This is a genomic window from Frigidibacter sp. SD6-1 (assembly GCF_030143255.1).
Classification (GTDB): Bacteria; Pseudomonadota; Alphaproteobacteria; order Rhodobacterales; family Rhodobacteraceae; genus TMP-24.
The window spans coordinates 560,717-615,072 of sequence record NZ_JARJNR010000001.1; the positions used below are offsets into that span (position 1 = coordinate 560,717).

The 54,356-nt window shown below is 66.9% G+C and carries 58 protein-coding genes and 1 tRNA gene (2 of these 59 running past the window's edge); 29 read left to right on the forward strand and 30 right to left on the reverse strand.

Going from position 1 to position 54,356, the window contains the following annotated elements:
* The 3 genes in view from P0645_RS02710 to P0645_RS02720 are tightly spaced (at most 13 nt apart) and all read right to left on the reverse strand, a layout consistent with a single transcriptional unit that may run on beyond the window.
* Positions 1-804: the 5' portion of a 5-guanidino-2-oxopentanoate decarboxylase gene (locus P0645_RS02710; RefSeq protein ID WP_284163017.1), read on the reverse strand. The gene continues 777 nt to the left of window position 1, outside the view; only the first 804 of its 1,581 coding nucleotides appear in the window; the start codon lies at positions 802-804; its stop codon lies off the left edge, out of view.
* A complete protein-coding gene (locus tag P0645_RS02715; protein WP_284163018.1) occupies positions 804-1,988 on the reverse strand; it encodes a pyridoxal phosphate-dependent aminotransferase in 1,185 nt (394 codons plus the stop codon). The genes P0645_RS02710 and P0645_RS02715 overlap by 1 nt, the downstream gene beginning before the upstream one ends.
* A 13-nt stretch (positions 1,989-2,001) precedes the next feature.
* On the reverse strand, positions 2,002-2,544 hold the full coding sequence (locus P0645_RS02720) for a TetR/AcrR family transcriptional regulator (RefSeq protein ID WP_502866308.1): 543 nt from the start codon (positions 2,542-2,544) through the stop codon (positions 2,002-2,004).
* A 212-nt stretch (positions 2,545-2,756) separates the two neighbouring features.
* Between P0645_RS02720 and P0645_RS02725 the strand changes: the two genes are divergently transcribed.
* The 8 genes from P0645_RS02725 (at position 2,757) to P0645_RS02760 (ending at position 10,758) form a co-directional block, all read left to right on the forward strand.
* On the forward strand, positions 2,757-3,533 hold the full coding sequence (locus P0645_RS02725; RefSeq protein WP_284163364.1) for an ABC transporter ATP-binding protein: 777 nt from the start codon (positions 2,757-2,759) through the stop codon (positions 3,531-3,533).
* 34 nt (positions 3,534-3,567) lie between these two features.
* Positions 3,568-4,338, forward strand: coding sequence for a transporter substrate-binding domain-containing protein (locus tag P0645_RS02730; protein WP_284163020.1), 771 nt, complete (start codon positions 3,568-3,570; stop codon positions 4,336-4,338).
* Entirely contained in the window at positions 4,339-5,076 is a 738-nt protein-coding gene (locus P0645_RS02735) for an ABC transporter permease (protein WP_284163021.1), read from the forward strand.
* A gap of 17 nt (positions 5,077-5,093) precedes the next feature.
* Positions 5,094-5,858, forward strand: a complete 765-nt coding sequence (locus P0645_RS02740; protein WP_284163022.1) for an ABC transporter permease — start codon at positions 5,094-5,096, stop codon at positions 5,856-5,858.
* A gap of 175 nt (positions 5,859-6,033) precedes the next feature.
* Positions 6,034-7,872: a dihydroxy-acid dehydratase gene (ilvD, locus tag P0645_RS02745; protein WP_284163023.1), complete on the forward strand. Its 1,839-nt coding sequence runs from the start codon at positions 6,034-6,036 to the stop codon at positions 7,870-7,872.
* An 82-nt stretch (positions 7,873-7,954) separates the two neighbouring features.
* Positions 7,955-8,923, forward strand: coding sequence for an aldo/keto reductase (locus P0645_RS02750; protein ID WP_284163024.1), 969 nt, complete (start codon positions 7,955-7,957; stop codon positions 8,921-8,923).
* 29 nt (positions 8,924-8,952) lie between these two features.
* A complete protein-coding gene (locus P0645_RS02755; RefSeq protein WP_284163025.1) occupies positions 8,953-9,714 on the forward strand; it encodes an aldolase/citrate lyase family protein in 762 nt (253 codons plus the stop codon).
* Positions 9,715-9,768: 54 nt separating this feature from the next.
* Positions 9,769-10,758, forward strand: a complete 990-nt coding sequence (locus P0645_RS02760; RefSeq protein ID WP_284163026.1) for an MDR family oxidoreductase — start codon at positions 9,769-9,771, stop codon at positions 10,756-10,758.
* Positions 10,759-10,895: 137 nt separating this feature from the next.
* On the opposite strand, the gene lexA is transcribed toward P0645_RS02760, so the two are convergent.
* The 7 genes from lexA to P0645_RS02795 all read right to left on the reverse strand — a co-directional run bounded on the left by lexA (position 10,896) and on the right by P0645_RS02795 (position 16,339).
* Entirely contained in the window at positions 10,896-11,582 is a 687-nt protein-coding gene (lexA, locus tag P0645_RS02765) for a transcriptional repressor LexA (protein ID WP_284163027.1), read from the reverse strand.
* 93 nt (positions 11,583-11,675) lie between these two features.
* Positions 11,676-12,857: a molybdopterin molybdotransferase MoeA gene (locus tag P0645_RS02770; RefSeq protein ID WP_284163028.1), complete on the reverse strand. Its 1,182-nt coding sequence runs from the start codon at positions 12,855-12,857 to the stop codon at positions 11,676-11,678.
* The gene (gene moaC / locus P0645_RS02775) at positions 12,854-13,330 is read right to left on the reverse strand and encodes a cyclic pyranopterin monophosphate synthase MoaC (protein WP_284163029.1); all 477 of its coding nucleotides are present in this window, start codon (positions 13,328-13,330) and stop codon (positions 12,854-12,856) included. The genes P0645_RS02770 and moaC overlap by 4 nt, the downstream gene beginning before the upstream one ends.
* A gap of 1 nt (position 13,331) precedes the next feature.
* Entirely contained in the window at positions 13,332-14,129 is a 798-nt protein-coding gene (trpC, locus tag P0645_RS02780; RefSeq protein ID WP_284163030.1) for an indole-3-glycerol phosphate synthase TrpC, read from the reverse strand.
* A gap of 17 nt (positions 14,130-14,146) precedes the next feature.
* A complete protein-coding gene (locus tag P0645_RS02785; protein WP_284163031.1) occupies positions 14,147-14,749 on the reverse strand; it encodes a glutathione S-transferase N-terminal domain-containing protein in 603 nt (200 codons plus the stop codon).
* A gap of 165 nt (positions 14,750-14,914) precedes the next feature.
* Entirely contained in the window at positions 14,915-15,805 is an 891-nt protein-coding gene (locus P0645_RS02790; RefSeq protein WP_284163032.1) for a c-type cytochrome, read from the reverse strand.
* Positions 15,806-15,871: 66 nt separating this feature from the next.
* A complete protein-coding gene (locus tag P0645_RS02795) occupies positions 15,872-16,339 on the reverse strand; it encodes a c-type cytochrome (RefSeq protein WP_284163033.1) in 468 nt (155 codons plus the stop codon).
* Between the two features lie 225 nt (positions 16,340-16,564).
* Here P0645_RS02795 and P0645_RS02800 point away from each other — a divergent pair, with 225 nt between their 5' ends.
* The gene (locus tag P0645_RS02800) at positions 16,565-17,422 is read left to right on the forward strand and encodes a LysR family transcriptional regulator (RefSeq protein ID WP_284163034.1); all 858 of its coding nucleotides are present in this window, start codon (positions 16,565-16,567) and stop codon (positions 17,420-17,422) included.
* A 76-nt stretch (positions 17,423-17,498) separates the two neighbouring features.
* On the opposite strand, the gene P0645_RS02805 is transcribed toward P0645_RS02800, so the two are convergent.
* Both P0645_RS02805 and hpt read right to left on the reverse strand, forming a co-directional pair.
* Entirely contained in the window at positions 17,499-17,675 is a 177-nt protein-coding gene (locus P0645_RS02805; protein WP_284163035.1) for a hypothetical protein, read from the reverse strand.
* Between the two features lie 13 nt (positions 17,676-17,688).
* Complete coding sequence (gene hpt, locus P0645_RS02810) at positions 17,689-18,228, reverse strand: hypoxanthine phosphoribosyltransferase (RefSeq protein ID WP_284163036.1); 540 nt, start codon at positions 18,226-18,228, stop codon at positions 17,689-17,691.
* 72 nt (positions 18,229-18,300) lie between these two features.
* On the opposite strand from hpt, the gene P0645_RS02815 reads away from it, so the two are divergent.
* Positions 18,301-18,762, forward strand: a complete 462-nt coding sequence (locus tag P0645_RS02815) for a type II toxin-antitoxin system RatA family toxin (RefSeq protein ID WP_284163037.1) — start codon at positions 18,301-18,303, stop codon at positions 18,760-18,762.
* A 24-nt stretch (positions 18,763-18,786) separates the two neighbouring features.
* On the opposite strand, the gene ssb is transcribed toward P0645_RS02815, so the two are convergent.
* Complete coding sequence (ssb, locus tag P0645_RS02820; RefSeq protein ID WP_284163038.1) at positions 18,787-19,296, reverse strand: single-stranded DNA-binding protein; 510 nt, start codon at positions 19,294-19,296, stop codon at positions 18,787-18,789.
* 191 nt (positions 19,297-19,487) lie between these two features.
* Here ssb and P0645_RS02825 point away from each other — a divergent pair, with 191 nt between their 5' ends.
* Together P0645_RS02825 and P0645_RS02830 are read left to right on the forward strand one after the other, a co-directional pair.
* Positions 19,488-20,033, forward strand: coding sequence for a helix-turn-helix transcriptional regulator (locus tag P0645_RS02825; protein WP_284163039.1), 546 nt, complete (start codon positions 19,488-19,490; stop codon positions 20,031-20,033).
* Between the two features lie 66 nt (positions 20,034-20,099).
* Positions 20,100-20,723, forward strand: coding sequence for a lytic transglycosylase domain-containing protein (locus P0645_RS02830; protein ID WP_284163040.1), 624 nt, complete (start codon positions 20,100-20,102; stop codon positions 20,721-20,723).
* Positions 20,724-20,726: 3 nt separating this feature from the next.
* On the opposite strand, the gene P0645_RS02835 is transcribed toward P0645_RS02830, so the two are convergent.
* From P0645_RS02835 to P0645_RS02855, 5 genes are all read right to left on the reverse strand, one after another.
* Positions 20,727-21,050 carry a putative quinol monooxygenase gene (locus P0645_RS02835; protein ID WP_284163041.1) on the reverse strand — a complete coding sequence of 108 codons (324 nt, stop codon included), beginning with the start codon at positions 21,048-21,050 and terminating at the stop codon, positions 20,727-20,729.
* An 87-nt stretch (positions 21,051-21,137) separates the two neighbouring features.
* Positions 21,138-22,337, reverse strand: coding sequence for a multidrug effflux MFS transporter (locus P0645_RS02840; protein WP_284163042.1), 1,200 nt, complete (start codon positions 22,335-22,337; stop codon positions 21,138-21,140).
* Positions 22,334-22,981 carry a DsbA family oxidoreductase gene (locus tag P0645_RS02845; protein WP_284163044.1) on the reverse strand — a complete coding sequence of 216 codons (648 nt, stop codon included), beginning with the start codon at positions 22,979-22,981 and terminating at the stop codon, positions 22,334-22,336. The genes P0645_RS02840 and P0645_RS02845 overlap by 4 nt, the downstream gene beginning before the upstream one ends.
* A gap of 228 nt (positions 22,982-23,209) precedes the next feature.
* A complete protein-coding gene (locus P0645_RS02850) occupies positions 23,210-23,668 on the reverse strand; it encodes a DUF2852 domain-containing protein (RefSeq protein WP_284163045.1) in 459 nt (152 codons plus the stop codon).
* Positions 23,669-23,806: 138 nt separating this feature from the next.
* Positions 23,807-24,277 (reverse strand): YbaK/EbsC family protein, encoded by a 471-nt coding sequence (locus P0645_RS02855; RefSeq protein WP_284163046.1) that lies wholly within the window; start codon positions 24,275-24,277, stop codon positions 23,807-23,809.
* 194 nt (positions 24,278-24,471) lie between these two features.
* Here P0645_RS02855 and glnE point away from each other — a divergent pair, with 194 nt between their 5' ends.
* Together glnE and P0645_RS02865 are read left to right on the forward strand one after the other, a co-directional pair.
* On the forward strand, positions 24,472-27,261 hold the full coding sequence (gene glnE, locus P0645_RS02860) for a bifunctional [glutamate--ammonia ligase]-adenylyl-L-tyrosine phosphorylase/[glutamate--ammonia-ligase] adenylyltransferase (protein WP_284163047.1): 2,790 nt from the start codon (positions 24,472-24,474) through the stop codon (positions 27,259-27,261).
* Between the two features lie 28 nt (positions 27,262-27,289).
* Positions 27,290-27,568, forward strand: a complete 279-nt coding sequence (locus tag P0645_RS02865) for a hypothetical protein (protein WP_284163048.1) — start codon at positions 27,290-27,292, stop codon at positions 27,566-27,568.
* A gap of 71 nt (positions 27,569-27,639) precedes the next feature.
* On the opposite strand, the gene eda is transcribed toward P0645_RS02865, so the two are convergent.
* Both eda and edd read right to left on the reverse strand, forming a co-directional pair.
* Positions 27,640-28,284: a bifunctional 4-hydroxy-2-oxoglutarate aldolase/2-dehydro-3-deoxy-phosphogluconate aldolase gene (gene eda / locus P0645_RS02870; RefSeq protein ID WP_284163049.1), complete on the reverse strand. Its 645-nt coding sequence runs from the start codon at positions 28,282-28,284 to the stop codon at positions 27,640-27,642.
* Positions 28,285-28,382: 98 nt separating this feature from the next.
* The gene (edd, locus tag P0645_RS02875) at positions 28,383-30,188 is read right to left on the reverse strand and encodes a phosphogluconate dehydratase (protein ID WP_284163050.1); all 1,806 of its coding nucleotides are present in this window, start codon (positions 30,186-30,188) and stop codon (positions 28,383-28,385) included.
* Positions 30,189-30,345: 157 nt separating this feature from the next.
* Here edd and P0645_RS02880 point away from each other — a divergent pair, with 157 nt between their 5' ends.
* Both P0645_RS02880 and P0645_RS02885 read left to right on the forward strand, forming a co-directional pair.
* Positions 30,346-31,545: an RSP_2647 family RNA methyltransferase gene (locus P0645_RS02880; RefSeq protein WP_284163051.1), complete on the forward strand. Its 1,200-nt coding sequence runs from the start codon at positions 30,346-30,348 to the stop codon at positions 31,543-31,545.
* Complete coding sequence (locus P0645_RS02885) at positions 31,542-32,084, forward strand: RSP_2648 family PIN domain-containing protein (RefSeq protein ID WP_284163052.1); 543 nt, start codon at positions 31,542-31,544, stop codon at positions 32,082-32,084. Before P0645_RS02880 ends, P0645_RS02885 begins: the two co-directional genes overlap by 4 nt.
* A 73-nt stretch (positions 32,085-32,157) precedes the next feature.
* On the opposite strand, the gene P0645_RS02890 is transcribed toward P0645_RS02885, so the two are convergent.
* From P0645_RS02890 to P0645_RS02900, 3 genes are read right to left on the reverse strand one after another with little or no spacing between them, the layout of a single operon-like run.
* Entirely contained in the window at positions 32,158-33,135 is a 978-nt protein-coding gene (locus P0645_RS02890; protein ID WP_284163053.1) for a site-specific tyrosine recombinase XerD, read from the reverse strand.
* A 3-nt stretch (positions 33,136-33,138) separates the two neighbouring features.
* Positions 33,139-34,737 carry a hypothetical protein gene (locus tag P0645_RS02895; protein ID WP_284163054.1) on the reverse strand — a complete coding sequence of 533 codons (1,599 nt, stop codon included), beginning with the start codon at positions 34,735-34,737 and terminating at the stop codon, positions 33,139-33,141.
* A complete protein-coding gene (locus P0645_RS02900; protein ID WP_284163055.1) occupies positions 34,721-34,861 on the reverse strand; it encodes a hypothetical protein in 141 nt (46 codons plus the stop codon). Before P0645_RS02900 ends, P0645_RS02895 begins: the two co-directional genes overlap by 17 nt.
* A gap of 186 nt (positions 34,862-35,047) precedes the next feature.
* Between P0645_RS02900 and P0645_RS02905 the strand changes: the two genes are divergently transcribed.
* Positions 35,048-35,605, forward strand: a complete 558-nt coding sequence (locus P0645_RS02905) for a shikimate kinase (protein ID WP_284163056.1) — start codon at positions 35,048-35,050, stop codon at positions 35,603-35,605.
* Positions 35,589-36,707 (forward strand): 3-dehydroquinate synthase, encoded by a 1,119-nt coding sequence (gene aroB / locus P0645_RS02910; protein ID WP_284163057.1) that lies wholly within the window; start codon positions 35,589-35,591, stop codon positions 36,705-36,707. Before P0645_RS02905 ends, aroB begins: the two co-directional genes overlap by 17 nt.
* A gap of 139 nt (positions 36,708-36,846) precedes the next feature.
* Here aroB and P0645_RS02915 read toward each other — a convergent pair whose 3' ends face one another.
* The 5 genes from P0645_RS02915 to P0645_RS02935 all read right to left on the reverse strand — a co-directional run bounded on the left by P0645_RS02915 (position 36,847) and on the right by P0645_RS02935 (position 40,927).
* On the reverse strand, positions 36,847-37,326 hold the full coding sequence (locus P0645_RS02915; RefSeq protein WP_284163058.1) for a hypothetical protein: 480 nt from the start codon (positions 37,324-37,326) through the stop codon (positions 36,847-36,849).
* A gap of 150 nt (positions 37,327-37,476) precedes the next feature.
* The gene (locus tag P0645_RS02920; protein WP_284163059.1) at positions 37,477-38,667 is read right to left on the reverse strand and encodes an ammonium transporter; all 1,191 of its coding nucleotides are present in this window, start codon (positions 38,665-38,667) and stop codon (positions 37,477-37,479) included.
* A 166-nt stretch (positions 38,668-38,833) separates the two neighbouring features.
* A complete protein-coding gene (locus P0645_RS02925; protein ID WP_284163060.1) occupies positions 38,834-39,304 on the reverse strand; it encodes a CinA family protein in 471 nt (156 codons plus the stop codon).
* Between the two features lies 1 nt (position 39,305).
* Positions 39,306-39,800 carry a phosphatidylglycerophosphatase A family protein gene (locus P0645_RS02930; protein WP_284163061.1) on the reverse strand — a complete coding sequence of 165 codons (495 nt, stop codon included), beginning with the start codon at positions 39,798-39,800 and terminating at the stop codon, positions 39,306-39,308.
* Positions 39,797-40,927: a bifunctional 2-C-methyl-D-erythritol 4-phosphate cytidylyltransferase/2-C-methyl-D-erythritol 2,4-cyclodiphosphate synthase gene (locus P0645_RS02935; RefSeq protein ID WP_284163062.1), complete on the reverse strand. Its 1,131-nt coding sequence runs from the start codon at positions 40,925-40,927 to the stop codon at positions 39,797-39,799. The genes P0645_RS02930 and P0645_RS02935 overlap by 4 nt, the downstream gene beginning before the upstream one ends.
* A 286-nt stretch (positions 40,928-41,213) precedes the next feature.
* On the opposite strand from P0645_RS02935, the gene dusB reads away from it, so the two are divergent.
* From dusB to hflX, 7 genes are all read left to right on the forward strand, one after another.
* Positions 41,214-42,212 carry a tRNA dihydrouridine synthase DusB gene (gene dusB / locus P0645_RS02940; RefSeq protein ID WP_284163063.1) on the forward strand — a complete coding sequence of 333 codons (999 nt, stop codon included), beginning with the start codon at positions 41,214-41,216 and terminating at the stop codon, positions 42,210-42,212.
* Entirely contained in the window at positions 42,212-43,276 is a 1,065-nt protein-coding gene (locus P0645_RS02945; RefSeq protein WP_284163065.1) for a two-component system sensor histidine kinase NtrB, read from the forward strand. The genes dusB and P0645_RS02945 overlap by 1 nt, the downstream gene beginning before the upstream one ends.
* A gap of 1 nt (position 43,277) precedes the next feature.
* Positions 43,278-44,642, forward strand: coding sequence for a response regulator (locus tag P0645_RS02950; protein WP_284163066.1), 1,365 nt, complete (start codon positions 43,278-43,280; stop codon positions 44,640-44,642).
* A 104-nt stretch (positions 44,643-44,746) separates the two neighbouring features.
* Positions 44,747-47,023 carry a sensor histidine kinase NtrY-like gene (locus P0645_RS02955; RefSeq protein WP_284176643.1) on the forward strand — a complete coding sequence of 759 codons (2,277 nt, stop codon included), beginning with the start codon at positions 44,747-44,749 and terminating at the stop codon, positions 47,021-47,023.
* Entirely contained in the window at positions 47,020-48,429 is a 1,410-nt protein-coding gene (gene ntrX, locus P0645_RS02960; RefSeq protein ID WP_284163068.1) for a nitrogen assimilation response regulator NtrX, read from the forward strand. Before P0645_RS02955 ends, ntrX begins: the two co-directional genes overlap by 4 nt.
* A 147-nt stretch (positions 48,430-48,576) precedes the next feature.
* Positions 48,577-48,810, forward strand: coding sequence for an RNA chaperone Hfq (gene hfq, locus P0645_RS02965; RefSeq protein WP_267631903.1), 234 nt, complete (start codon positions 48,577-48,579; stop codon positions 48,808-48,810).
* Positions 48,811-48,851: 41 nt separating this feature from the next.
* The gene (gene hflX, locus P0645_RS02970; protein ID WP_349775067.1) at positions 48,852-50,108 is read left to right on the forward strand and encodes a GTPase HflX; all 1,257 of its coding nucleotides are present in this window, start codon (positions 48,852-48,854) and stop codon (positions 50,106-50,108) included.
* Positions 50,109-50,141: 33 nt separating this feature from the next.
* Here hflX and P0645_RS02975 read toward each other — a convergent pair whose 3' ends face one another.
* Both P0645_RS02975 and P0645_RS02980 read right to left on the reverse strand, forming a co-directional pair.
* A complete protein-coding gene (locus P0645_RS02975) occupies positions 50,142-50,492 on the reverse strand; it encodes a RidA family protein (RefSeq protein WP_284163069.1) in 351 nt (116 codons plus the stop codon).
* 73 nt (positions 50,493-50,565) lie between these two features.
* Positions 50,566-50,639 (reverse strand) — tRNA-Gly (locus P0645_RS02980).
* Between the two features lie 121 nt (positions 50,640-50,760).
* Between P0645_RS02980 and P0645_RS02985 the strand changes: the two genes are divergently transcribed.
* From P0645_RS02985 to pgi, 4 genes are all read left to right on the forward strand, one after another.
* Positions 50,761-51,867, forward strand: a complete 1,107-nt coding sequence (locus P0645_RS02985; RefSeq protein WP_284163070.1) for a mandelate racemase/muconate lactonizing enzyme family protein — start codon at positions 50,761-50,763, stop codon at positions 51,865-51,867.
* A gap of 231 nt (positions 51,868-52,098) precedes the next feature.
* Entirely contained in the window at positions 52,099-53,553 is a 1,455-nt protein-coding gene (gene zwf / locus P0645_RS02990) for a glucose-6-phosphate dehydrogenase (RefSeq protein ID WP_284163071.1), read from the forward strand.
* Positions 53,550-54,221: a 6-phosphogluconolactonase gene (gene pgl / locus P0645_RS02995; RefSeq protein WP_284163072.1), complete on the forward strand. Its 672-nt coding sequence runs from the start codon at positions 53,550-53,552 to the stop codon at positions 54,219-54,221. Before zwf ends, pgl begins: the two co-directional genes overlap by 4 nt.
* Positions 54,222-54,228: 7 nt before the next feature.
* Positions 54,229-54,356, forward strand: partial view of a glucose-6-phosphate isomerase gene (gene pgi, locus P0645_RS03000; RefSeq protein ID WP_284163073.1) — the 5' portion only. It continues 1,474 nt past the right edge of the window; the window shows 128 of its 1,602 coding nt (coding positions 1-128); it begins with the start codon at positions 54,229-54,231; its stop codon lies off the right edge, out of view.

Genomic DNA, 54,356 nt, shown 5'->3' on the forward strand with positions numbered 1-54,356 from the left:
GCCCACCGCCAGCACCTGATCCGCCAAGGCCATGAGCGCGCGTACCGATTTCAGGCTCGGCGAGGCGGCGAGGCTCAGCGGATGCTGCCAGAGCAGCCCGCGCGCGTTCGTCGTCTGTATGACCGGCGCGTCCAGCCGCTCGGCAAGCGCGCGCAGTTCCCGGCCCGCATGGCGGGCGCCGCCGCCCGCGAGGATCACCGGCGTCCTGGCGCGGTTCAGAAGCGCCGCCGCCTCGGTCAGCTGGTCGGCGTCTGGCGCGCGTGGCGCTGCAGCCGCGACCGAAGAGGGCAGGGGCGGGCAGGGCAGCGGCATCACATCGGTCGGCACTTCGATATGGACCGGGCCGGGGCGCCCCTCGGTCAGCGCGGCGAAGGCCTGGGTCAGCACCCGCTCGACCATCTCCGGCGCGGTGATCTGGAACGAGGGGCAGAGCGGCCGCACCATGCCCGCCTGATCGGGCAGTTCATGCAGGAAGCCCAGCCCCTGGCCGAGGCTCGCGCGGTTGTTCACGCCCGAGATGATCAGGACCGGCACCGAATCCTCGCGCGACTGGCCCATCGGCGTCAGCGCGTTCAGAAGGCCCGGCCCGGTGATGACGAAGGCGACGCCGGGCTTGCCCGAGACGCGCGCATAGCCATCGGCCATGAAGGCCGCGCCGCCTTCGTGGCGCGCGGTCACATGGCGGATGCCGGACCCGGCTAGGCCCCGGTAAAGCTCGATCGTATGGACGCCCGGAATGCCGAACACCACCTCGACCCCGCGCGCCTTCAGCCCGCGCACCAGTTCTTCGCCGACAGAAGCCATCAGGCAGCCTTTCTCAGAGTTTCCGCGAAAGACAGGATGCGACGGCAGCCTTCCTCGCACAGGTCATCGGGCTGGCCGAGCGAGACGCGCAGCCAGCCGCCGAAGGATTGGCCGAAGCTTTCGCCGGGCATCACCGCGACTTTCTGCTGATCGAGGAGCGCGGTGGCGAACTCGATGCCGGTAAGCCCGGTCGCGCGCACGTCGATCACCACGAACATGCCCGCCTGCGGCCGGTGAACGCGCAGCCCGGCCTTGCCGTCGAGCGCCGCATGGAAAAGCTCCGCACGCTTGGCGAACCGTTCGACCATCCCGGCGGCGACGGGCGAGGGGGCGGAGAGTGCCGCCGCCGTCATGTCGGCGATGAAGGGCTGGTTGCCGAAGAGCATGGTCTCGGCCAGCGGCAGAAGGCGCGCGGCAAACTCGGGCGAGCCGAGGCACCAGCCGGTGCGGAAACCGGGCGCGGCATGGGATTTGGAGATCGAGGTGCAGACCACGGTGCGGGGCGCGAGATCGTCAAGCGCGAAGGGCGACAGGAAGCTCTCGCCGGGGAAGATCAGGTCCTCGTAGACCTCGTCGGAGATGAGCCACAGGTCATGTTTCTTCGCCAGATCGCCGATGGCGACGATCTCGTCCCGGGTCAGGATGGCGCCCGTGGGATTGTGCGGGCTGTTGAGGAAGATCGCCCGGGTGCGTGGCGTGATCGCCGCTGCGACATCGGTCGCCTGCAGGCGGAACCCCTTCTCGGGGCGCAGCGCCACCGGCACGACCCTGGCGCCGCTCGCGGCCACCACAGCCTCGTAAGTCGCGTACATCGGATCGCCGACGATGACTTCGTCGCCCTCGTCGGCCACCGCCTTCAGGGCCGCGAAGATCGCGGTCTGGGTGCCGGGCAGGCAGATGAACTGGTCGGTGCCGACCGGCCGCCCCAGCCGGGATGTGTACCGATCGGACAGGGCCTTGAGCAGCGCCGGTTCGCCGCGCCCGTTCGAGTAACCGGTGCGGCCCGCCGCGATGGCGGCCGTCGCCGCCTCGCGCATCGGCAAGGGGGTGGGCACATCGGGCTCGCCGATGGTAAATTCAAGGATATCCTCGCCCGCCGCCTTCAGCGCCCGCGCGCGGCTGTGCAACGCCCATTTCGACCCGCCAAGCGTGCTCAGTCGGTCGGTGATCCTTGCGTATCTCATGGATGTCTTCCGGTCATGTCTCTGCGTTGGCGCTGGGTGCAGGCTTATGGCGCACAAGATCGGCACCGACAATCCGGCTTGCCGCCATCAGTGCGATATCGACGACTTCGTCGGGGTCAAAATGGTTTTCCTCGGTTGCGCCCTCTAGCCAGAGCCCGTCGATCAGGCCATTCAGGGCAATCGCTAGGCGCCGTGCTTGGTCAGTTGTCTCGATTCCCGGCAAGCGTTCCAGCAGGGCCTGGATTGTCCCGCGATAGGCCAGATAGGTCTCGTTATGAATTCCGGCCAGATCGGGATGGCTGCGGGTGCGGTGGATGAAGGCCGTCCAAAGGGTGACCTGACGGTCGGTCATGATGGGAGGGCGCAGCGTTGCCGCGATGAAATGCGCAAGACGGGCGCCGGGATCGACAAGATCAGGCGGGATCTGACTGAGACCCTTCTGCGTCATGTCGGTCATGAAGGCGCGATAGGCCTCGCGCGTCAGTTCCTCTTTCGAGGCGAAGTAATGCCGGATCAGTCCCTGAGTCACGCCTGCACGCAGCGCGATCTCGCGCACTGTGGCCTGCGGGAAGCCGCCCTCGGCAATCGCTTCGAGTGCGGCCTCGATCAGCTGCTCCCTGCGGGCCACTTCGCCCTTTCGCTCGAATTTTTTCCGCGGGTCCATCGGATCACCGAATTATACACTTGCATAGTTGCAGAAGTGTGGTTTTCATTGCAAGAGAATACCGCTTGGGGGAGGGTGGTTTGACCGCTGACGCCACTTCGACGATGGAAAGCGCCGCAGGACGCGACCTGACCGACACTATCCGTATCGTCGATCTTCACAAGGCTTTTGGCAACCTCGAAGTGCTGAAGGGTGTGTCCCTGACCGCGCGCAAGGGGGATGTGGTCGCGGTGATCGGGGGCTCCGGCTCGGGAAAGTCCACGATGCTGCGCTGCGTGAACTTCCTTGAAACACCGACGGCGGGCGAGATTCACATCGGCGGCGAGAAGGTGAGGATGCGCCCCGACGGCAGCCCCGCCGACCGACGCCAGATCGAGCGGCTGCGTCAGAGCCTTGGCATGGTGTTTCAAAGCTTCAACCTCTGGACCCACAAGACGGTCATGGAAAACCTGATCGAAGTGCCGGTCCACGTGCTGGGCGTGCCGAAGGCAGAGGCGATCGAGCGGGCAAAAGTCCTTCTCGCGCGGGTCGGGCTGTCGGACAAGGCCGATGTCTATCCCGCCTTCATGTCGGGCGGCCAGCAGCAGCGGGCGGCCATCGCCCGCGCGCTTTGCATGGAGCCGCAGGCGATGCTCTTTGACGAGCCCACTTCGGCGCTCGACCCCGAACTGGTGGGCGAGGTCCTGAACGTGATCCGCGGCCTCGCCGAGGAGGGTCGCACGATGATTCTCGTGACCCACGAGATGAAATTCGCCCGCGAGGTCGCGAGCCATGTCGTCTATCTGTACAACGGTCTGGTCGAGGAAGAAGGACCGCCCGAACAGCTCTTCGGGGCGCCGCAATCAGAGCGTCTCAAGCAATTCCTGAAGTCCGTGGGTTAACCCGGCGCATACACATCCAACTGAGAGGAAGAGAATGAAGATCAAACTTGCAGCGCTCGCCGCGTCGCTTCTGTTCGGAGCCGCCGCCTATGCCGACCCGGTCAAGATCGGCATCGCCGCCGAACCCTATCCGCCGTTCGCCTCGCCCGATGCCTCCGGCAACTGGGTCGGCTGGGAGGTCGAGATCATCAACGCCGTCTGCAAGGCGGCCGAGATGGACTGCGCGATTACGCCGGTCGCCTGGGACGGGATCATCCCCTCGCTGACGTCGGGCCAGATCGACGTGATCATGGCTTCGATGTCGATCACCGAGGAACGGCTGAAGACCATCGATTTTTCGGACAAGTACTACAACACCCCGACGGTCGTGATCGCCTCGAACGGTTCCGACATCACGCCGACGGCCGAGGGACTTGCGGGCAAGATCATCGGCGTTCAGGCCTCGACTGTGCATGAGGCCTATGTGAACCAGTATTTCGCCCCGACTGCCGCCGAAGTGAAGGTCTACCAGACCCAGGACGAGGCGAACCAGGATCTCGCCGCGGGCCGGATCGATGCGATCCAGGCGGATTCGATCGCGATGGACGCGTTCCTCGCGACCGAAGCGGGTGCGGCCTGCTGCGAATCGAAAGGCGCCGTTGCCGACGACCCGGCGATCCTCGGCCTTGGCGTCGGCGCGGGCATCCGCAAGGGCGAGGACGAGCTGAAGGGCAAGATCAACGCGGGCATCGCGGCGATCATCGCCGATGGCACTTACGACGCCATCACCAAGAACTATTTCGCCTCTTCGATCTACGGCGAATAAGTGCTTGGCTTCGAGGCGTCCGGCGCCTCCACCCTGCCGCTTCTGGCCTATTCGCCCCCCGGCTGGGGGGCGACCTTGCTGGCCGGACTTTGGAATTCCGTCCAGATCGCAGTCGGGGCTTTCGGGCTCGGTATCCTGATCGGGATGGGCGGGGCTTTCGGCAAGCTCTATGGCGGGCCGGTCCTGAAGGATCTTCTGGCCATCTACACGACCGTCGTCCGGGCAGTGCCCGAACTGGTCCTCATCCTTATCCTCTATTTCGCGGTGACCGATGCGGTGAACCAGCTTCTGCTGAGCTTCGGCTATTCCCGCATCCAGATTTCCGGCGTGGCCGCTGGCATCGCGGTATTGGGCGTGGTGCAGGGCGCCTATGCGACCGAAGTCTTGCGCGGCGCGATCCTGTCGGTGCCTGCGGGCCAGATCGAGGCGGCTCGTTCCATGGGCATGCCGCCCCTCCTGCTCGCCCGCCGGATCACGCTGCCCCTGATGATGGCGGCGGCGGTGCCGGGGCTTGCGAACCTGTGGCTCGTCGCCACCAAGGACACGGCACTTCTTGCGGTCGTGGGTTTTGCCGAGCTGACGCAGGCGACCCGTCAGGCCGCGGGCACGACGAAGGCCTTCTTCACCTTCTTCATGGCGGCGGGCGTGCTTTACCTCATGCTCTCGCTCGTCTCGACGCTGATCTTTTCGCGGATCGAGCGCTGGGCACGGCGCGGGCAGCGGACGATGGGACGGTAGGGATGCTGAAGGAACTGATGATTCCCCGCCGCCTGGTGATGATCGCCCTCGTTCTCGCTCTGGCAGTCTGGTCCGCCTATGCCCTGCGCTGGGACTGGCTTGGCAACCCCAAGTATCAGGCGTTGATCTGGACCGGCATATGGAACACTTTCTGGATTCTGATCGTCACCATGGTGATCGGCATGGCGCTTGCGATCCCCCTGGGCCTCGCGCAGGCGGTCGGTCCCTGGTATCTGGCCGCCCCCGCCCGCATCTTCTGCAGCATCATCCGCGGCACGCCGCTGCTCTTGCAGCTCTGGCTGCTTTACTACGGCATCGGCACCTTCTTCCCCTCGATCCCCTGGATCAGGGAGTCCGATCTCTGGCCGATCCTGCGACAGGCCTGGCCCTATGCGGTGGTGGCACTGTCTCTCTCGGTCGCGGGTTACGAGGGCGAGGTGATGCGCGGCGCCTTCAAGGGCGTGCCGCACGGGCAACTGGAGGCCGCCAGGGCCATGGGCATGCCGCGCTTCACGCTCTTCCGCCGCATCTGGCTGCCGCAGGCCCTGCACCGGGTTCTGCCGACGCTTGGCGGCGAGACGGTGCTGCAACTGAAAGCCACGCCGCTGGTCGCGACCATCACGGTCATCGATATCTACGCCGTCGCGGGCAGGGTCCGGCAGGATACGTTCATCGTCTATGAACCGCTCCTCCTCCTAGCCGTCGTCTATATGTCGATCACCGGGCTGATCGTGCTTCTGTTCCGCTGGTTCGAAAGCCGGTTCCCGAGCCGCGTGGCGTAAAGTGCGCGGGGGCGCTGCCCCCGCACCCCCGAGGTATTTGCGCCAAGATGAAGGGGCAAGGGCTTTCATTCTGGCTCAAATATCCCCGCCTGAGGCAAGAATCTTCTGCGCCGGGGTTTGACCTTGGCGCGGCGGAGTGCCATTTCGGGTCTGAACAGCTTTCCCGAGGTCAGCCATGCCCGCCTATCGTTCCCGCACCTCCACCCACGGCCGCAACATGGCGGGCGCGCGCGGCCTGTGGCGCGCGACCGGCATGAAGGACGGCGATTTCGGCAAGCCGATCATCGCCATCGTCAACAGCTTCACCCAGTTTGTGCCGGGCCATGTGCATCTGAAGGACCTCGGCCAGCTGGTCGCGCGCGAGGTCGAGGCGGCGGGCGGTGTGGCCAAGGAGTTCAACACGATCGCCGTCGATGACGGGATCGCGATGGGCCATGACGGCATGCTCTATTCGCTGCCCTCGCGCGAGCTGATCGCCGACAGCGTGGAATATATGGTCAACGCCCATTGCGCCGACGCGATGGTCTGCATCTCGAACTGCGACAAGATCACGCCGGGCATGCTGATGGCGGCGATGCGGCTGAACATTCCCGCCGTGTTCGTCTCGGGCGGACCGATGGAGGCGGGCAAGGTCGTCCTCAAGGGCAAGGAAGTGGCCCTTGATCTTGTCGACGCGATGGTGGCCGCGGCCGACGATGCGGTGTCGGACGAGGATGTGGCGAAGATCGAGCAGAACGCTTGCCCGACCTGTGGGTCGTGTTCGGGCATGTTCACCGCCAATTCGATGAACTGCCTGACCGAGGCGCTTGGCCTGTCGCTGCCCGGGAACGGCTCGACACTGGCGACCCACGCCGACCGCAAGCGGCTGTTCGTGGAAGCCGGCCATCTGATCGTCGATGTCTGCAAGCGCTATTACGAACAGGAGGACGTATCGGTCCTGCCGCGCAACATCGCGACGAAACAGGCCTTCGAAAACGCGATGGCGCTCGATATCGCGATGGGCGGGTCCACGAACACCGTCCTGCATATCCTTGCCGCCGCCCATGAGGGGGGCGTCGATTTCACGATGGACGACATCGACCGGCTCAGCCGCAAGGTGCCGGTCCTGTGCAAGGTCGCGCCGGCGAAGCAGGATGTGCATATGGAGGACGTCCACCGCGCCGGCGGCATCATGGCGATCCTCGGTCAGCTCGACGCCGGTGGACTTCTCAACCGCGAGGTGCCGACCGTTCATGCCCGTTCCATCGGCGCGGCCATCGACCAGTGGGACATTTCCCGCACAAATCAGGAATCCGTGCGGCATTTCTTCATGGCCGCGCCGGGCGGCGTGCCGACCCAGACCGCCTTCAGCCAGGACCGCCGCTGGGCCTCGCTGGACCTCGACCGCGAGAAGGGCGTGATCCGCTCGGCCAAGACGCCGTTTTCCAAGGATGGCGGCCTCGCCGTTCTTTCCGGCAACCTCGCGCCCGAAGGCTGCATCGTGAAGACGGCAGGGGTCGACGAGTCGATCCTGGTCTTTGCAGGTCCCGCGCGCGTCTTTGAAAGCCAGAATGCCGCCGTCGAGGCGATCCTGTCGAACCGGATCAAGGCGGGCGATGTGCTGGTCATCCGCTACGAAGGGCCGAAGGGCGGGCCGGGGATGCAGGAGATGCTTTACCCGACCTCCTACCTTAAATCCAAAGGCCTCGGCAAAGCCTGCGCTTTGATCACCGACGGGCGCTTCTCCGGCGGGACTTCCGGCCTGTCCATCGGCCATGTCAGCCCCGAAGCCGCCTCGGGCGGGATGATCGGGCTGGTGGAAGAGGGTGACCGGATCGAGATCGACATTCCCGCACGGAGCGTGACGCTGGCGGTTGCGGATGACGTCCTCGCGCGCCGCCGGGCGGACCGCGACGCCAGGGGCTGGAAGCCGGAGAAACCGCGCCCCCGCAAGGTCAGCCAGGCGCTGAAGGCCTATGCGCTTTTCGCGACCTCGGCGGCGACCGGCGCAGTGCGCCGCCTGCCCGGGGAGTAAGACCGGACCCGCGCTTCGGCGCGGGTTTTCTTTCGAACGATATATAATCGATTAACTGTGCGAGCGGGCAGCGAGGCGGTGAATGATCTACAGGCGGTGCGGAACCTCGGGCCTTCAGCTTCCCGCAATATCGCTCGGCCTCTGGCAGGGGTTCGGCGGCAGCGCGAGCCCTGAAAGCGTCAGCGAAAGATGCCGCAGGGCCTTCGAACTGGGTATCACCCATTTCGATCTGGCCAACAATTACGGACCGCCCCCCGGCGCGGCGGAGGCGAACTTCGGCGAGGTCCTGCGCGGCGACTTCCGCGCGCATCGCGACGAGATCGTGGTTTCCTCGAAGGCGGGCTATCACATGTGGGATGGTCCCTATGGCTCCTTCGGGAGCCGCAAGCACCTGATCGCGAGCTGCGACCAGAGCCTTGGGCGCCTCGGCATCGATTATGTCGATATCTTCTATTCCCACCGGTTCGACCCCGACACGCCGCTCGAGGAGACCATGGGCGCGCTTGCCCATCTCGTGCGGGCGGGCAAGGCACTTTATGTCGGCCTGTCGAACTATCCCGTTGCTGCGGCGGTGCGCGCGACAGAACTGCTCCGGTCGGAGGGAACGCCCTGTCTGATCGTGCAGCCCCGCTATTCGATCCTTGATCAGCAAGCGGAAAGCGACGGGCTCTTCGCAAGCATGGCAGATCGGGGGATCGGGACGATCTGCTACTCGCCGCTCGCGCAGGGCCTTCTGAGTGACCGTTATCTGTCCGGCGATCTCACGGCAAGCCGCGCTGAGGCAACCGGGCGTCTGGCGGCCGGGTTGGAGAATGAAACGGCCATCGAGCGGCTGAGGGCGCTTGCGCAGATAGCAGAGGCGCGCGGCCAGACGCTTGCCCAGATGGCGCTCGCCTGGGTGCTGCGGCGGCCGGAAGTGACTTCGGCGCTTGTCGGTGCCTCGCGTCCTGAGCAGATCGAACTTTCGGTGGGCGCGCTCCGCCAACTGGACTTCGGCGCGGACGAATTGGCGGCCATCAACCGCCTTGCCTTTCTCGCCGAGGACTGGTGATCCTGCGACAGTCCCTGCAGGAGTTTGCGATGCCCGCCCCGAAGAACCGTTTCAAGGAAGCGCTTGCGGCGGGAAAGCCGCAGATCGGCCTCTGGCTCGGGCTTGCCGATCCCTATGTGGCGGGCCTCTGCGCCGGGGCGGGGTTCGACTGGCTCGTGGTCGATGGCGAGCATGGGCCAAACGATCTGCGCTCGACGCTGGCGGCCCTGACGGCGATCGGGGACCGGTCGCATGGGGTGGTGCGCCCGCCCATCGGCGAGATATGGCTGATCAAGCAACTGCTCGACATCGGCGCGCAGACGCTTCTGATCCCGATGATCGAAAGCGTTGCTGAGGCGGAACGCATGGTCGCCGCCGTCCGTTACCCGCCGAAGGGGCGGCGCGGGGTAGGGGCCTTTGGCCGGGCGGCCGATTTCGGCCGGATCAGGGATTATGTCGCGACGGCGGACGCGGAAATCTGCCTTCTTCTGCAGGTCGAAAGCCGGGCGGGCCTTGCCGCCCTGCCGGGGATACTGGAACTTGAGGGCGTGGACGGCGTATTCATCGGCCCGGCCGATCTGGCGGCTGACATGGGCTTTCCCGGCACGTCGGGTCAGCCCGAGGTCCTCTCGGCGATCGAGGCGGCGATCACTGAGATTGTCGCCGCCGGCAAGGCAGCGGGCATCCTGACCTTCGATCGCACCCTGGCCGAGCGCTATCTCGCACTCGGCGCAACCTTCGTCGCCATCGGCACCGATGTGGGCACGCTGGTCAGCGGCGTCGCGGCCCTGCGCGCAAGTGTCGGTGCGTGACTTGACCGTAGGTAAGCGCTTTCGCTAAGCCGCCTTGAACAGGGGAGGATTGCGATGTTCAGGGCACTGGTGGTCGAGAAGCTCGACAGCGGCGAGACACGCGCAGCGGTGCGCGAGATGGCAGAGACCGATCTGCCTGAGGGCGATGTCACCGTCCGGGTCGACCATTCGACCGTGAACTACAAGGACGGGCTGTGCCTCGGCTCGGGCGGCGGGCTTGTCCGCGCTTGGCCGCATGTGCCGGGCATCGACCTTGCGGGCGTGGTCGAGGCCAGCAGCGATTCGCGTTACAGCCCGGGCGACCGGGTGGTCCTGACCGGATGGCGCGTCGGCGAGGTGCATTGGGGCGGCTATGCCGAGAAGGCGCGCGTGAAGGCCGACTGGCTGGTGCCCCTGCCAGACGGGCTGACGACACGCCAGGCGATGGCGGTGGGGACGGCCGGGCTGACGGCGATGCTCGCCGTCATGGCGCTGGAGGCACATGGGTTGAAAGCGGGGCAGGGGCCGGTCCTGGTCACCGGTGCGGCCGGAGGGGTCGGGTCGGTCGCGACGGCGATCCTCGCCCATCTCGGCCATGAGGTCGCGGCAGTGACCGGGCGGCCGGAAACGGAGAGCTATCTTCGCTCGCTTGGCGCGTCGCGGATCGTGCCGCGTGCGGACTTGGCCGAGACGGTGAAACGCCCGCTTGAAAGCGAGATCTGGGCGGGCGCGGTGGATTCGGTCGGCGGGGCGATGCTGGCGCGGCTCCTCGGCCAGATGAAATACGGCGCCTCGGTCGCCTCCGTGGGGCTCGCGGGCGGCTCGGGACTGCCCGCGACTGTCATCCCGTTCATCCTGCGTGGGGTCAATCTCTTGGGCATCGATTCGGTCATGCAGCCCTACGCGCGCCGTGTCGAGGCATGGCAGCGGATCGCGCGCGATCTGCCGATGGCAAAGCTCGAGGCGATGATCCAGCCTGCGGGACTGGCCGACCTGCCCGCGCTCGGCGAGGCGATCCTGAAAGGCCAGGTGCAGGGCAGGGTGGTCGTCGACGTCCGTACCTGACGCACGGCCCGGCCCATCGGGCCGGGCGCCTCGCCGGGCGCCTCCTCGTGCACTTCGTTTCTCGTCGGCCGGGAGGGCAGAGACGCGACTCCGCGGCGCGCGAGGAGTGCCCGAAGGGCTTCGACGAGCCCCACCGCTCAGTAGCTGCGGATCAGGCCGACAAGGCGCCCCTGCACCTTCACATGGCCTTCGGGAAGTACACGCGTCTCGTAGGCCGGGTTCGCCGCCTCGAGCGCGATCATGTTGCCTCGGCGGCGGAAGCGTTTCAGCGTCGCCTCATGGCCCTCGACCAGCGCCACGACGATATCGCCATTCTCCGCCGTGGTCTGTTCGCGGATCACCACGACATCGCCGTCGTTGATCCCCGCTTCGATCATCGAATCGCCCTTCACCTCCAGCGCATAATGGCTGGCCTTGGCCGACAGCATCGAACCCGGCACCGCCACATGGTGCGAGACTTCGGAAATCGCCTCGATCGGCACGCCCGCCGCGATCCGGCCCATCACCGGCAGATCGACCGCGCCCGCGCTCGATACAGGCGCCGCGCCTTTCGGCGGATCGATCTTGTCTCCCTTGATCAGCCGCGGCTTGAAGCCGGGCTTGGTCATCGCTTCAGGCAGTTTCACGATCTCTATCGCGCGGGCCCGGTGGGCCAGGCGGCGGATGAAGCCACGCTCCTCGAGTGCGGTTATCAGCCGGTGGATGCCGGATTTCGAGCGCAGGTCGAGCGCTTCCTTCATCTCGTCAAACGAGGGGGGAACACCGTCCCGATCCATGCGTTTCTGGATGAAATCGAGAAGTTCCAACTGCTTGCGGGTCAGCATGGTGCCTGTTTTTCCTCTCGCCGTTGCCCGAGGGTTCGGCCCATGTTCTACGCCTGTTCCCCTTTTGTGTCAACGATCCGTGAAGGCGGGCGCTCAGAACGGCAGATAGGGCACGATGTCGCCCGCGCTCCGGGCCGGATCGCCGGGCGGGCGGATCAGAAGGGCGTCGGCCTCTGAGAGGATGGTCAGAAGCGCGGAATCCTGATTGCCCATCGGCGCGATCGCGGGCAGGTCATCGCCCGCCGACAGGCGCGCGCGCATGTAGTGGGCACGCGGCCCGTTCTCGCCCACCGAAGCGGCCAGCCGCGCCTTGAGCGGCGCGTGCCCAGCCGCCAGCCCCTGCATCCGGTCGAGAAGCGGCAGAAGGAAAAGCTGCGCGGTCACGATGGCCGAGACGGGATTGCCGGGCAGGCCCAGAAGCACCGCGCCGTTCATCCGTCCCGCCATGACCGGCTTGCCCGGGCGCATGGCGATCTTCCAGAAGTTCTGCTGCAGCCCCAGCGCCATGGCGACCGCCTGGATATGGTCATGCTCCCCCACCGAGGCGCCACCAATGGTGACGATCACGTCGGCGCCCGCGGCGAGCGCGAAGGCCTGCCTGAGCGAGGCGTGGGTGTCGCGCGCGATGGGCAGAATGCGGGCCTCGGCGCCCCGCGTCTCGGCCATGGCGGCGATGGCGAATGTGTTGGAGGCGACGATCTGGTCGGGCTTGGGTTCTTCGCCGGGCATGACCAGCTCATCACCGGTCGACAGGATCGCGACGACGGGGCGGCGGGCGACGCTGAGGTCGGGCACGTTCATCGACGCGATCAGCGCGAGGTCGGCAGGTCGCAGGCGGCGCGGCGCGGGCAGCCTGTCGCCGACTTTAAAATCCTGCCCTAAAGGTCTGATATGGGGCGATTGTTCAGGTCTGTCACCAAGCGTGATCTGGTCTCCGTCGCGGATCACATCCTCCTGCAACACGACGCGTTCTGCACCCTCCGGCACAGGGGCGCCGGTGAAGATGCGCGCTGCTTCGCCAGTGCCGACGCTTCCGTCAAAGGCATGTCCGGCGCCCGCCTCGCCGATCACTGTCAGGCGTCGCCCGCTGACATGGTCGGCTTCGCGGATCGCGTAGCCGTCCATGGCAGAGGCATGGAACGGTGGCTGGGTGAGGCGCGCGGTGACCGGCTCTGCCAGAACGCGGCCCGCTCCGGCACGCAGGGGGACGGTCTCGGAGCCCAGGGGCTCAGCCAGGGCAAGGATGCGCGACAGCGCTTCCGCGACCGAGATCATTCCCGGTCCTCGTAGCGGCCTGACTTGCCGCCGTCTTTAAGAACGACGCGTAACCCTTCGATCCGCATTGATTTTTCCGCAGCCTTCAGCATGTCGTAGACGGTCAGTGCCGCAACCGACGCCGCTGTCAGTGCCTCCATCTCGACCCCGGTCTGCCCGACCGTCTTCACCGTGGCCTCGATGCGGACGCCCGGCAGGTTCTCATCGGCCACGAGGTCGATCGCGACCTTGGTGATGGGCAGGGGATGGCAGAGCGGGATCAGATCGGCGGTGCGCTTCGCCGCCATGATGCCCGCAAGCCGCGCGACGCCCAGAACATCGCCCTTCTTGGCGGTTCCCGCGGTCACAAGCGCAAGGGTCTCCGCGCGCATATGCACTTCGGCGACGGCAACAGCGATCCGTTCTGTCACCTGCTTTTCGCCGACATCAACCATATGGGCGCGGCCCTCGCCGTCGAAATGGGTCAGCGCCATGTCAGACCCCCACCGGATCCGCGAGGATGGCGCGTGTCGCCGCGCTCACATCCGCCTGCCGCATCAGGCTTTCGCCGATCAGGAACGACCGCGCGCCGCAACCGGCCATGTCGGCGAGGTCGGCGGGCGTGAAGAGACCGCTTTCGCAGACCAGCGTATGGCCCTTGGGCACCATTGGAGCAAGGCGGCGGGTGGTCTCAAGAGTGATCTCGAAGGTCTTGAGATTGCGGTTGTTTATGCCGACGAGCTGCGATTTCAGGCGGAGCGCACGCTCCATCTCGGCCTCGTCATGAACCTCGACCAGCGCATCCATGCCCCATGTGCGCGCCGCATCTTCCAGTTCTGCCGCCAACCCATCCGAGACGGATGCCATGATGATCAGGATGCAATCCGCTCCCCAGGCCCGCGCCTCGGCGACCTGATAGGTGTCATAGAGGAAATCCTTGCGCAGCACCGGGAGCGACACCGCCGCGCGCGCAGCGGTCAGGAATTCCGCCGCGCCCTGGAAGGATGGCGCATCGGTCAGGACCGACAGGCAGGTGGCGCCACCCGCCTCATAGGCGCGGGCGAGCGCAGGCGGATCGAAATCGGCGCGGATCAGGCCCTTCGAGGGCGAGGCCTTCTTGATTTCGGCGATGAGGCCGTACCCCGTGCCCTCTGCCTGGGTCAGCGCCCGGTGAAAGCCGCGCGCCGGGCTGGCGGCACGGGCATGAACCTCGACCTCAGAGAGCGGCCGCGCGCGCTTGGCGTCTGCCACTTCCTGAAGCTTGTAGGCCTTGATCTTGTCGAGAATATCCATGGCTCCCTTCTAGGCGCTCAGGCGGGTGCGATAAAGGGCTGATAGATTGCCTTGAACGCCTCTGTCGCTTCGAGCCGTTCAGACAGCGCCGCGAGCCGGGGCAGGGCGGCGGGGTCGAGAAGGCCGGGATGCGCTTCGCTGGTAAAGCGCCAGACGCAGGCGGCGGCGATCTCGGCATGGCCCGTGGCGGCGTCGGGCAGGAGAATTTCCAGCGCCTGCCAGCCCTCATCGATCTGGCGGCGGCAGCGTGCGACCCAGAGGTCGGACGCGCGCTCGTGCAGCCTTCGTTCGTAAAAAAGCGAAACCGCCTTGTCGCCGATGCCCGTGGCGAGGGCCGCGCGTTTCAGAGCGCGCCGCCGGTCGGGTTCCGCTGCCGGAAAGAGCCGCGCCTCGGGCGCGACGAGGCCGTCGAGATGATCAAGGATCATATGGCTGTCTATCAGCGCCTCGCCATCGTCCAGCACCAGTGTCGGCACCCGGGTGAGTGGGTTCAAGGGGCGGATGCGGTCGGCGTCGCCAAAGACCGACCAGGGTTCCTGGCGGAATGGCAGGCCATAAAGCGTCAGCGCTACGCCGACGCGGCGGACGAAGGGGGAATCATACTGGCCGATCAGGATCATGACGAGGCACCTCCGGGCGAGAGACTAGCCGAAGCGGGTCGTCAGGAGAACGGGGCGACGCGGGAGCGGTGGGCTTCCCGGCCGCTCTTCGCCCCTCGCAGGGCTCATCGCTGCAATGCGCGAAGAGAGCTGTCAGGCTCGATGAGCGCCCGCCTTCCGGAAGGGTCACTCGACCGGCGGCACTTTCTTCAGATAGGCGGCGATCGCGGCGCGGTCCTCGGGCGGCAGATGCGCCAGATTCTCGACCACCAGCGCCATATGGCCCCCGGCGCTGTCGAAATCCGGCGTGAAACCCGATTTCAGATAGTCGGCGATCTCGTCCGCGCTCCAGTTCAGTCTGGCGGGCGTGATGTTGGGGAACCGCCCCTGACCGGCCGGAACCGGCCCGCCGGAAAGCCAGCGGCTCAGGTCCATGCCGCCAAGGGCCGTGCGCGGCGTATGGCATTCGCCGCAATGGCCGAGCGCCTCGACCAGATAGCGCCCGCGGTCTTCCTCTGCCGTCAGGTCGCCCGCCACCACCCAGTCGCGGTTCAGATAGAGGAATTTCCAGCCGAAGAGGCTGCGGCGGATATTGAAGGGGAAGGACACCTCGTGCGGCGCGCTCGGGGTCGCGACCGGCGGCAGGGTCATCAGGAAGGCATGAAGGTCGGCCACGTCCTGAAGGCTGGCTTTCGCATAGCTCGCATAGGGAAAGACCGGGTAATAATGCTCGCCCGCGGGCGATGTCCCGCGCGTCATCGCATTGGCAAGGTCAAGCGCGCTCCAGCCGCCGATGCCGTTTTCGGGATCGGGCGAGATGTTCGGTGCGATGAATGTACCGAAGGGCGAGGGGAAGCGCTGGCCACCGCCGAGCTTCAGCTTGTCGTCATCCTCGGCATCCGGGGCGGCGTGGCAGGAGGCGCAGCCGCCCGCCCAGAAGACCTGCTCGCCCCGCGTGGCATCGCCGGCGATGCCGTCGAGGGCCGATGCCGGCAAGCGACCCGGCGCACTCAACCACCAGCCGCCTGCAGCGGCGATCACGGCGAAGACAAGGAGGCTGCGATGGCTGCGTCTCATGCTCATCCGAAAAAAGGGGCGGCTGGCATGTCGCCGCTGCCGCCCTTTCAGGACATACGAGGGAAGTCAGTTCGTGGGAACCCTGTAGGCCTTGTGGCAGCCGCCGCAGGAGCCGCCAAGCGCCTCCATGGCGCCTTGCAGGCTTGCCAGATCGGTGCCGGCAGCGCCGGCCATCGCCTCGGCCGCGGCCTTGAAGGCCCCGGCCTTGGCGCCGATGTCCGACCCGTCGGCCCAGATCGCGGCAGAGGCGGTCGATTCCGGGTTGGCGGCATTGTCGGAACCGGGCGGCCAGAGCATCGAGGCGTCGAGATTGGCCGAGGCCAGCAGGGCGTTTGCGGCGGTCGTCGCCTTCGCGGCATCATATTCTGCCTCGCCCTTGGCCATGGCGGCCAGCGTTCCGATATTGATGGCGCGATAGACCATGAGGCCCTGGCGTGCCTCGATTTCCTTGGCGAACGGCCCTTCATCCTGGGCAAGGCCGATGCTCGCCATCGACAGAAGCGCCATGGCAGTTCCGGCAACAATCTTCTTCATATACATCTCCCTGGTTCGGGGCCGCCTGTCAGGATGCGGCTCGCCTGAGAGTAGTCTATCTGTGCTTCTTTCGCTGTGAACTTCTGATTTTTGCGTGTAGCCTGTTGAAAAGCGCACAATGGGCCGCTCCTTGCCGGAATGGCTCCGCTATGGGCGAAGTTTCGCCGGAATCGCCGGTTTTGTCCGAGAGGCAGGGCGGCAGGGTAACGGGAACGTGAAGCGGTCATGTCACGCGAAGACTGGGACGACATCAAATATGTGCTCGCCGTTGCCGAAACCGGCACGGTCAGCGCGGCGGCGCGGCGACTCGGCGTCAATCATGCGACGGTCCTGAGACGCATCGCGCAATATGAGGAGGCGGCGGGCGCGCCGCTTTTCGAGAAGACGCCGAAGGGCTATGCTTTGGCCCCGGACCGGCTGCGGCTGATCGAGGCGATGCGCGAGGTCGACCGCTCGGTTCAATCGGTGCAGCGCATGGTCGCGGGCGTCCGGGCGCCGGTGTCGGGAGATGTGCGCGTCACCTCGACCGACAGCCTGTGCCAGATGGTCCTGCCGTCCGTGGTGGCGCGGATCGCCCTGCGTGCGCCCGAGCTTCTGGTGACGCTTGTAAGTTCCAACGCCCATCTCGACCTGGGGCGCATTCACGCCGATATCACCATCCGACCGACCATGATCCTGCCCGACGATCTGGTGGGAACCGAGGTCGGTCGGTTGCGCTTCGCGGCCTATCGGGCGACAGGCAGCGACGCGGACGGCTGGCTCGGCCTTGCGGGCCAGCTGTCCCGTTCGACAGCCGGGCGCTGGCTGGCGGGCGAAATGGGCGCCGCCGCGGCCGGGCCGGGAGCAGACAGTTTCCTCACGCTGAGGGAAATGGCCGCACTTGGGCTCGGTATCGCGATCCTGCCCGACTATCTCGGCCGCGGCGATGCGCGGCTCGAACCGGTCGAGGGCGCTCTCCCTGACCTTCAGATTCCGGTCTGGGTGGCCTGCCACCCCGATCTGGCGGAGGTGCCGCGCATCGCGCTCATGCGGCAGTATCTGGTCGAGGAGATGAAGGCGGACGCCGGCGCGATCTTCGACTGAGGTTGCCCCGCCAAGGGCGCGACATCCGGGGCGGAAAATCCTTCGCGAAGGATTTTCCGCGTCACCCGCGCGCCGGTCAGAAACCGCGTTTGCCGCGGGCGGGCAGGGTCAGCCAGTCGGGCCAGAGGCCAAGCCATTCGATACCGGCGATCAGAAGGCACAGGCCGATCACGATCGCGCCGAGGATCACGCGGCCCATCGATGGCGGGTTGCGCGCCCATTGCGACATGCGCAGAAGCCAGCGCGGGTTCATGCGCGGCGCCCGGTCATCCGGTGAACCTGACCTTGCCGATGTAGGGCAGGTTGCGGTTGCGTTGCGCAAAGTCGATGCCGTAACCCACGACAAACTCGTCCGGTATCTCGAAGCCGGTCCAGGTCGCCTTGATCTGCACCTCGCGGCGCGAGGGCTTGTCGAGAAGCGCGCAGACCTCAAGCCGTTTCGGCTCGCGGCTTCTCAACAGGTTCACCACATGATGCAGCGTGAATCCCGTGTCGACGATATCCTCGACGACCAGCACGTCGCGGCCGGCGATCTCGCCGCGCAGGTCCTTGAGGATGCGCACCTCGCGCGAGGATTCCATCCCGTCGCCGTAGGAGGAGGCTTCGAGGAAATCGACCTCGACCGGCAGGTCGATCTCGCGCACCAGATCGGCGATGAAGACGAAGGACCCGCGCAGAAGCCCCACGACCACCAGCTTGTCGGTGCCCCGGTAGGCGCGGGTGATGTCCTTGGCCAGCGCCTCGACCCGCGCGGCGATGGATTTGGCAGAGATCATCTCGTCGATGGCATAGGGTCGGTGCGGCATGGGGTCCCCTTGATTTCCTGCCCTCCATAGCGGAAAGGGGGCCGGATTGTCATGGGGGAAGAGCGGGCGCCGATGCCATCGCATGCGGAAAAGCGGGTGTTGCCCTGGTCGGCGGACGAGATGTTCGCGCTTGTCGCCGATGTGGCGCGCTATCCGGAGTTCCTGCCCTGGACCGCTGCCGCGCGCATCCGGTCGCGCGAGGCGCGCGCCGACGGGTCGGAGATGCTGGAAGCCGATCTGGTGATTTCCTTCAAGGTCTTCCGCGAACGGTTCGGCAGCCGTGTGGTTCTGTACCCTGCCGAACGGCGGATCGAGACCGACTATCTCGACGGCCCGTTCCGGCATCTGCATTCGCGCTGGTGCTTCAGGCCGCTTGAAACCAGTGGCTGCGAGGTCGATTTCTCGGTCGATTTCGAATTCAGGAGCGCGATCCTGCAGGCGGTCATCGGCCTTGTCTTCGATGAGGCGATGCGCAAGGTGGTGCGGGCCTTCGAGGCCCGCGCCGAGGCGCTTTACGGGCGGCCCGCCGGCTGAGCGCCGCCGGGGCCGCGTGAGCGATCAGAACGGAATTTCGTCGTCCATGTCGGCGCGGGCCGGGCTCGCGGCCGGGCCGGACCGGTCGCCATAGCCGCCACCGCCGCCGTAGGAGCCGCCGCCATAGCCCCCGGCCTGACCTTCGTCATAGCCGCCGCCCTGGCCGCCGCCGCCACCGCCGTCGCGCCCGTCAAGCAGCGTCAGTTCGCCCCGGAACTGGCGCAGCACAACCTCGGTCGTATAGCGGTCCTGACCGGACTGGTCCTGCCATTTGCGGGTTTCGAGCGCGCCCTCGATATAGACCTTCGAGCCTTTCTTCAGATATTGCTCGGCGATCTTGGCGAGGTTTTCGTTGAAGATCGCCACCGAATGCCATTCGGTCCGTTCCTTGCGCTCGCCCGTGTTGCGATCGCGCCAGGTCTCCGACGTCGCGATCCTGAGGTTGCACACCTTGCCGCCGTTCTGGAAAGACCGCACTTCGGGGTCGCGCCCGAGGTTGCCGACGAGAATTACCTTGTTCACCGAGCCTGCCATGATCTCCCTCGCACCGCCGCGACGCACGCCGCGAATCCTGCTGTTCCGTTAATGCATCACTTTAAGGTTAATGAAGGGTTCATGCCACCCTGCGAAATCATCCGGCAGGGCGATCGTCGGCATCGGCGGCTTCCGTCTTGCGTCGCGACGCCATAGAAGGTGATAGCGGGAGCGGTCAGGGCGCGGCGACGATGATTCAGAGACTTGTGAGGCGGTTTCGGCTGGAGACCCTTCTGATCGCACTCATGGTGGTTCAGGCGGTTTGTGCCGCGATGTTCCTGGGCGACGTGATCGACGATTACGTCGAACGTGCGCCCGGCGGCGGGTTTGACTTTCACATCACGCTGGAATTGGTCGCCAACGTCGGGCTGGTGGCCGCGATTCTCGTCGAAGGCTATTTCCTGCGCTGGCTCCTGCGGCAGAACGAACGGGCGGAGCGGGCGCTGTCCGCGGCCTCTGGCGCGCTGCACGAGCTGATGCGGGCCTATTTCGACAGCTGGGGCCTGACGCCTTCCGAAGCGGAGGTGGCGCAGTTCACCATCAAGGGTTTCTCCATCGCCGAGATCGCCGGGCTGCGCGGTGCGGCGGAAGGCACGGTGAAAAGCCAGCTGAACGCCATCTACCGCAAGTCGGGTCTTGCCGGGCGCGGGCAGCTCGTGAGTTTGTTGATCGAAGACATCCTGAACGGCTCGGTCCGGCCCGATGCGGCGCCGGGCCGTTCGGTCCAGAATTCCTGACTGGATTGCAAGAGGACCGGGCGATATAGTCCCGCCCGTCTCGGCAGGGAAGAGGGCAGGGGACGGATGCGTAAGAAGACTGTCTGCGCCGCGTATTCACTGGCGCTGCTTATTGGTTGTGCGTCGGCGGTCTCTGCCGAAGGCCTGTGGCTGCCGAAAAAAGGCCAGAAGACCAACCGGTCGGCGGTCTTCAACCAGCAGCTTGCGGTCCTCGACGGGCGCGCGGCGGCGCAATATTCCGAATCGGTCAAGCTGACCCCGCATGGCAAGCAGGCCGCGGCAGCCGGTCTCGATGCGACCGTGCTGCCCAGCTATTCGGGCCGCTATCGCGGTGCCTATCTGGATGCGGCGCGGTCGGCGGCGCAGAAGCATGGCGTGCCGGAAGATCTGTTCCTGCGGCTCGTTCATCAGGAATCGGGCTGGAACGCCGGTGCCGTTTCGCACAAGGGGGCAACGGGGCTGGCGCAATTGATGCCGGGTACCGCTGCGCGGCTTGGCGTCGATGCGACTGACCCCCACCAGAACCTTGATGGCGGCGCGCGCTATCTGCGGATGATGTACGACCGGTTCGGTGACTGGAAGCTGGCGCTTGCCGCCTACAATGCCGGTCCCGAGGCGGTGGAGAAATATGGCGGCATCCCGCCCTATGCCGAAACCACCAACTATGTGCGGGCGATTGCGGGCGGTTGAAGCCTAGTCCGGGTCGCTGCCGGGAAAGGCATAGCGCTTGTCCTTGCCGCCGACGGTCAGCACATAATCGCGCGGGATGCCCTGCGTCGCCTGACCCCAATCCGAGGCTTTGACGCGCGCCGTATGCGCCTCCAGATCGGCGCGGCTGGCGAAAATCTCGCGCACCGCGAACCGCGACGGATCGGCCATCGAGCGCAGGACCTCGAACAGGACGCAGCCGGGTTCGGCACGGGTCGCGCGGATATGGTCGGGCAGCAGATGCGAGATACGGTCAGCCTCTTCCAGCGAACGGCAGAGGAGGAAGCCCGACAAGCTGACCTGCGACATGCATCCCCCCGATCGTCCCGGATCACCGGCGCGATCATGGGAACTGCGTCCCGACCCGTCAAGGCGTCAGTGCCCATCCCCGGCGGCTCAGGCCCGGCGCATGAGAAGGAAGGCAAGCCCCGAGCAAAGCACCGCCCCGGTCATCGCGGGCAGCGCGGTTCCGTCGAAGGCAAGGCCGACGGGTCCGGCAATGGCGACGGCAAGCATGGTCGAGATCGCCGCGATGACCGAGGTCGCCATGCCCGCCACATGGCCCATGGTCTGCATGGCGAGCGCATTCAGGTTGCCGAAGGTGAAGCCCGCGATGAAGAAGACGCTGGTGGCCCAGATGTAGAAGGCCAGGAATGATCCGCCGCCCGACAGGAAGAGCGCGACCATGGTGGCGGACAGCAGGAATTGCCCGGCATAGGCAATGAGAACCAGTTTCCGCATGCCGAGGCGCCCGACGAGGCGGCCGTTGATGAAGGAAGCGGAGGCCGAGAAGGCGGCGATCAGCGCGAACCAGTAGGGGAAGCTTTCGGCCTTGCCATAGGTCTGGTCGAAGATCTGCTGGATCGAGGAGAGCAGCGCGAACATCTGACCGAAGCCGAGCGTCATCACGATGGTGAAAAGCCGCACCTCGCGCGACCGCAGCACCTGCATCAGCCCGTCAAGGATCACCGCACCCTGCAAGGGGCGCCGGGCAGGCGGGGGCAAGGTTTCGGGCTGGCGGATGCTGACCCAGCTGATCGCGACAATGCCGAAGGCGATGAAGGCGAGGAAGATGCCATGCCAGCTGGAAATGGCGATCACGCCCGCGCCGATCATCGGCGCAAGCGCCGGCACGACCATGAAGACCATCATCACGAAAGACATGACGCGCGCCATCTCGCGCCCCTGGTAAAGATCGCGGCTGAGGGCCACGCCCGCGATCCGGGGGCCCGAGGCGCCGAGCCCCTGAAGGAAGCGCGCGGCAAGCAGGAATTCGAGGCTCTCGGCCTCGTGCGCCAGAAGCGCCGCCGCGATATAGATCACAAGCCCCGCCGCGATGACCGGTTTCCGCCCGAAAGCATCCGACAGGGGCCCCGAGAACAGGGTGCCCGTCCCCATGCCGAGGACGAAGGCCGAGAGAATGAGCTGCGCGCGGTTCGGCGCATCGGGCGACAGGTCCGCCGCGATCTGCGGCAGCGCGGGCAGCATCGCGTCGATGGAAAAGGCGATGGTGGCGAAAAGCATCGCCAGCATTGCGGTGAATTCGGGAAGCGCCAGCCGCCGGATCGCGGGGGCAGGCGCCGGAATATCGCTCATGCGGTCCGCTCTTTCAGCTGGGCATTGATATCGTCGATGATGCCAGTCCAGACCTCGGTCGGCTGCGCGCCCTGCACGACATGGCGCCCGGCGATGACGAAGGCGGGAACGCCGCTGACGCCCTTGGCGCGGCAGTTCTGGACGCGGGCGGAGATATCGGCGCGGTCGGCGTCACTCTCCAGAAGACGCAGGGTCACGGCCCGGTCAAGGCCTGCGCTTTCGGCCAGATCGCCAAGCTCTGCCCGGTCGCCGATATCCTTGCCCTCGCGCCAGTAGGCCCGGAACAGCGCCGAGACCATCGTCGTCTGCCGCCCTTCAAGCCCGGCCCAGTGGATCAGCCGGTGGGCATCGAGCGTGTTCGGCGCCCTTTCGATCGCGGGAAGGTCAAAGCTGACCCCTGCCTTTTCCCCATGCGCAAGAAGCGGCTCGTGGACGCGCAGGATATTCTCGCGAGAGCCGAACTTCGCCGCCATGTACTCCTGCCGGCCCATGCCCTCGGGCGGCATGTCGGGGTTGAGCTGGTAGGGATGCCATTCGATCTCGAACGGATGGTCGGGCCGTGCTTCCAGCGCCCGGTCGAGATAGGCCTTGCCGACATAGCACCAGGGGCAGGCGACGTCGGAAATGATGTCGAGCTTGATCATGGCCACTCTCCCGTCTGGATTGTCCGGCAGCCCTGCATGAGCCGACGCGAGGGGGGAGTCAATGCGGGCGGGTTGGACCGTCTCTTGCCCGGGGCGCACATGGAATTGAGCGTTTGTGCGGAAGCGCACGCTCTGCAGCGCGCCGCCCCGGTCCGGAATCGAACCGGCCCCGCGAGGGGGCCGGTCGAGTGACGCTGAGGGGGACGGGCCGGGGGATCGGCCGGGGCGTCAGTAGCTGCCACGCTGGGGGGCGCGGTCGTCGCCTTCGGGCTTGGCCTCTTCGGCCGGGGTCTCGTCGCGGGCCTGCCGGGCGCGGTCGTCCAGGTACTGGTCGAACTCTGACTTGTCCTTCGAGGCGCGCAGCCGTTCGAGGAAGGCTTCGAAATCCGCCTGTTCGCGCTCAAGCCGGTCGAGCGTGTCGGCCTTGTAGCTGTCGAAGGCCGAATTGCCGGACGAGCGGAAACCGTGGCGATGGCGATGGGCCCAGGGGCCCTGGTCGCGCATGGCGCGCGCGCCGCATCCTTTCGAGAACATGCGTTTGCTCCAGATCATATAGGCCAGAAGCGCGAGGCCGACCGGCCAGAAGAAGATAAAGCCGAGCACCATGGCGGCGATCCAGGCGCCCTTGCCGCGTTCGTCGAGCCACAGCTCGGCGCGCGTGGGCCATGAGGCGGTTGTCGTGGTCATAGGTCCCTCCGTGAACCAGTGTGAGCCAGATATCCGGGAACCGGATGTGAATGTCTTTCACATCGTGAAGATTGGGTCTTTCAGCCCGTCCGTCAAGAGGGAATGTGAATTAATTTAACATGCCCCGCGAAAAGGCGCTCAGCCGGTGAAGGGGGCGAGCCGTGCGCCGGTCAGGTCAAGAAGGCGTTGGGGCGCGATGGCAAAGATATGGCGCGGGGTTCCGGCCGCCGCCCAGATACGTTCGAAGTCAAGGAGGCGGGGATCGAAGAAGCTCGTGACCGGGTTGAGATGGCCGATGGGGGCCACGCCGCCGATAGCAAAGCCGGTCTCGGCCCGGACGAGATCGGCGTCGGCCCGGCCAAGCGTCTGGCCCACGAGGGCGCTTGCCCTGGCTGGGTCGACGCGATTGCCGCCAGCTGTCATGAAAAGCATGATATGACCGCTTGTCTCGCCCCGGAAGATGATCGATTTGACGATCTGATCGGTCAGGCAGCCCGCGCAGGCGGCCGCCTGTTCGGCCGTCCGGGTCTCTGACGGCGCCTCGATGATTTCGATCCTTTCGCCCGCCGCTTCCAGTGCAGCGCGCACGCGCGCAAGTGACTTGCTCATCCCGTCCCCCCTCTGCGGCGAAAGAAGCGCGAAATCGGACCGGGATGCAACAGGTGATCCGCGCCCGGGAGCGGGGGCTCGTCGAGCACTTCGTGCACTCCTCGCGAGGCTGGGCGCCCCGACGAGAAACGAAGTGCACGAGGAGGCGTGCCGGACGGGTTGAAGCGAGACCTGCGCCCGCCTAGGGTCGGCGCATGAGCTTCGCCGCGCGCCTGACCCGTTGCCCGATCCCCCATGAGCCCGACCGCGGCGCGGACATCGCCGCGCGGTTCGCGGCGCTCGAGCCGTCGCTGCAGGAGCTGCTTGTCGGGACCGCCGGCTGCAGCCCCTATCTTGCCGGGCTGATGGAGCGGGAAGCGGACTGGCTGGAGGCTGCGCTCGACGATCCCGAGTCGGCGCTTGCTCGGGCGCTCGCCGATGGCGCGACAGAGGGCAGCGAGGCGCTCGGCCCGCTTCTTCGCCGCACCAAGCGCCGGGTCGCGCTTCTTGCCGGGCTCGCCGATCTGGGCGGGGTCTGGACGCTCGAAGAGGTCACGGGCGCGCTGACCGCTTTGGCGGACCGAGCGGTCACGCTCTCGCTCCGCGCCCTGGTGGCGGACGAAATCCGGCGCGGGCGGCTGCCCGGGGCGGTGCCCGAGGATGCCGAAAGGGCCGGCGGCATGGTGGCGCTCGCCATGGGCAAGATGGGGGCGGGGGAGCTGAACTATTCCTCCGACATCGACCTCATCTGCCTTTTCGACGACAGCCGCTTCGACGCGGACGACGTGCAGGAGGCGCGCGCCTCCTTCATCCGCGTGGTGCGGCGGATGACCGCGCTTCTCAGCGACCTCACAGCCGAAGGCTATGTCTTCCGCACCGACCTGAGGCTCCGCCCCGATGCCTCGGTCACGCCGGTCTGTATCTCGATGTCGGCGGCGGAGAGCTATTACGAGGCCCAGGGCCGGACATGGGAGCGCGCTGCCTTCATAAAGGCGCGGCCCGCGGGCGGCGATCTGGCGGCGGGCGAGCGGTTCCTCGTGGCGCTCACTCCGTTCGTCTGGCGCCGCCATCTCGATTTCGCGGCGATCCAGGATGCCCATGACATGCGGCTCCGTATCCGCGACCATAAGGGCCTGCACGGGCCGGTGGTGCTGGAAGGCCATGACATCAAGCTCGGCGTCGGTGGCATCCGCGAGATCGAGTTCTTCACCCAGACCCGGCAGCTGATCGCGGGCGGACGTGACCCCGACCTCAGGCAGCGCGGCACGGTGCCGGGGCTTGCGGCGCTTACCGCCAAGGGCTGGGTGACGCCGGAGGCAGCGGAGGAACTGACAGAACATTACCGGGCGCTGCGCGATATCGAGCATCGCGTGCAGATGGTGCAGGATGCCCAGACCCACGAGCTGCCGGTGACGGCCGACGGGATCGAGCGGATCGCGCGGATGTGCGGGGAGGGCGATACAGCGGCCTTCCGCGCCAGCCTCAAGGCGCGGTTCGAACGGGTGGCGGAGCTGACAGAGGGCTTCTTCGCGCCGGGAGAGGCGCGGCGCGAGGGGCCCGAGATCACGCCGGACATGCGCGCGACCGTCGATGGCTGGCGCGCCTATCCGGCGCTGAGGTCCGAACGCGCGGTGCGGATATTCAAGCGGCTCCAGCCGGAAATCCTGCGCCGCCTCGGCGCCTCGGCCAATCCGGCCGAGGCGCTCAATCAGTTCGACGGGTTCCTGAAGGGACTGCCGGCCGGGGTACAGCTTTTCTCGCTCTTCGAGGCGAACGAGCAGCTCATCGACCTCATCGTCGATATCTGCGGCACCGCGCCGGGCCTCGCCGCCTATCTGTCCCGCAATTCGGGCGTGCTCGACGCGGTGATCGGCGGGTCCTTCTTCGCGCCATGGCCGGGGTCGGGTGCGCTGGCCGCGCTTCTGTCCGACGACCTCGCGTCCGAGCCCGATTACGAGCGCAAGCTCGATGCCGCCCGGCGCTGGGTGAAGGAATGGCATTTCCGCATCGGCGTCCACCATCTGCGCGGCCTGATCGACGCGAGCGAGGCCGGGCGGCAATATGCCGACCTGGCCGGGGCGGCGGTGCGGGCGGTTTGGGCGCCCGTCGTGGCCGAGTTTTCACGCAAGCATGGCGCGCCGCCGGGGCGCGGTGCGGTGGTGCTCGGCATGGGTTCGCTCGGGGCGGAACGGCTGAATGCCGCCTCTGATCTCGATCTGCTGATGATCTACGATGATCTGGGGCAGGAGGCGTCCGACGGGCCGCGCCCGCTCGCCGCGCGGGCCTATTATGCGCGGCTGACGCAGGCTTTCGTGACGGCGCTGACCGCGCCGATGGCCGAGGGGCGGCTCTACGAGGTCGACATGCGGCTGCGTCCGTCGGGGCGGCAGGGGCCGGTCGCCGTCTCGCTTGCGGCCTTCCGCGATTACCAGATGACCGAGGCCTGGACCTGGGAACATCTCGCGCTGACCCGCGCCCGGCCCGTCGCCGGGCCGGAGGATCTGGCGGCGGAGATAGAGGCGATCCGCCGCGAGGTTCTGGCCGCGAAAGCCGGCGGAGAGACTATCCTGCCCGACACCGCCGAGATGCGGGACCGGATTTTCGCCGCGAAGGCGCCTGACGGCGAATGGGAGGCGAAGATCGGCCCGGGGCGCTTGCAGGATATCGAGCTTCTCGCCCAGTCGGCCGCCCTGAGGGCCGCCGATCCCGCGCGGCGGACCGAGGCACAATTGCGGGCTGGTCGCCGCGCGGGCCTGATCCCCGCCGCCGACGAGGAGGCCTTGCAGGCCGCCTACCGATTCTTCTGGCGGCTGCAGGCGGGCGGCAGGCTTCTGACCGAAAGGCCGCTCGACATGGAGGCGGTGGGCGCGGGCGGGCGGGCGTTTCTCTTGCGCGAAACGCAAATGTCGTCACTCGACGGGCTCAGGTCGGAATTGTCGGGCCATGTCGCGCGCACTGCCGAAATCGTGGCGCGAGGATTGAACCGGCGGGAGTCCGGTCAGTGAAAGGCCCTGTCGGATGGCGAGGAAGATCATGGAGCTGAATTTGGCCGACCCCAAGGGTCTGATCCGGGAAAGCTATGCGATCGAGGGGATCACGGCCGGGGAATGCCGGTCGATCTTCCTCGACTGGCTTCTGAGCCTCAAGGCCGGGGTGGAACCGGCCGAGGCGGCGCGGGTGATGATCGCGACCTATGCGCTCGACCGGCCGGACCATCCGATGTCGCTTGTGCTGGAAGAGGGGCTGAAGGCGCCGCCGCAGGCGTCACGGCGTGGCGGGCGCGCGGGCCGGATGCGGTCGGCGGAACGGTAGGGCCGGGACCAAAATCCTTTCAAAGGATTTTGGCAAATTTCTTGAGAAGAAATTTGCGCGCGCCTGACCCGTCAGGCGCGGGGCAGGGCTGCGGCCTCGCGCGCCAGCGCCTCGATCCGCGCCCAGTCGCCTGACATGACCGCGTCGGCGGGCGCAACCCAGCTGCCGCCGCAGCACAGGATGTTCTTCAGCTTCAGATAGTCACCCACATTCTTCATCGAAATCCCGCCGGTCGGGCAGAAGCGCACCTGCGGGATCGGCCCGCCGAGTGCCCTGATCGCGGCCGCGCCGCCCGATGTCTCCGCCGGGAAGAATTTCTGCACCGTATAGCCTTTCTCCAGAAGGCCCATCACTTCGGTCGCGGTGACGGCACCGGGGAGAAGGGGCAGGCCCTCGTCCTCACAGGCCTTCAGAAGGCTGTCGGTCGCGCCGGGCGAGACACCGAAGCGCGCGCCGGCCTTCTTCGCCGCCTTCACGTCGGCGGGGGTGAGGAGCGTGCCCGCGCCGACGACGCCGCCTTCCACGTCGGCCATGATCTGGATCGCCTCGAGCGCCGCAGGGGTTCGCAGGGTCACTTCCAGGGCGGGCAGGCCGCCTGCGACAAGCGCGCGGGCGAGCCCTTCGGCGCGGGAGACGTCCTCGATCACCAGGACCGGGACGATGGGGGCAAGCGCGCAAATCTCGGCGGCTTTCAGGCTTTGCTGGGCGGGGGTCATCTTCTTTGGCCTTTCGCGGGGGGAAGCGGCGGAAGCCTCCGGCGGGGATATTTCTGCCACAGTGAAAGGGGCTTTGGGCCCCCGGTCGTGGGCGGGTCTCAGACGACGAGCGCGGCGCCGGTCTCGGCCGGGCCGACATGGGCGCGGAAGGCGGCGAACAGTTCGCGCCCGGTTCCATGCTGGTTGGCGGTCAGGTCGGCGGTTGCGGGGGCGCGTGCCATCAGGTCGGGCACCAGCGCCTCGATCGTGCCAGTGGCGGCGTCGAGGCGGACCAGGTCGCCGTCGCGCAGATAGGCCAGCGGACCGCCGCAAGCGGCCTCGGGGCTGACATGGATCGCGGCGGGCACCTTGCCGGATGCGCCCGACATCCGGCCATCGGTGACGAGCGCCACCTTCAGCCCGCGATCCTGCAGGACGGCGAGGGTGGGCGTCAGCGAATGGAGTTCCGGCATGCCGTTGGCGCGGGGACCCTGGAAGCGGACGACGACAACCGTGTCAGAGGTGAACTCGCCGCGCTGGAACGCGGCCTTCACCTGTTCCTGGCTGGAAAAGACCCGGGCCGGGGCCTCGATCAGATGGCGCTCTGGCGCGACGGCGGAAATCTTGATCACGCCGCGCCCGAGATTGCCCTTCAGTTCCTTCAGTCCGCCCGAAGCCTGGAAGGCATCGGTGACAGGACGCAGGATGCGGTCGTTGAGGCTCGTCGCCGGGCCGTCGACCCAGGCGAGCCTGCCGCCCGAGAGTTTCGGCTCGCTTGCGTAGCGCGCAAGCCCGTCGCCCGCGACCGTCACCACATCCTCATGCAGGAGACCCGCATCCAGAAGCTGGCCGATCATGAAAGGCAGCCCGCCCGCCGCGTGAAAATGGTTCACGTCGGCCAGGCCGTTGGGATAGACTTTGGCCATCAGCGGCACGAGGGCCGAGATTGCCGAGAAATCGTCGAGATCGAGAAGGATGCCGGCCGCCCGCGCCATCGCTGGCAGGTGGAGGACGAGGTTCGTCGAGCCGCCCGTCGCCATCAGCCCGACGAGCCCGTTGACGAAGGCCTTTTCGTCAAGCACGTGGCCCGCGGGCCGGAAATCGTTGCCGAGCCGGGTGATCGCGGCGGCGCGTTCGACCGCCGCCACCGTCAGCGCCTCGCGCAGGGGGGTTCCGGGGGCGACGAAGCTCGACCCCGGCAGATGGAGGCCCATGAACTCCATCAGCATCTGGTTGGTGTTTGCGGTCCCGTAAAAGGTGCAGGTGCCGGGGCCATGGTAGGAGGCCATCTCGGCCGCCATCAGCGCGTCACGCCCAACCTCTCCGGCCGCGAATTGCTGGCGGACCTTGGACTTTTCATCGTTCGGCAGGCCCGAGGCCATCGGTCCCGAGGGCACGAAGACCGCAGGCAGATGGCCGAAGGTCGCCGCAGCCATCACGAGGCCCGGCACGATCTTGTCGCATATGCCGAGGAAGAGAGCGGCATCGAAGGTGTTGTGCGAAAGTGCAACCCCCGCCGAGAGCGCGATCACATCGCGCGAGAAGAGCGAGAGTTCCATTCCCGCGCGGCCTTGCGTGACGCCGTCGCACATCGAGGGCACGCCGCCCGCCACCTGCGCGGTGGCGCCTGCGCGGCGGGCGGCGGCGCGGATCAGGTCGGGGTAGTGCTCATAGGGCTGGTGGGCGGACAGCATGTCATTGTAGGCGGTGACGATGCCGAGGTTCGGGGCGCGCGCGGCGGCGAGCGCCTCCTTGTCCGCGCCCATGGCCGCATAGGCATGGGCCTGGTTGCCGCAGGAAAGATGGGCGCGCGCCGGGCCTTCGGCGGCGGCCGATGCGATCCGGGCGAGATAGGCCTCGCGCGTCGGGCGCGAGCGGTCGCGGATCCTCTCGGTGATGGCGGCGAGGGCGGGTTTAACGCTCATCGGGCTCTCCTATAGGCAGCGGGCGGGGCGGCAGCGCAATAACATGGATTGTTAGCGCTAACAACAGCCGTTTCGCCATCCTCAGGAACTGTCGCAGGCATGCGGCCCTTTCGCAAGCGGGGGGGACGGGGTAGAGGGGCGAAAAGAGGTATGCACGATGGATGAGACGACGCTCGCCACGGTGCGGCTGCGGCCCAAGGCCGATGCGCGCGCCATTCGCCACGGTTTTCCCTGGGTCTATGCTGACGAGCTGGTGACCGACCGGCGGACGATGGCGCTCTCGCCCGGTGCGCTGGCGGTCCTGGAGGATGGCGAGCGGCGGCCACTCGGGCTGGTGACGGTCAATCCCAAGTCGAAGATCATCGCGCGGATGCTTGACCGCGATCCCGGCGCGCGGATCGATCAGGATTGGTTCGCGGCGCGGATTGCACGGGCGCTTGCCCTGCGCGCACGGCTTTATGATGCGCCTTACTACCGGCTGGTCCATGCCGAGGCCGACGGACTGCCCGGCGTGATCATCGACCGGTTCGGGGATGTCGCAGTCGTCCAGCCGAACGCGGCCTGGGCGGAAAGCCTTCTCGAGCCGCTGGTCGCGGCACTCGTCGGGGTGACGGGCGTGACGGCAGTGGTGAAGAACGGCACAGGGCGGTCGCGGGGGCTTGAGGGGCTGGCCGAAGAGACGGCTCTGCTGCGCGGTGAGGTCGCGGGGCCAGTCGCGGTGCCGATGAATGGCGCGACCTACATGGCCGATGTCCTTGGCGGGCAGAAGACCGGGCTGTTCTTCGACCAGCGCGACAATCACCGCTTTGCGGCGCGGCTGGCGCAGGGCGCGCGGGTCCTGGATATCTTTTCCCATGTCGGTGGCTTTGCGCTGGCGGCCTTGGCCGGGGGGGCGGTTTCCGCGCTGTCGGTCGATGCCTCGACGGCGGCGCTGGAGCTGGCGGCGCGGGGCGCCTCTGCCTCGGGCTTCAGCGAGCGGTTTTCGGTCCGCAAGGGTGATGCTTTCGCGGTGATGGAGACGCTGGCGGAAGAAGGCGCGCGGTTCGATCTGGTGATCTGTGACCCGCCGGCCTTTGCCCCGTCGAAGCCGGCGCTGGAAGCGGGCTTGCGTGCCTATGAACGGGTGGCGCGGCTTGCGGCACCTCTGGTGGCGCCGGGGGGCTATCTTGGGCTTTGTTCCTGCTCGCATGCGGCGGATCTGTCGCAATTCCGTAATGCGTCCGCGCGCGGCATCGGCCGGGGCGGGCGTCGGGCTCAGCTTCTGCACACTGGCTTTGCCGGTCCCGATCACCCGATGCTGCCGCAACTGGCCGAAAGCGGCTATCTGAAAGCGCTTTTCTTCCGGCTTGACGGATGAAGGCGCTGCTCGACGCCTGCGTGCTTTATCCGACCGTGCTCAGGCAGATTCTGATCGGTGCGGCGGCGGCAGGCCTCTATCGGCCGCTCTGGTCGGAGCGTATCCTCGAGGAATGGGCGCGGGCGACGGTGAAGCTGGGGCCGGGCGCCGAGGCGGTGGCGCGCGGCGAGATCGCTGCGCTGAAGGCGGCCTGGCCGGGCGCCTCGGTCGCGCCGGGGGCGGCGCTCCTCGGCCGGTTGTGGCTGCCCGATCCGGCGGACATTCATGTGCTGGCCGCTGCGATTGCCGGGGGGGCGGAGGCGATCGTGACCTTCAATGCGGCGGATTTCCCCCGCCAGATCCTTGCCGAGGAGGAGCTTTTGCGGCTCGACCCCGATCAGCTGCTTCTGTCGCTTCATGATAGGGCATCGGACGTGGTGGCGGCGGTCTGCGAACGGGTGCGGGCCGAGGCGGAGCGCCTGTCGGGCGAGGGTCAGGAGATGCGTGCTCTATTGAAGCGGGCGAAGCTGCCGAAGCTTGGCAAGCGGCTGGCCGGGTAGGGGGGCTGCCGCCCCCGGCGCGCGCTCAGGCGCGCCTCCCCCGCAGGTATTTGGACCAAGATGAAGGGGGCGGTCAGTCCGTATCTTTTCGGCGGCGCGGTGGCGCGGGGGACCGCGCGAGCGGATGGTGGTCGAGGACCAGGGCCTTCAGTCGTTCGTCCAGCACATGGGTATAGATTTCGGTCGTGGCGATATCGGCATGGCCGAGGAGCGTCTGGATCACCCTGAGGTCGGCGCCGCCTTCGAGGAGGTGGGTCGCGAACGCGTGGCGCAGCCGGTGGGGGGTGACCTCGGCGGGGGAGACGCCTGCCGCGATGGCGATCTCCTTCAGGAGCCGGTGGAAGACCTGGCGCGAGAGATGGCCGTCGGCGCCGCCCGCCGGGAAGAGGAAGCGCGAGGGCGCGGCGCGTCGGGCCAGGCGCGCCTCGTCCTCGGCCGCGTCGCGGGTGGCAAGCCAGGCGGCAAGCGCCGCACGCGCGGGCTGCGAGAGCGGCACCAGCCGTTCCTTGCCGCCTTTGCCCTTGACCATCAGCATCGCAGGATCGCCCCGCGCGGCTTGCACCGGCAGGCTGACCAGCTCGCTGACCCGCATGCCGGTCGCATAGAGCAGTTCCATCAGGCACAGGTTTCGCAGGCGTTCCACCGCCGTGCGTCCGCGCGCCTGGGCGGCCGCGAGGAGGGCGTTCACCTGATCGCGCGTGAGGCTTTTCGGCAGCCGCCGCTCGCGGCCCGGGCCGGAAAGGCGCAGCGCGGGATTGTCGGGGCGCCAGCCCTCTTCATAGGCGAAGCGGTACAATTGGCGGATCGCCGACAGGCGCCGGGCGCGGGTGGCGCGGCTCAGCCCCTCGGCGTCGCAGCGGGTGAGATAATCCTCGACCGCGGCCTGATCGGCGGTGTCGAGCGCAAGGCCGTGCGCCGAAAGCCAGTCGGCGAAGTCCTTCAGGTCGCGCCCGTAGGCAAGGAGCGTGTTGCGCGCCGCATCGCGTTCGGCCGCCTGGCCTTCGAGGAAGGCGCTGATCCAGCGCCCGGCAAGGGCCGCATCAGTCGCCATCGGTCAGCCGCGCCGCTCGAGGAGGAGGAGGTCAAGCGCCGCCTGCCGCGCTGCCTGCTCAAGCCCGACCTTGCGCAGAAGTGCAAGGCCGCCAGTGACATCCCTCAGATCGCCGCTCGCCCCTTGCGTCACCGCATCGATGGCCTTCAGGATCGCCTCGCCAAGCTTGTTGTCGGCAAGCAGCGTGGCCATTCCGGGCGGCAGCGGCGGCTCCGGGTCGGAAAAGGCACGCTGGATGGCAACGCCGAGCTGATCGGGCGGGGTAAGGCCGGTCGTGTCGCCCCGGGCCACGCCGATCAGGAACCGTTCAGCCATGTCCGCAGGCGCGCGGCGGTTGGCGAGCGCCTCGTAGGCCTGTGACAGAAGCGCCACCCGGAACGCGAGCGCACCCGCCTCGTCCTCGAGCCCGGCACTTGCAAGCCGCACGCCGAAGAGTTCGGCGAAGGGCACCTCCAGTTCCAGCGGCACCATCTGCGCCCAGGCGGCCTCAAGCGCGGCTTCCGTCGCGGCCGGATCGCCCTCGGCAAGCGCCTGATCGAGCGCCTGAACCGCCTTCACCCTCTCCCATACCCCGCCAGAGGCGGCGGCGCGCTGTTCGGAATAAAGGCCCATCAGCCGGTTGGGCGGGATCGCACCGACACGCGCCAGCCGCTCGCCCGCCTCGATCCGCGCCTTCCAGCCGCTGTTCGAGCGCAGGTCAGCCTGGGCGAAGGCAACCGGCAGGGTGACGGTCGGCATCGGCTGGCCGATCGCCTCCATCATCCTAAGCACGAGGGGCGAGGGCCGGTCGGGCAGGGGCAGGTCCTCGGCACCGTCGGCAAGCTCGGGGTCGAGGAAGCGCGCAAGCAGCTCCGCCATGGCCGGGTCGATGGTGCCGAGCGTCTCGCCGGTCCTGAGCGCGAGCGCGGCGGCATTCCAGTCGCCGCCGCGCGCGAGGCAGAAGATGCGGGCGGGAAAAGTCGGCGCGATGTCGGGCGTGGCGCGCATCACCCGGCAGGCCCGATCTTCCTCGCCCACCAGAAGCGAGGCGTCGAACCAGCGGCGAAAGCTCTCGGGATCGGGCTTGGCCATCAGCTCGAGGATCGCGAGTGCCGGTTCCAGTGCGCCGAGGTCGAGAAGCCGGTCGATCCGGGCGAGGAAAAGCGCGTTCTGCGGATCGCCGTCGGCGGGGGGCGACAGTTCGGTGATGAGCAGCGTATGAAGAAGCGCGCGCATGGCGGGCAGCGTGTCGGGCCGCTCTGCCCGGAGAAGGCGCGCTAGATCGGCCGAAGGCGTCGTGCCCCAGAGCGAGGGCGGCAGGCCGGACCGGGCCGCACTGACGAGGCCGAGCGCGACCGGCGCCTGGCGATTGAGCGGCGTGACGGTGATTGCACCGGCAGGCGGCGGCGCGAGGCCGACCGGCGCGGCGGACCCGCCCTGCGGTTGCGGCTGGGCGATCGGCCCGCGGGGCAGGGTGGCAGGCGTTGCGACCGATTGCGACAGCCAGTCGATGGCCGACAGGGGCGCCGGATCGGCGCCTTCGCCGCGCGCGACGTCGGCCCCCCAGAAGATCGCCAGGCCGAGGCTCAGGGCCCGGGCCGCCCGTTCAGTTCCCTTCGACATTCAGCTCGACCGGTTGCACCACGTCCCCCTGCTCAGGCGAAAGATCGCCGAGATAGGCGAAGGCCACAAGCCCGAGAAATCCGACGATGGCCAGCGTGACGAGGGCCTTGAAGATGCGAAACATGTAAGCCTGCCTGTTCTTGCCGCCTGACCTGGCGCCCGAAGAGGCGGCGGCTGCGCGGATATCGGGGCACTTTATATATGGCTTTTTCGGCGAGATCACGCCATTGAGGGCAAAAAGCCGCGCGCCGGGCGTGAAAAGCGGGAAATCGCCGCCTGTCCGCCGCGACCGGCCGCTATGGGGGGCGGATTGGCCTATGCGCTGAGACATACGGTGGCTCTCATCGGCATGATGGGTGCGGGAAAGACCGCGGTCGGCAATGCGTTGGCGCGGTCACTGGGCGTGCCGTTCCTCGATTCCGACGAGGAGATCGTTCGCGCCGCGCAAATGAGCGTGGCCGAGATCTTTGCCCGCGATGGCGAGGCCTTTTTCCGCGCCCGCGAGACGGAAGTGCTGGCACGGCTCCTGTCGGGCGCGCCTTGCGTGCTCTCGACCGGCGGCGGGGCGTTCCTGGCGGAGCGCAACCGGGCGCTCATTGCCGAGAAGGGCGCGGCGGTCTGGCTGAAGGCCGATCTGGAGCTTCTGTGGCAGCGCGTCCGCCACAAGACGACGCGCCCGCTTCTGCATACACCCGATCCCAAGCGCACGCTGAGCGATCTCTTGGACGCGCGGGCGCCCACCTATGCGCTGGCGGGCGTGGTGGTGGAGGCCGAGCCCGATTTGACGGTTGACGACATGGCCGCGAAGGTCTTGAAGGCGCTCATCCTTCATGGCGATGTGGTGGAACGGAATGAGCGGCAGCACTGATACGGTACACGTCGATCTCGGCGCCCGGTCCTATGACGTGCGGATCGGCGCGGGGCTGATCGCGCGGGCGGGGGAGGAAATTCGCCCGCACCTCCGGCGACCACGCGTCGCGGTCATCACCGATGAGACCGTGGGTCCGCTGCATCTTGAGGCCTTGCGGTCGGGGCTGGGCGATATTGCCATGACCGCGCTCGCCCTTCCGGCAGGCGAGGCGACCAAGGGCTGGCCGGAGTTCAGCCGCGCGGTCGAATGGCTCTTGTCCGAGAAGGTCGAGCGCAAGGATGTGGTCGTGGCTTTCGGGGGCGGCGTCATCGGCGATCTGGTCGGATTTGCGTCCGCCGTCCTCAGGCGCGGCGTGCGCTTCGTGCAAATACCGACGACTCTGCTTGCGCAGGTCGACAGTTCGGTCGGCGGCAAGACCGGCATCAACTCGGCCCATGGCAAGAACCTGATCGGCGCCTTTCATCAGCCGTCGCTGGTCTTGGCGGACATAGATGTTCTTGGAACGCTCGCCCCCCGCGATTTCCTCGCGGGCTATGGCGAGGTGGTGAAATACGGGCTTCTGGGCGATGCCGCCTTCTTCGACTGGCTGGAGGGTCATGGGCCATCCGCCGCGCAGGGCGATCTGGCCGCGCGGCAGCGGGCCGTCACCCATTCGGTGACGATGAAGGCGCGGATCGTCGAGCGCGACGAGACCGAGGAGGGCGAGCGCGCGCTTCTCAATCTTGGCCATACCTTCTGCCACGCGCTCGAGGCCGCGACCGGCTATTCCGACCGGCTTCTGCATGGCGAAGGCGTGGCGATCGGCTGCGCGCTGGCGTTCGAACTGTCGCAGCGCCTTGGCCTGTGTCCGCAGGAGGCGCCAAGCCGGGTCCGGGCGCATCTGAAGGCGATGGGCATGAAATGCGATCTTGCCGACATTCCGGGCGATCTGCCCGGGGCCGAGGGGCTGATCGCGCTGATGGGACAGGACAAGAAGGTGGTCGACGGCCGCCTGCGCTTCATCCTCGCCCGCGGCATCGGCGCGGCCTTCGTGGCCGACGGGGTGGATATGGCGGTGGTGAAGTCGGTTCTGGAAGCGGCGCTCCGGTCGCGTACCTGACGATCCCGCCCGGGTCTATTGCGGCCGGTCACGCTGCTCTTCCCCGGGTCGATGCTCGAGGAGGTCGCCCGGCTTGTATGACGCCGGTCTGAAGAAAGAGCCAAGCCGCAAGACCGCTGGGTCCGCTTTGAGCCCTGAACTACTCTACTTCGTCAGCATCCCAAGCCGACTGCCAAAAAGAAATTTGATAATCCCATAGCTCGTCAAGGTCATCTGGAACGCAAAACTCAACCGTGCAAGGCCGGTCCGGAAACTGGTTTCGCAGCTTTGCCTCCCACATTTCCTTCACGATGTTCCCGATGAAAAGCAGTTTGTCTGCAGACAGGTTGTCCTCATCATGGATGTGTAGATCGGCCAAATGCCAATGGTTGAGGACCCACTCAACTCCTTTTGGCGTAGAGCCTACTTGGTTTTCAAAGCTTTCGATGTTTTCTTTGCCAACGCCTTCGATAAGTATGTACTTGCCTACCGCTTCAAATCTCGGCCACAAAAGAGCCGCGTAACCGACTGCCAGTTTGTAGTTGCCTTCGCATTCTGCCCAAGTTTCAAGCGGTATCCCGGCACCGTTGTTCCACGCTCCAAGCTCGTCGGTCATGCTTTTTGGGGTTTGATGCGGCATTTCACTGATCCCTGCTTAACACCATAGCGATTGGACTATCAGACCTAAATCGTCAACGCCCACTCCGTCCGCATTGCGGAATCACAAGGTTTCACAACATCGCAAAAAAGGCGGAGCCACCGGCTCCGCCCAGTCTCCCCATACAGGGGCTCAGGAATTCAGGTCGTAGGCGCGCTCGCCATGGCTTGCGAGGTCGAGGCCGTTGTATTCCGCCTCCTGATCGACCCGCATCGGGAAGACCAGCGCGGTGAGTTTCGCCAGCACATAGCTCGCGCCAAGCGTCCAGGCCCCGACGATCAGCAGGGCGCCCGCCTGTGCCGTCCAGCTGCCCGCGCCAAGGGCCGCAATCATCAGCGTGCCGAAGATGCCGCCGACGCCATGGACGGCGAAGACATCGAGCGTATCGTCGATCTTCAGCCGGTTGCGGATCAGCGCCACCGCTTCCTGGCAGAGAATGCCCGCGATCCCGCCGATCAGCAGCGCAGCCCAGGGGCCGACATAGCCCGAGGCAGGCGTGATCGAGGCGAGGCCGGCAATCGTGCCGGTAACGATGCCCACAAGCGAGGCGCGGCCGAACTTGACCCGCTCCCACAGCGCCCAGCTGAGCGACGCGGCGGCGGCGGAGAGATGCGTCACCGTGATCGCCATCGCCGCCTGACCGTTCGCGGCCAGCGCCGAGCCGCCGTTGAAGCCGAACCAGCCGACCCAGAGCAGCCCCGCGCCGATCGCCACAAGCCCCGGCGCATGGGGCGGCGTGGTGCGGTTGCGGCGCGGGCCGATCATCACGGCCAGAAGCAATGCAGCAAGGCCTGCCGTCTCATGCACCACGATCCCGCCCGCGAAATCCTTCGTGCCAATGTCGCCAAATATCCCGCCATCGGCCAGAAAACCGCTGCCCCAGATCCAGTGGGCGACCGGCGCATAGACGAAAAGCATCCAGAGCGCGGAAAAGACCATGACGAAGGCGAAGGACACGCGTTCGGCGAAGGCGCCAAGGAAGAGGGCAGGAGTGATGATCGCGAAAGTCATCTGGAAGGCGAAGAAGGCCATCTCCGGCAGGGCGCCGGTCAGCGTTTCGGTCGTGACGCCCGACAGGCCCGCGCGCGCCAGCCCGCCCCAGAGGCTGCCCCAGCTGCCCTCTGTGCCGCCAAAGGCGATGCTGTAGCCCGCCACGAACCACAAGACGCTCATCAGGGCTGCAATGGCGAAGCACTGCATGAAGACCGACAGCACGTTCCGCGCCCGGACGAGCCCGCCATAGAAGAGCGCCAGCCCCGGCAGGGTCATCATCAGGACCATCGCGGTGGAGAAAAGGACAAAGGCGGTATCGGCGGCGGACATGGTTTCTCCGATCGGCACTGATCTGCAAGCGGCAGAAAGCCGGATCCCGCTGCCCGTGAAAGCGGCATGCGCGGTCTGGACGCTCAAAACCGGGGCAGTTTACGGAACGCCCGAAAATTGGGCGGCTCCGAGCGGCATGTGCCGGAAGATCGGGCGCCCGGAAAAGTCAGAGTGCCGAGAGCAAGAGAGCCAGCGCACGGTCGACGGTCTGCGACCGGACCTGCGCGCGGCCCAAGGGGCCGAAGTCGATGGTTTCGGTGCGCGTCACCCGCCCCGCGGCGGCGAGGCCGAAACAGACCCGTCCTTCGGGCTTGAACTCCGACCCGCCCGGCCCGGCGATGCCGGTGACCGCAACGGCAAGTGTGGCGCCAGAGCGTGCAAGCGCCCCCTCGGCCATTTCGCGCGCCACTTCCTCGCTGACGGCGCCGTGGGCATCGAGCGTAGCGGCGCTGACGCCCAGCATCGCCTGCTTGGCCGCGTTCGAATAGGTCACGAAGCCCCGGTCGAAGATCGCGGACGAGCCTGCCACGTCAGTGATCGCTGCCGCGATCATCCCGCCGGTGCAGCTTTCGGCGGTCGCAATGGCCGCCCCTGCGGCCCTGGCCCTTTCCAGAAGCGTGACGGCGGCAGGACGCATCTCAGGACCACAGATGCGGCGCGTGCCAAAGGACGCCCGCCGCGAGTGTCGCAAGCCCCGCGAAGAGCCCGGCCCAGAGATCGTCGATCATCACCCCGGCCGCATCGCCGCGCGCATCCGCCCGCCCGACCAGCCAGGGTTTCCAGATGTCGAAGAGCCGGAAGAAGAGGAAGGCCGCGAGCGGCGCGGGCCAGGGCAACCAGCCCTCCCAGCCGCGCGCCCAGAAGGCGAGGGATGGCAGGAGGAGCGCGATCCACTGGCCCGCCACCTCGTCGATCACTACTTCTGACGGGTCGTCGCCTGGCCGGTCGGCCAAGAGCTGCGTGCAGACGACAAAGCCGGCCCACGTGACAGCACATGTCGCCAGCAAGAGCCCCGGGAAACCCGCATACCTGTCGATCGCCCAGCCCAGAAGCACGGCGCCGAGCGACCCCCAGGTGCCGGGCGCGGGGCGCATCAGCCCAAGACCGAAGAACGTGGCAAGAAGCCGGATCATGCCGACACCAATGTTGCGGTTGCCAAAGCGGCGATCCCTTCCTCGCGCCCGGTGAAGCCCAGCCGTTCCGATGTGGTGGCCTTCACGCTGATCCGCCCCGCCTCGACCCCGAGGATCGCCGCCAGCCGCTCCTGCATCGCCGCCGCATGCGGCCCGATCTTCGGCCGCTCGCAGACGATCGTCACGTCGGCATTGGCGATCCGGTAGCCGCGTTCACCCGCCAGCCGCCCGGCATGGGCAAGGAAGATCTCTGATGCAGCCCCCTTCCACTGAGGGTCCGAGGGCGGGAAATGCCGCCCGATATCGCCCTCGGCCAAAGCGCCATAGATCGCGTCGGTCAGGGCATGCATGGCGACATCCGCATCGGAATGGCCCAGAAGCGCCCGGTCATGCGGTACCTTGACCCCGCACAGCCAGACATGATCGCCCGCCGTGAAGGCATGGACGTCATAGCCATTGCCCAGACGCACATCCATGGGTGCAACCTTCCGTTCGGCCCGGACGAAATCGGCCGGGTAGGTGATCTTGAAATTGTCGTCCTCGCCCTCGACGATGGCAATAGAAAGGCCGTGGGCAAGCGCCACCTCCACATCGTCGGCCGCCCCGCCGGGATGGGCGCGATGGGCCTGAAGGATCGCCGGAAAGCGAAAGCCCTGCGGCGTCTGGGCACGGAACAGCCCGTCGCGGGGCTGAAGGCCGGTGACGAGCCCCGCCGTGCCGCGCCAGAGTGCGTCGCTAACGGCAAGGGCTGGGGCCGCGCCGTCGGACCGGTCCAGCGCGGAGATGACGTCTTGCAGCATCCTCCGCGAGGGGAAGGGGCGGGCGCCGTCATGAATGAGAACCCGGGTCACAAGCGATCCCTCCAGCACCTCCAGCGCGTTTCGCACCGATGCCGCGCGCGTCTCGCCGCCCGCGATCAGCGTCGCGCGGCCGCCGGTCAGTTCCAGCCCGCGCAGCATATCGTCGGGATGAAGCGTCAGGAGGATCCGGCCAAGGCCTTCGAAGGCGGCGAGCGTATGGGCAAGGACCGGCTTGCCCGCGACCGTCCGCCATTGCTTCGGCGCCTCGCCGCCCGCCCGCGTTCCGCGTCCCGCGGCGGTGATGATGATCGCGAGCGTCTCGTCCACCGGCTGCCCTCGTTGCCTCTCCATCCGGGTCTAGCCGCTCTCCCGCCGCCAGACAAGAAGCGCCCGCCCGAGGGGCGCGGGCTTCTGCCCGCGCGCCGAGAGATGTCTTGCGCCCGGAACGGGCGCACCATTGGATCACGCCGGTTTGCCCGGGCGCGCGGCAGCAGCCAAAGAACATGCCTAATTTTCAGGCAGGGCGAAAAAGGCTGCGAAAATCCACGCAATCTGATTGCCGCCCGTAACCGGAGACAGTATCAGGCGGTGAGTTTGCACAAGGATTAGGCATTTGCCCATCGCCCTCGCTGGCCTGACGCTCGACCCGGCCGTTTTCCTCGCGCCGATGGCCGGGATCACCGATCTGCCCTTCCGGCGGATGGTGGCGCGCTTCGGCGCGGGGCTTCTCGTCTCCGAAATGGTGGCCTCGGGCGAGATGATCACCGATACGCCCTCGGTCCGCGCCAGGGCGCGCACCGATCTGGGGCTCGGCGACGGGGCGCTGCCGACCTCCGTGCAGCTTGCGGGCCGCGAAGCCCATGCGATGGCGGAAGCCGCGCGGCGGGTGGCCGACATGGGCGCGCGGATCATCGATATCAACATGGGTTGCCCGGCCAAGCAGGTCACCGGCGGGGCCTCGGGCTCGGCCTTGATGCGCGATCTCGACCATGCGCTGACATTGATCGAGGCAGTAGTCGAGGCCGTCGATCTGCCCGTCACGCTCAAATGCCGCCTTGGCTGGGACCGCGACTGCCTGAACGCCGCCGAACTGGCCCGCCGGGCGGAAGGCGCGGGCGTGCAGATGCTGACCGTTCATGGCCGCACGCGGCAGGACTTCTACAAGGGGCAGGCCGACTGGGCGGCGATCCGCGAGGTGGTCGAGGCGGTCCGTATTCCCGTCATTGCCAATGGCGATATCACCTCCTCCACTGCCGCGCGCGAGGCGCTGCGCCTTTCGGGCGCGGCGGGCGTGATGATCGGGCGCGGCGCGCAGGGCGCGCCCTGGCGGCTTGCCGAGGTCGCCCATGCCCTCCACGGCACGCGCGCGCCCGACATGCCACACGGCGCCCGCCGCGCGGCGCTCGTCGCCGAGCATTACGAGGCGATCCTCGCCTTCTACGGCCGCGATCTGGGGCTGCGCGTCGCGCGCAAGCACCTCGGCTGGTATGCCGACGAAGCCCGCATCGACCCAGGGCTTCGCGCACGGATGATGGTCGCACTCACGCCCGGGGAGGTCCATGCGCTGATCGCCGAGGCATTTGCTGCCGCCCCCGCCCGCGAGGCCGCCTGATGGATCCGGCGCCCGACAGGCTCTGGGCGTCGTTGCCGGTTCCGGCCTTCCTGATCGGCGCGGACGGGCTGACCGTCGGGGTCAATCCGGCGGCAGAGGAATTCATGAATGCCTCGGCCAAGTCGCTTGCGGGCCAGCCCCTCTTCGACCGGCTGGCAATCGACGCGCCCCTTGAAGAGGCCTTCGCCCGCATGCGCGAGGGCCATTCCACCCTTCATATCAACGATGTCGAGGTCGGCACCGGCGACCGTGCGCCCGTCCAATGCAATCTCCAGGCCGCGCCGCTCATGGGCGCGCCGGACACGATCCTCCTTCTCATCGCGCCGCGCGAGTTTGCCGACCGGCTTGGCCGCGCGCAGGGGCTGAAGAAATCGGCGCGGTCTGCCATCGGCATGGCCGACATGCTGGCGCATGAGATCAAGAACCCGCTTGCCGGCATTTCCGGCGCGGCGCAGCTACTGGGCATGAACCTTTCGCCCGACGACCGCGAGCTGGTCGATCTGATCCTGGGCGAGACACGGCGGATCGTGAAGCTTCTGGAACAGGTCGAACAGTTCGGCCATCTGCGCCCGCCAGACCGACGCGCCGTCAATATCCACGACGTGCTTGACCGCGCCCGCCGCTCTGCCGAACTGGGCTTTGCCGCCAGCATGCGCTTTGTCGAGGAGTTCGACCCTTCGCTGCCACCGGTCTGGGCCGACCCCGACCAGCTGACGCAGGTGTTCCTGAACCTCCTGAAGAACGCCGCCGAAGCGGCGGGCGACGGGGGTGGCACCATCCGCATCCGCAGCTTCTATGACCTTACCCTGCGGCTGAGGCGCGAGGACGGCAGTCGCGCGCTGCCTCTGCAGGTCGAGATCACCGACGACGGGCCGGGCATCCCGCCCGGCATGATCGATGACATATTCGACCCATTCGTCTCGGGCCGCGAGAATGGCACCGGCCTTGGCCTCGCGCTCGTCTCGCGCATCATCGCCGATCACGAAGGCTGGGTCGGCGTCGACAGCCAGCCCGGCCGCACCACATTCCGCATAGCGCTGCCGAAAGCGCGGGAGGAGGCTTGAAATGGACGGCACCGTCCTTGTCGCCGATGACGACCGCACGATCCGCACGGTCCTGACGCAGGCGCTGACCCGCGCTGGCTGCCGCGTGCATGCGACCTCTTCCATGGTCACGCTCATGCGCTGGGTCGAGGAGGGGAAGGGTGATCTGGTCATCTCCGACGTGGTCATGCCCGACGGAAACGGCCTGCAGGCTCTGCCTCAGATCGCGCGGCAAAGGCCCGGCCTGCCCGTCATCATCATCTCGGCCCAGAATACGATCGTCACGGCGATCCAGGCGGCCGAGGCCGAGGCCTGGGACTATCTGCCCAAGCCGTTCGACCTGCCCGACCTGATGAAACGCGCCGCGCGTGCGCTTGACGTGCAGCGGAGGCGTGGCCCCGCGACTGTACCGCCCGCGCCGCGCGAGATTGAAAGCGATCTGCCGCTTGTCGGGCGGACGGCGGCGATGCAGGCGCTTTACCGGCTGGTCGCCAAGGTGATGAATGCCGATCTGGCCGTTCTGATCACCGGCGAATCCGGCACCGGCAAGACGCTGGTCGCCCGCGCGATCCACGATTTCTCGGACCGCCGTGCCGCGCCCTTCGTGACCGCGCAGATGGCCGACATGAAGGCCATCGACGGGCCGTCGACGCTTTTGGCCAAGGCGAGGGGCGGCACGCTCGTCTTCGACGAGATCGCCGATTTCGACGACGAGGCGCAGGGAAGGATCGTGCGGATGCTCGATGCCCTGCCCGAGCCGGGGCCGCGTATCGTGGCCACATCGCAGGCCGATCTGGCCGAACGGCTGGCGGGTGGCCAGTTGCGCAAGGACCTCTACTTCCGCCTGGGCGGCGTGACACTCGCGGTGCCTGCCTTGCGCGAAAGGGTCGAGGATATCCCGCTGCTGGCAGACCATTTCCTCGCGCGTGTCGCCCGTGACGGGGCTGGGGAAAAGCGGTTTGCGCCCGACGCAGCGGAACTCATCCGCACCTATCCCTGGCCGGGGAATGTGCGGCAACTGGAAAACACGGTGAAGCGGCTCGCGGTGACGGCGCTTGGCGCAGAGATAACCCGGGCCGAGGTCGAAGCGGCGCTGACCGGCCAGACGGCAGAGCCGCCGCGGGTGGCCGAGGGTGAAAAGCTGTCGGCCTCGGTCGCCCGCCACCTCAGTCGCTATTTCGACCTGCATGGCGGCGCCTTGCCGCCGCCGGGCCTGTACGATCGGATCCTGAGGGAAATCGAAGTGCCGCTGATCGAAATCGCATTGGGCGCGACCGGCGGCAATCAGGCCAGATGTGCCGATCTTCTCGGCATCAACCGCAATACTTTGCGCAAGAAGATCACCGACCTCGATATCCGCGTGACAAGGCGGCGCAAGCTGATGTAAAAGGGCAACAGAACCTGTGGCGCATCGGCATCATCTTCGAAAAGACCACGGGGCAGATGTAGGCACCAGCGGTAGCCGCCGGACAGCGGAGAGAGTGGACCCCTTTGCAAGGGCTTGGTCGGGTTTGGACATGGGAAAGGCTGTCGCGGCTGAGGCGGCAGCGCAGGGTGCAGAACGCGCTGACCATCGCGCTGGTCGCGCTTGGCCCGGTTCTGGCGGTCGCGACCTTCGTGATTCTGGGGCCGATGGCGCAAGGCGCGGAATCGGATTCGCTGCGCCTTATCCTTCTGGCCGACCTCGTCTATTTCCTGCTGCTTGCCGGCCTTGTGCTGACGCGTCTCGCCGGGATGATCGCGGCGCGGCGGGCGAAATCGGCGGGCTCGCGCCTGCACCTGCGCCTGACCAGCATGTTCGCAGGCGTGGCTCTGGTGCCGACGGTGCTGGTCGCGATCTTCGCGGGCCTCACGGTCAATATCGGTCTCGAGGGCTGGTTTTCCGACCGGGTGCGAAGCGTCGTCGGCACGTCTCTGAACGCGGCAGAGGCCTATCAGGAGGAACATCGCCGCGATCTGGATGCCGACACGCGGGCGCTTGCCGGTTTTCTCGATCAGAGCAAGCGGGCCGCCTTCCTGATTACCGATGCCGAGGTGCGGCAACTGCTGACCGATGGTCAGACCCGCGTCCAGCGCGGCCTGCGCGAGGCCTATGTCATCGACGGCACGGGCGAGATCAAGGCGCGCGGCGACCGGTCCTATCTGTTCGACTATGAACAGCCGACCGCCGCCGATCTGCAGCGCGCCGCGACCGGCGAACTGGTGCTGATCGAGGACTGGGACAATAACGAGTTCCGGGCTTTGGATAAGCTGGATGCCTTCACCGACCGCTATCTCTACGTCAGTCGAAATGTCGACGGCAAGATATTGAATCTGCTTGACAATACGCGGGAAACGGTCGGGCTTTACCAGCAGCTCGAGGCGACGCGAGGGCGGGTGATCTTCGAGTTCGGCCTTGTCTATCTGGGTTTTGCCCTGATCCTGATCCTCGCCGCGATCTGGATGGGCCTCTGGATCGCGGAACGCTTGGCGCGGCCGGTCGGGCGGTTGGCGGGCGCGGCCCAAAGGGTCGGCGCGGGCGATCTGGGCGTGCAGGTCGTCGAGGAGCCGGGCGACGACGAGATCGCCATGCTCGGTCGGCTCTTCAACCAGATGACCCGGCAGCTTTCAAGCCAGCGCGAGGCGCTGATCGACAGTCACCGCCAGACCGAGGACCGGCGGCGTTTGTTCGATTCGGTCCTCTCTTCAGTCACTGCCGGTGTCGTGGGACTGGGCGCGGATGGCCGGATCGATTTCATGAACCGTGCCGCGGTGCGGCTTCTCGCACTCGATGAACACAAGGACCATGACCGCGATCTGGCTGAGGCCGTGCCAGAATTCGCCACGCTCTTCGACCGGCTGCGCGGCGGTCGCGGCGAGGTCGCTCAGGAAGAGATCAAGGTCAGCCGGGCAGGGCGGCTTGAAAGCCTGCTGGTCCGCATGGCGATGCGGCGGAATGAGGGTGGCGGGCTGGAAGGCTATGTCGTGGCCTTCGACGATGTGACCGAGCTTGTCAGCGCGCAGCGCATGGCCGCCTGGGGCGATGTCGCCCGCCGGATCGCGCATGAGATCAAGAACCCGCTGACGCCCATCCAGCTGTCGGCAGAACGTATCCGCCGCAAGTTCGCGCCGCTTGTCGGCGAACAGTCCGATCAGTTGGAACAGATGACCGACGTCATCGTCCGCCAGACTGGCGACCTGCGCCGGATCGTGGACGAGTTTTCCAAGTTCGCCCGCATGCCTGAGCCTGACCGTCGCGATCACGATCTGGCGAAACTGATGCGCGATGCAGTCGCCCTGCAGGAGGGCGCGTTGCACGGCGCGCGGCTTGTCCCTGACCTGCCAAGCGACCCCGTCATCGTGGAACTGGATGCGACGATGATTTCGCAGGCGGTGACGAACCTCATCAAGAACGCGGGCGAAGCCGTTGAATCTCTTCAGGAACGTGGCGCTCCGCAAGGCTATGCGCCCGAGGTTCGGGTCGCGATGCGGGCCGAGGGCGATCAGATCACGATCCGCATCGCCGACAATGGCATCGGCCTGCCCGAGGACCGTGCGCGGCTGTTTGAACCTTACGTGACGACGCGCGAGAAAGGCACGGGGCTCGGCCTGCCGATCGTCAAGAAGATCATCGAGGAACATGGCGGCACGCTGGTGCTGACCGATGCGCCGCTGTTCGAAGGGGCGGCGCACGCCGGGGCGCTGGCCGAAATCAGATTGCCGCGAGCCAAGACACAGGCGCGCGCGGTGAAAGAGCGGGCGGCGGAAGCCGCGGGAGGAGTGGCATGAGTGATATTCTGATCGTTGACGACGAACGCGACATAAGGGAGCTGATCGCGGACATCCTGCGCGACGAAGGCTTCACCACGCGCCTGGCCGGCAATTCCGACGAGTGCATGGACGAGATCAACAACGAGCCGCCCGCGCTGATGATCCTCGATATCTGGCTGAAGGACAGCCGGATGGACGGGATCGACATTCTCAAGACGGTGAAGCGAGACAATCCCGATATCCCGATCATCATCATCTCGGGCCATGGCAATATCGAGATCGCGGTCGCCGCGATCAAGCAGGGCGCCTACGACTTCATCGAGAAACCGTTCAACATCGACCAGCTGACCGTGGTCGTGCGCCGCGCGATGGAAACCGCGCGGCTTCGGCGCGAAAATGCATCGCTGCGCCGCCGCGAGACCTCGCCGCAGGAGATGATCGGCCAGTCGCCCGCTTTCCGCACGTTGAAGTCGAACCTCGACAAGGTGACGAAATCGAACGCGCGGGTGATGCTGACCGGCGAGCCGGGAACCGGCAAGGAGCTGGCCGCGCGCTACATCCACGCCAATTCCCAGCGCGCGAACGGACCCTTCGTCACCGTCGCCTCCGCCTCGATCGAGCCCGAGCGGATGGAAGAGGTCCTTTTCGGCCGCGAGACGCCCGAAAGGGGTGTGGAGAAGGGGCTTCTGGAGCAGGCGCACGGCGGTTTCGTCTATTTCGACGAGGTGGCGGACATGCCGCTTGGCACCCAGTCGAAGATCCTGCGCGTCCTGACCGAGCAGCAGTTCACCCGCGTCGGCGGGGCCGACAAGGTGCGGGTCGATCTGCGGGTCATTTCCTCGACCACGCGCGCACTGCCGGTCGAGATCAATGCCGGGCGGTTCCGGCAGGAACTCTATGACCGGCTGAACGTTGTGCCGATCGCCGTGCCCTCGCTTGACGACCGGCGCGAGGACATTCCGCTTATCGCGCGGCATTTCATCGAGCATCTGAACCGCGCGCAGGGCCTGCCGACGCGTGAACTGTCGGACGAGGCAGATGCGGTCATGCAGACCATGGACTGGCCCGGGAATATCCGCCAGCTGAGGAATGCGATCGAAGGCGCGCTGATCCTTGGTGACGCGGGCCGCCCGATCGAGCCGCAGGACCTGCCGGGCCACGCGCCCGCGGATGCCGACGACAGCCGCATCACCCTGACCGGCGGGCTGGCCACGCTGCCGCTGCGCGAGGCGCGCGAGCTTTTCGAGCGCGAATATCTCCTGACCCAGATCAACCGGTTCGGCGGCAACATCAGCCGCACGGCGGCCTTCGTGGGCATGGAACGCTCGGCGCTGCACCGCAAGCTGAAGTCGCTCGGCGTGGTCACGACCAGCAAGTCTGGCGCGCGGATGGCGCATTTCGAGGAAGAGGAAGAAGAGGTCTGATCAATTTTCTCACAACGGATTGGCCAGCACTTGAAAACGCTGCGTTTTTGCACTGGCGAAAGAAAAATACTTCGGCATACTTGGCCCAAGTCTCCGGAGCGCCACCGTGGGGCGAATAAAGCGCTTATAAGAAACGAGGCATAACCAATGGCCGCCGACAAACAGAATTTGCAGGACGCCTTTCTCAATCAGGTCCGCAAGACGAAAGTTTCCGTCACCATCTTTCTCATCAACGGCGTGAAGCTGCAGGGCGTGATCACCTGGTTCGACAATTTCTGCGTGCTCCTGCGCCGGGACGGCCAGTCGCAACTGGTCTACAAGCACGCAATCTCGACCATCATGCCGGGCCAGGCGATCTCGCTCTACGAGGGTGAAGACTGAAACCCGCCGACCACCGTGAGGGGGGCGAGGGGCGCGCGGATGTGACGCGCGCTTTCGTGCTGCATCCCGACATGAAATCCGACCGCCGCCGGGCGCCCGAATTGGCGCTGGCCGAGGCTGTGTCGCTCGCGGCGGCGCTGCCAGACCTTGAGGTGGCGGGCGCCGAGGTCGTGCGCCTGCCGAAGGCACAGGCGGGCAAGCTCTTCGGTTCGGGCAAGATCGCCGAACTGAAGGGGCGTTTCGCCGATCTGGATGTGGCGCTTGTGCTGGTCGACGGGCAGGTCAGCCCGATCCAGCAGCGCAATCTGGAAAAGGAATGGGGGGTCAAGCTTCTCGACCGGACCGGGCTGATCCTTGAGATATTCGCCGACCGGGCCCGGACCCGCGAAGGCGTCCTGCAGGTCGAGCTTGCGGCACTGACCTACCAGCGCTCGCGCCTTGTCCGCGCCTGGACGCACCTTGAACGCCAGCGCGGCCGGTCGGGTTTCGGTTTCGTCGGCGGCCCGGGTGAGACGCAGATGGAGGCCGACCGCCGCGCCATCGACGACGAGGTGGTGAAGATTCGCCGCCAGTTGGAGAAGGTGGTGAAGACCCGCGAACTGCACCGCGCCGCACGCCGCAAGGTGCCGTTTCCGATCGTGGCGCTGGTGGGCTATACGAACGCCGGGAAGTCGACGCTGTTCAACCGCATGACCGGCGCCGATGTGTTGGCCAAGGACATGCTGTTCGCCACGCTCGACCCCACGATGCGCGGCGTCACCCTGCCCACCGGGCGCAAGGTGATCCTGTCCGATACCGTGGGTTTCATCTCAGACCTGCCGACGCAGCTTGTCGCGGCCTTCCGCGCGACGCTGGAAGAGGTGCTGGAGGCGGACCTCATCCTCCATGTCCGCGACATCGCCCATCCCGAGACCGAGGAACAGGCGGCCGACGTGGCCGACATCCTCGCCAGCCTCGGGGTCGATGAGGGCGTGCCGATGATCGAGGTCTGGAACAAGATCGACCTGCTTTCGGTGGAAACCCGCGCGGCGCTGACGGTTCAGGACGCCCGTACGCCGGGCATCCAGGCCGTCAGCGCGCTGACAGGCGAGGGCCTCACGGGCCTTTTCGCCGCGATCACCGAGGCGCTCGACGAGGAACGGGTCGAGGAGGCGCTGACGCTTGCCTTCACCGAAGGGCGCGCGCGGGCCTGGCTGCATGATCAGGGGATCGTTCTGGCCGAAACGGACAGCGATGCAGGCCACCTGATCCGCGTCCGCTGGACCCGCCGCCAGAAAGAGGCCTTCCGGCGGCTGTAGGAGGCCCCGGCACCATGGCCGGGGCAGGGTCTATCACTTCTGCACGGCCGTGATGATGATCTCGACCAGATAGTCAGGCGTCGCCAGTTTCGCCTCGCCGGTGGCGCGGGCGGGCGCATTTCCCGGTGCCACCCAGGCATCCCACGCCGCGTTCATCTCGGCAAAGCCGGCCATGTCGGCCAGCCAGATCTGGGCGCGCAGGATGCGGGTCTTGTCGGACCCGGCCAGCGCCAGAAGCCGGTCGATCTCGGTCAGGACCTCGGTCGTCTGGCTGGTCACGCTGCCGCCCGGCTCACCGACGACGCCCGCCAGATAGACGATGCCATTGTGGATGACGGCCTGCGACATGCGCGGGCCTGTTTCAAGACGGGTGATCTCGCCCATTCTCAGTCTCCTTGCTGGTTCGGATACCCGAATAGCGGTCTGGCGCGGCGGGGACCAGAGCGAAGAGATGGGATGGAGCGGGTGAAGGGAATCGAACCCTCGTATTCAGCTTGGGAAGCTGCTGCTCTACCATTGAGCTACACCCGCATGCGGGCAGAGAGGTATGCCAGTCCGCGACCGACGTCAAGGCGCTGGCCTCGCGTCGTTTCCGTATGTGCGGCGCGCTCACGGGCCGCTAGGGTCATGATGATCGCAAAGGGAGGACCGGATGCACCGGATTGTCAGGCTGGAAACATTTGCCGATGAATTCGTCTGTTTCGTGAAGGTTACGGCCGAGGACGGCGCGGTGGGCTGGGGGCAGACCTCGACCTACAATGCCGACATCACCCAGCAGGTCTTTCATCGTCAGGTGGCCCCCCATGCGCTCGGCGCTGGCTGCGACGATATCCTTGGTCTCGTGCAGCGGATCGAGGAGAAGGAGCATAAATATCCCGGCTCCTACCGCTGCCGGGCGCTCGCCGGGCTCGATACCGCGCTCTGGGACATGCGCGGGCGGCGCGAGGGCAGGCCCGTGGTGGAACTCCTCGGCGGTGCGGCCCGTCCGATCCGCGCCTATGCCTCCTCGATGAAACGCGACATCACACCCGAGGACGAGGCCGCGCGCCTTGTCCGCTTGCGCGACGAACAGGGATTCGACGCCTTCAAATGGCGGGTGGCGGCGGAATGCGGCCGCGACGTGGACGAATGGCCGGGCCGGACCGAGGCGGTCATTCCCACGGTCGCGACGGCGCTTGGCGATGGAATAGCCAAGCTCGTCGACGCCAATTCCGGCTTCTCGGTGCCCCGCGCAATCGCGGTGGGGCTCAGGCTGGAGGACAATGGCATCGGCCATTTCGAGGAACCGGTGCCCTATTGGGACCTCGAAGCGACGAAGGCGGTCACCGACGCGCTCTCGCTTGATGTGACCGGGGGCGAGCAGGACTGGGATCTCGCCACCTGGGAACGGATGATGCAGACGGGCGCGGTGAACGTCGTCCAGCCCGATGTGATGTATATGGGCGGCCTGTCGCGCACGCTTCTCGTCTGCGAGATGGCGGCCCGCCACGGCCTGCCGGTCACGCCGCATTCGGCCAACCTCTCGCTGGTCACGATCTGCACGATGCACCTTTTGGGGGCGATTCCGAATGCCGGGAAATATCTCGAATTCTCGATCGAGGGGCCGGACTATTACCCCTGGCAGCAGGAGCTGTTCCTCGGCACGCCCTATGCGGTCGACGGCGGACGGCTCCGCATCCCCGACGGCCCTGGCTGGGGGGTGGAAATCAACCCCGACTGGCTGGCGCGGGTGCAGTACCGCGAGAGCCGGATCGGCTAGACCCGACCGAGTGGCCCGCGCATCGCGCGGGGCGCACGAGAGGAAAGGCGCGCCGCGCCGTTTCGGCGCGGCTCCGCCGGATCACTCCCGTTCGGGGCGGCGATAGGCCGCCCTTCAGGGCGCGCCGCAGTTGGAAGCGCCCTCAACCGATGCTAGACTTGGCGGGAGGAAGGCGCTAAAGAGCCTGCCGTTAGCGCTAACAGCGCACGGAAACCGGAGCCCGGAGGGAACATGGTCTCGCGCGTCATTCCAGTGGAATCCTTCGACCTCGTGATTTTCGGCGGCACGGGCGATCTGGCCAGGCGCAAGATCATCCCCGGCCTCTTCCGCCGCTATGTCGCGGGCCAGATCCCCGAGGAGGCGCGGATCGTCGGCGCCGCCCGTGCCGAACTGGACGATCAGGGCTTTCGCGCCCTCGCGGCCGAGGCGATCGGCGAATTCGTGGGTCCGGCGAAGCGCGAGGGTGATGCGGTCGAGCGCTTCCTCGCGCATCTGTCCTATGTCGCGGTCGATGCGAAGGGTGAAGCGGGCTGGTCCGCGCTGAAGGCCAAGATGCGTCCGGGCGTGACGCAGGCCTTCTATTTCTCGGTGGCGCCTGCGCTCTTCGGCGATCTGGCGGAGCGGCTGCACCTTCATGGCATCGCCACGCCCGAGGCGCGCATCGTCGTGGAAAAGCCTTTCGGGCGTGACCTTGCCTCGGCCAGGGCGCTGAACGCCACGCTCGCCGCCCATTTCACCGAGCATCAGATTTACCGGATCGATCATTATCTGGGCAAGGAAACCGTCCAGAACCTGATGGCGGTCCGCTTCGCCAACATCCTGTTCGAACCGCTCTGGAACGCCCGCCATGTCGACCATGTCCAGATCACGGTGGCCGAGACCGTGGGGGTGGGCGGCAGGGGCGCCTATTACGACAAGTCGGGCGCGATGCGGGACATGGTGCAGAACCACATGATGCAGCTCCTCTGCCTCATCGCGATGGAGGCGCCCTACCGGTTCGATCCCGACGCGGTCAGGGACGAGAAGCTGAAGGTCATCCATGCGCTGGAGCCGGTGCGGCCCGAGGATATCGTGCGCGGCCAGTATCGCGGTACGAAGGACGCGCCGTCCTATGTTCAGGATGCCGAAAACCAGTCATCGACTACCGAAAGCTATGTGGCGCTGAAGGTCAATGTCGCGAACTGGCGCTGGAAGGGCACGCCCTTCTATCTGCGCACCGGCAAGAAGCTGCGCGCCCGCGCTTCGGAAATCGCGGTCGTCTTCAAGGAGGTGCCGCATTCGATCTTCGGAGAGGAGGAGGGCTGGCGCGAGAATGTGCTCTCGATCCGGCTGCAGCCGAACGAGGGGATGACGCTTTCCGTGATGATCAAGGAACCGGGGCCGGGCGGCATGCGCCTGACCGAGGTGCCGCTCGACATGTCCTTCGCCGAGGCGCTCGGCGCCGATGGCGCCGACATTCCCGATGCCTATGAGCGGCTGATCATGGATGTGATCCGCGGCAACCAGACGCTCTTCATGCGGGGCGACGAGGTCGAGGCGGCCTGGGCCTGGACCGATCCGATCATCGCCGGATGGGAAGGCCGGGGCGACAGGCCGAAGCCCTATGATGCCGGATCGTCGGGGCCAGAGGATGCGCTGATGCTTCTGCATCGCGATGGCCGCCGCTGGCGGGAGATCCGCGAATGAGGTTCGTCGCCTATCCCGACCGCGACCTGATGATGTTCTCGGTCGCCGATGCGGTGGCGAGCGACCTGCGCCAGGCGCTTGCGCGGAACGAGCGGGCAAGCCTGACCGTGCCGGGCGGCACAACGCCGGGTCCGGTCTTCGACCTTCTCGCCGGGCTCGACCTCGGCTGGGACCGGGTGACGGTCATCCCCAACGATGAACGCTGGGTGGATGAGAATCACGAACGATCGAACGCGCGGCTGATCCGCAAGCGGCTGATCCGGGGACATGCGGCGCAGGCGCAGTTCGTCTCGCTTTGCGCCGATGCACCGGAACCCGAGCAGGCGATGGAGCGGGTGGCGGCGGCGGTGTCACCGCATCTGCCGCTGTCGGTGGCGCTTCTGGGCATGGGGGCGGATCTGCATACGGCCTCGCTCTTCCCCGGCGCTGACCGGCTGGCCGAGGCGCTTGCCGCCGACGCGCCGGTGGCGCTGCCGATCAGGGCCGAGGCGGCGGGAGAGCCGCGTGTGACACTGACCGCGCGCGTCCTTGCTGATGCGATGGCGATCCATGTGCTGATCACCGGGGCGGACAAGCGCCGGGTGTTGGAGGAATCCGAAGGATTGCCCCCTGAACGCGCGCCCATTCGCGCCCTTCTGGCCAATGCGACGGTCCATTGGGCCGAATGAGGGTAAGATGAGTCTCTGGGACGATCTGAGGAATTACGAGCGCGACCGGGGCGAGGTGACGATCCTGTCGCTCTTCGACCGGCCGGGCCGGGCCGAGGCCTTTTCCGTGCGGGCCGACGGGATGCTCTTCGATTA

Excerpts from the sequence above, each read along its gene's own strand:
- P0645_RS02945 (WP_284163065.1), top strand. The coding sequence starts at position 42,212 with ATGGATCCGGCGCCCGACAGGCTCTGGGCGTCGTTGCCGGTTCCGGCC.
- P0645_RS02760 (WP_284163026.1), top strand. The coding sequence starts at position 9,769 with ATGTTCAGGGCACTGGTGGTCGAGAAGCTCGACAGCGGCGAGACACGC.
- moaC (WP_284163029.1), bottom strand. The coding sequence starts at position 13,330 with ATGGCGCTGACCCATTTCGACGGCGAGGGCCGCGCCCATATGGTTGAT.
- hpt (WP_284163036.1), bottom strand. The coding sequence starts at position 18,228 with ATGCCGCACCGACCCTATGCCATCGACGAGATGATCTCTGCCAAATCC.
- P0645_RS02830 (WP_284163040.1), top strand. The coding sequence starts at position 20,100 with ATGCGTAAGAAGACTGTCTGCGCCGCGTATTCACTGGCGCTGCTTATT.
- P0645_RS02915 (WP_284163058.1), bottom strand. The coding sequence starts at position 37,326 with ATGCCGCATCAAACCCCAAAAAGCATGACCGACGAGCTTGGAGCGTGG.
- P0645_RS02755 (WP_284163025.1), top strand. The coding sequence starts at position 8,953 with ATGCCCGCCCCGAAGAACCGTTTCAAGGAAGCGCTTGCGGCGGGAAAG.
- P0645_RS02800 (WP_284163034.1), top strand. The coding sequence starts at position 16,565 with ATGTCACGCGAAGACTGGGACGACATCAAATATGTGCTCGCCGTTGCC.
- lexA (WP_284163027.1), bottom strand. The coding sequence starts at position 11,582 with ATGCTGACCCGCAAGCAGTTGGAACTTCTCGATTTCATCCAGAAACGC.
- P0645_RS02740 (WP_284163022.1), top strand. The coding sequence starts at position 5,094 with ATGATTCCCCGCCGCCTGGTGATGATCGCCCTCGTTCTCGCTCTGGCA.
- P0645_RS02715 (WP_284163018.1), bottom strand. The coding sequence starts at position 1,988 with ATGAGATACGCAAGGATCACCGACCGACTGAGCACGCTTGGCGGGTCG.
- eda (WP_284163049.1), bottom strand. The coding sequence starts at position 28,284 with ATGACCCCCGCCCAGCAAAGCCTGAAAGCCGCCGAGATTTGCGCGCTT.
- hfq (WP_267631903.1), top strand. The coding sequence starts at position 48,577 with ATGGCCGCCGACAAACAGAATTTGCAGGACGCCTTTCTCAATCAGGTC.
- zwf (WP_284163071.1), top strand. The coding sequence starts at position 52,099 with ATGGTCTCGCGCGTCATTCCAGTGGAATCCTTCGACCTCGTGATTTTC.
- P0645_RS02880 (WP_284163051.1), top strand. The coding sequence starts at position 30,346 with ATGGATGAGACGACGCTCGCCACGGTGCGGCTGCGGCCCAAGGCCGAT.
- P0645_RS02795 (WP_284163033.1), bottom strand. The coding sequence starts at position 16,339 with ATGAAGAAGATTGTTGCCGGAACTGCCATGGCGCTTCTGTCGATGGCG.
- aroB (WP_284163057.1), top strand. The coding sequence starts at position 35,589 with ATGAGCGGCAGCACTGATACGGTACACGTCGATCTCGGCGCCCGGTCC.
- ssb (WP_284163038.1), bottom strand. The coding sequence starts at position 19,296 with ATGGCAGGCTCGGTGAACAAGGTAATTCTCGTCGGCAACCTCGGGCGC.
- P0645_RS02895 (WP_284163054.1), bottom strand. The coding sequence starts at position 34,737 with ATGTCGAAGGGAACTGAACGGGCGGCCCGGGCCCTGAGCCTCGGCCTG.
- P0645_RS02850 (WP_284163045.1), bottom strand. The coding sequence starts at position 23,668 with ATGACCACGACAACCGCCTCATGGCCCACGCGCGCCGAGCTGTGGCTC.
- P0645_RS02865 (WP_284163048.1), top strand. The coding sequence starts at position 27,290 with ATGGAGCTGAATTTGGCCGACCCCAAGGGTCTGATCCGGGAAAGCTAT.
- P0645_RS02815 (WP_284163037.1), top strand. The coding sequence starts at position 18,301 with ATGCCATCGCATGCGGAAAAGCGGGTGTTGCCCTGGTCGGCGGACGAG.
- P0645_RS02950 (WP_284163066.1), top strand. The coding sequence starts at position 43,278 with ATGGACGGCACCGTCCTTGTCGCCGATGACGACCGCACGATCCGCACG.
- P0645_RS02890 (WP_284163053.1), bottom strand. The coding sequence starts at position 33,135 with ATGGCGACTGATGCGGCCCTTGCCGGGCGCTGGATCAGCGCCTTCCTC.
- P0645_RS02730 (WP_284163020.1), top strand. The coding sequence starts at position 3,568 with ATGAAGATCAAACTTGCAGCGCTCGCCGCGTCGCTTCTGTTCGGAGCC.
- P0645_RS02790 (WP_284163032.1), bottom strand. The coding sequence starts at position 15,805 with ATGAGACGCAGCCATCGCAGCCTCCTTGTCTTCGCCGTGATCGCCGCT.
- P0645_RS02925 (WP_284163060.1), bottom strand. The coding sequence starts at position 39,304 with ATGCGTCCTGCCGCCGTCACGCTTCTGGAAAGGGCCAGGGCCGCAGGG.
- P0645_RS02900 (WP_284163055.1), bottom strand. The coding sequence starts at position 34,861 with ATGTTTCGCATCTTCAAGGCCCTCGTCACGCTGGCCATCGTCGGATTT.
- ntrX (WP_284163068.1), top strand. The coding sequence starts at position 47,020 with ATGAGTGATATTCTGATCGTTGACGACGAACGCGACATAAGGGAGCTG.
- P0645_RS02805 (WP_284163035.1), bottom strand. The coding sequence starts at position 17,675 with ATGAACCCGCGCTGGCTTCTGCGCATGTCGCAATGGGCGCGCAACCCG.
- P0645_RS02785 (WP_284163031.1), bottom strand. The coding sequence starts at position 14,749 with ATGATCCTGATCGGCCAGTATGATTCCCCCTTCGTCCGCCGCGTCGGC.
- P0645_RS02920 (WP_284163059.1), bottom strand. The coding sequence starts at position 38,667 with ATGTCCGCCGCCGATACCGCCTTTGTCCTTTTCTCCACCGCGATGGTC.
- P0645_RS02840 (WP_284163042.1), bottom strand. The coding sequence starts at position 22,337 with ATGAGCGATATTCCGGCGCCTGCCCCCGCGATCCGGCGGCTGGCGCTT.
- P0645_RS02975 (WP_284163069.1), bottom strand. The coding sequence starts at position 50,492 with ATGGGCGAGATCACCCGTCTTGAAACAGGCCCGCGCATGTCGCAGGCC.
- edd (WP_284163050.1), bottom strand. The coding sequence starts at position 30,188 with ATGAGCGTTAAACCCGCCCTCGCCGCCATCACCGAGAGGATCCGCGAC.
- P0645_RS02845 (WP_284163044.1), bottom strand. The coding sequence starts at position 22,981 with ATGATCAAGCTCGACATCATTTCCGACGTCGCCTGCCCCTGGTGCTAT.
- P0645_RS02985 (WP_284163070.1), top strand. The coding sequence starts at position 50,761 with ATGCACCGGATTGTCAGGCTGGAAACATTTGCCGATGAATTCGTCTGT.
- glnE (WP_284163047.1), top strand. The coding sequence starts at position 24,472 with ATGAGCTTCGCCGCGCGCCTGACCCGTTGCCCGATCCCCCATGAGCCC.
- P0645_RS02725 (WP_284163364.1), top strand. The coding sequence starts at position 2,757 with ATGGAAAGCGCCGCAGGACGCGACCTGACCGACACTATCCGTATCGTC.
- P0645_RS02825 (WP_284163039.1), top strand. The coding sequence starts at position 19,488 with ATGATTCAGAGACTTGTGAGGCGGTTTCGGCTGGAGACCCTTCTGATC.
- P0645_RS02855 (WP_284163046.1), bottom strand. The coding sequence starts at position 24,277 with ATGAGCAAGTCACTTGCGCGCGTGCGCGCTGCACTGGAAGCGGCGGGC.
- P0645_RS02885 (WP_284163052.1), top strand. The coding sequence starts at position 31,542 with ATGAAGGCGCTGCTCGACGCCTGCGTGCTTTATCCGACCGTGCTCAGG.
- P0645_RS02750 (WP_284163024.1), top strand. The coding sequence starts at position 7,955 with ATGATCTACAGGCGGTGCGGAACCTCGGGCCTTCAGCTTCCCGCAATA.
- P0645_RS02835 (WP_284163041.1), bottom strand. The coding sequence starts at position 21,050 with ATGTCGCAGGTCAGCTTGTCGGGCTTCCTCCTCTGCCGTTCGCTGGAA.
- ilvD (WP_284163023.1), top strand. The coding sequence starts at position 6,034 with ATGCCCGCCTATCGTTCCCGCACCTCCACCCACGGCCGCAACATGGCG.
- trpC (WP_284163030.1), bottom strand. The coding sequence starts at position 14,129 with ATGGATATTCTCGACAAGATCAAGGCCTACAAGCTTCAGGAAGTGGCA.
- pgl (WP_284163072.1), top strand. The coding sequence starts at position 53,550 with ATGAGGTTCGTCGCCTATCCCGACCGCGACCTGATGATGTTCTCGGTC.
- P0645_RS02770 (WP_284163028.1), bottom strand. The coding sequence starts at position 12,857 with ATGATCTCGGTCGCGGAAGCGCTGTCGCGCATCCTTGCCCTGGCTGAG.
- P0645_RS02930 (WP_284163061.1), bottom strand. The coding sequence starts at position 39,800 with ATGATCCGGCTTCTTGCCACGTTCTTCGGTCTTGGGCTGATGCGCCCC.